Source organism: Paenibacillus sp. PastM-3, assembly GCF_029893965.1.
GTDB lineage: Bacteria > Bacillota > Bacilli > Paenibacillales > Paenibacillaceae > Paenibacillus_AQ.
In genome coordinates, this window is sequence record NZ_JARXXP010000029.1 from 1 (window position 1) to 56,779 (window position 56,779).

Sequence of the window (56,779 nt, forward strand, 5' to 3'; positions counted from 1 at the left end):
TGGAGCTTTGTTAACCTTTTGGAACCGCCGTATGCGGACCCGCATGTACGGTGGTGTGAGAGGACGGGGGCTTGCCGCCCCCTCCTACTCGATTGCATTAAGAATTAACCAAAAATTATGGTTAGGCTAGGTAATGGCTACATTTGAGCTGTCTTAGTAAGAATAAGTGTCTAAACAGGTTTTGTGTGTCTAACATATTTATTCTTAGAAAATTATCGCTAGAATGATTCTGTAATTGCGCTCTCATTTCTAACGGACTGAGCAGCCTTTATTTTCAGCAAAAGTGATATTTTTATATTCTAACGGACACCAGTGCTCTTATTTCCGGAAATATCCCCCAAAGTAGGCTGCTGTAGTGATGATAAGAGCGGTACGGTCCGTTAGCCCGGTCATTGAGCCTGTTCAAGGGGAATAAGGGCTCTGGAGTCCGTTAGATCCATATGGAAAGGTAGGAGGGCTCCTTGATTGTGTAGAGAGACAGAACACCAGGTGCCTCAGCGGACGGACTAGGACATACAGATAGACAAAGACAAAGACATAGACATAGACGTAGACGTGGACATAGACGTGGACATAGACGTGGACATAGACGTGGACATGGAGGTTTTCCACATACCAGCAGCAAACGCCCCCATAAGCGTACGTGAGGTTTCGTAAGCTCTCATGAAATATTGATTAACCTATTGCTCTTTAGATTCATATATGTTATAATATTCTTTGTTGTCACAAACAATATCGTTAATATGGCCCGTTGGTCAAGGGGTTAAGACACCTCCCTTTCACGGAGGTAACAGGGGTTCGAATCCCCTACGGGTCACCACTTATTTTAAATAAAGTTTGCTTTTATAACCAATGTATGGTATGATCATTAAGTTGCTTCTTCCATGGAGGCTTAGCTCAGCTGGGAGAGCATCTGCCTTACAAGCAGAGGGTCGGGGGTTCGATCCCCTCAGCCTCCACCATAAATTCCCCCAAAAAGTGAAGTGAATGCTTCGCTGTGGATTCCGGGTACTTTCCGGGGACCCCAAGGGATAATATTTTTACTGACGCGGGGTGGAGCAGCCCGGTAGCTCGTCGGGCTCATAACCCGAAGGCCGCAGGTTCAAATCCTGCCCCCGCAATTTATTTTGGAACCGTGGTGTAGTTGGCCTAACATGCCTGCCTGTCACGCAGGAGATCGCGGGTTCGAATCCCGTCGGTTCCGCCATTAGTACTTTGTTTATAGGGTATGACAAGCCCATTAGAATTACAGAAATACATACCGTGTGCGGACGTGGCTCAGCGGTAGAGCATCGCCTTGCCAAGGCGAGGGTCGCGGGTTCGATTCCCGTCGTCCGCTCCATTATTTGCGCCCTTAGCTCAGCTGGATAGAGCGTTTGACTACGAATCAAAAGGTCGGGAGTTCGAATCTCTCAGGGCGCGCCATATTTACTTAACAGAAGCATCTCTCCGGAGAGGCTATTTTTTTTTGTCTGAATAACTAAATTATTTGCAGTGAAACGGAATGGTGAATTACTATTGAAGTAATTTTACCATTCCGTTCTTTTTAAATCAGAGAAAGTGCGTTAAATCGAAAAGCGGCCGGAAACGCAGAAGAGGAGGCTTTTGTATGTTCAAGAGCATCAAAAGGCGCATCGATAATGCTAATCAAATGCATAGAATGCGCAACGAAAACCCTGAGGCATTGAAGCAGGCATTAGAGGAGCAAGCCAGAGCTGAGAAAATCGGCGATAACATTCCGCCTGTTAAGCCCGGACCGCTAATCCGATTTTTCCGCTGGGTGCTGCTCCTCTTGACTGCTTTGATATTACTTGTGGTTATCCTTGGAGTGCCCCGTGCAGACAATCCTTTATTTTCGCTGATGAGCTTTGGCTTGCTGCTGTCACTGCTGTACCTGGCTGCTGGTCTTGCTCACCCCTCGATCGTCTTCGTCCGGAGAAAATGGCCAAGGGAAGATGTACTGGAGCTGTTCGGCCTGCTGAGCATCGTCTTTATTGTTTTGATGGTTGTGTTTCATAAGTAGGCATAAGTGCTATTGGCTGTTTACTCCCCGGAATGATACTGTACCGACACCTGATAGCTGTTCAGAAAGCTGATCCATTCCTCCGAAGGCTTCTCGTCAGTCACAATGTAATCCACTTTATCGAAGCTGAACAGCTTGATGAAAGCAATCCGGTCGAATTTGGAATGGTCGACGAGCAGCACGACTTTGCTGGCCTGCTTCTGCATCAGAATTTTCAGCTCGCTCTCCTCCTCGTTGGAATCACTGAGCCCTCCGGTCATAGACAATGCTTTACAGCTGAAGAGGGCGACGTCCACATTATACTTCTGGATGGTCTGCGAGGCAGTGGGGCCGACGAAGGAGCTGGTCTCGGGTCCCAGTGTACCGCCGGTGGAAATCAGCTTATGTCCGGAATGCTGGAATTCGGATAAAACAGCGAGTGAATTGGTGATGATGGTCAGGTTGTGCTTGGATTCGGTAATTTTGCGCAGGGCTTCAAAAGCTGTTGTGCTCGTATCCGTCATCAGGCTGTCTCCGTCATTAATCAGATCAAGCACATTGGCAGCGATAATGCCTTTGGCCTCCAGGTTGACCTGATGTCTGGCCGCGTATGACGGGTCCTCGTTGGTATGGGCGTTTAGTATGGCGCCTCCGTAGTTTTTTTTGGCCAAGCCTTCTTTGTCCAGCTTGTCGAGATCGCGGCGGATGGTCTCCTCGGACACCTGGAATTTCTGTGCGAGGTCAGCGACATGCACTTTTTTATGCCGGTACAGCTCGTTGATGATCAAATCTCTCCGTTCAAATGCCTTCATGCATACCCACCCTTGTCTGCAAAATCTTATATTATTCCTAGTGTACTACATTTGGCTGCAAGATAGTCAGAACTCACACGAAAAACCACATCTCTTTATTATAATAACACATAAAACCACATAAAATTAACAAATAAATGTGGATTGTTGTTGACTTTGTGCTAATTCGATTCTATGATAAACATGAACTCAACTATATTATCGAGTACGGGATCAGGCGGCACAGGATGGGACAGTCTCACAACACCTTCATGATAGCGCTTTAAAAGGGGGCTGGATTCACGTCTGAAAGGATCTGCCGCAATATCCAACCAATTCATTTGAGGAGGAACAGCAGTGGCAACAAATTATCCGAAGATTGGAATCCGGCCTACGATTGATGGAAGAAGACGCGGTGTCCGCGAATCGCTGGAGGCCCAGACCATGGGGATGGCAGAGCGGGTGGCTAAGTTTCTTACGGAAAGTCTTTTTTACCCGGACGGGTCTCCTGTAGAATGTGTTATCGCTGATTCAACGATCGGCGGTGTGAAGGAAGCAGCGGCTGCCGCACAGAAATTTGCTGGACAGAATGTCGGCGTATCAATTACCGTAACCCCGTGCTGGTGTTATGGCTCGGAAACGATGGATATGGATGCAACGATTCCGCACGCTGTGTGGGGTTTTAACGGAACGGAGCGCCCGGGGGCAGTATATCTGGCGGCTGTTCTGTCTGCCTATGCGCAAAAGGGAATTCCGGCGTTCGGCATATACGGTGAGGATGTGCAGGAATCCAGCAGTGAAGAGATCCCGGCTGATGTGCAGACAAAGCTGCTGCAGTTCGCTAAATCCGCTATGGCAGTAGCGCTGATGAAAGGTAAATCTTATCTGTCGATGGGCTCTGTCTCGATGGGGATTGCAGGTTCGATTGTGAACGAACAATTCTTCCAGGACTACCTGGGCATGCGGAATGAATACACTGATATGTCCGAATACGTGCGCCGGTTCGAGGAAGAAATTTATGATAAAGAAGAATTTGCACAGGCCCTGGCCTGGGTTAAGGAAAAATGCCGCACCGGAGCGGACAATAATCCGCAGCACCTGCAGATCAGCGATGAATTGAAGGAGCAGCAGTGGGAGACCTGTGTCAAAATGACGCTCATCGCGCGTGACCTCATGGTTGGGAATCCGCGGCTGGCTGAACTCGGCTTTGAGGAGGAGGCTAACGGGCATAATGCGATTGTCGGCGGCTTCCAGGGCCAGCGGCAGTGGACGGATCATTTTCCAAACGGGGATTTCATAGAGACGATTCTGAACTCCTCCTTTGACTGGAACGGCCGGCGGGCGCCGTATATCGTGGCTACCGAGAATGACAGCCTGAACGGTGTAACGATGCTGTTCAATTATCTGCTTACGAATACGGCACAGATTTTTGCCGATGTCCGGACCTTCTGGAGTCCTGCTGCAGTTAAACGGGTAACCGGATATGAACTGGAGGGTGAGGCGGCGCACGGGCTGCTGCATCTGATCAACTCGGGCTCTGCAGCGCTGGATGGAACGGGAGAGCAGAGTGTGGACGGGAAGCCTGCGATTAAGCCGTTCTGGGAGATTACGGATGACGAGGCGGAGCGCTGTATAGCAGAGACCCAGTTCCGCCCGGCTTCACAGGAATATTTCCGCGGGGGCGGCTTCTCCACCGATTATTTAACAAAAGGCGGAATGCCTGTAACGATGGCCCGGCTCAATCTGGTTAAGGGGCTTGGTCCCGTGCTTCAGCTTGTGGAGGGTTATACTATTGAGCTCCCTGAAGAAGTGCATAAGACGCTGGATGAGCGGACTGACCCGACCTGGCCGACAACCTGGTTTGCTCCCAAGCTAACGAATCAGGGCTCGTTCAAAACCGTCTATGATGTCATGAATAACTGGGGAGCCAACCACGGCGCAATCAGCTACGGGCATATCGGTGCGGATCTGATTACGCTGGCCTCCATCCTGCGGATTCCGGTCAGCATGCACAATGTGGAGGAATCCCGGATTTTCAGACCGCGCGTGTGGTCCCTGTTCGGTACAGAGGATCTGGAAAGCGCAGATTACAGGGCCTGCCGCAACTTCGGGCCGCTGTACTAAAATCAAGGCGAAGCAGGTGCAGGATATGGATGAAGTGATCAAACTGCTCGCGGTGGACCTGGGGGCCAGTTCCGGCAGAGTCATGCTGGGCCTGTATGACGGCAAACGTATAGAGGTGGAGGAGGTTCACCGGTTTGCCAATCAGCCGGTTGAGCTGCACGGGCATTTGTACTGGGATGTGCTGCGGCTGTTTTATGAAATGAAGCAGGGAGTACGCAAAGCAGCCAGGGAGCACGGGACTTTGACGTCTGTGAGCGTAGATACATGGGGCGTCGACTTCGGCTTCATTGACCGGAAGGGGCAGCTGCTGTACGCCCCGCATCATTACCGGGACCAGCGGACAGCTGCCTATGCTCCTATTCTCGAGGAGCTGCTGCCGCCGGATGAGCAGTTTAGATTGACGGGCAATCAATCAGCCAGAATTAACACGGTGTATCAGCTGTTTGCGGATCTGCAGGAGAGTCCCTGGCTCAGGGAGACCGCAGACCGGATGCTGCTGATGCCGGATCTGTTCCATTATCTGCTCTCCGGCACCGCCGCCGGGGAGCAGACGATCTGGAGCACCAGCGGTCTGCTGGCCGCCGGATCAGCTGCTCCTGCCGCCAAGGTGATGAACAGGCTGCGGCTTCCGCTCAGCCTGATTCCGGAGCAGGTGCCGGCCGGAACCGTGACCGGCCGGCTGCTGCCGGCGCTGCAGGAGGAGCTTGGCACGGGCCCGCTGCAGGTTATTGCCGGGGCCGCCCATGACACGGCATCTGCGGTGGCTTCCATTCCATATGAACCGGGAGCAGAGACGGCCGCTTTTATCAGCTGCGGCACGTGGTCCCTGGCAGGCATGGAGACAGAGCAGCCGGTGCTGACGGATCAGGCCCGTGAATACGGCTTTACCAACGAAGGCTGCTTCGGCGGCGGAAACCGGCTGCTGAAGAACATTACAGGGCTGTGGATCTTGCAGGAGACGCAAAGAGGCTGGGCGCAGGCGGGTGAGCCGGTGTCTCATCAGGAGGCGGTCCGGCTTGCCGCAGAAGCCCGAAGCGAAGGCTATACTGCAGCTATCATTGACCCGGATGATGCCCTGTTCAGCACGCCGGGCGATATGCCCGGCCGGATTACAGCCTATTGTGACCGGACCGGCCAGCAGCCGCCGGGAAGCAAGGGCAAGGTGATCCTGACCATTCTGCAGAGCCTTGCCGCCGCCTATGCAAGGGCAATCAATGAGTTGGAGACGCTGACCGGACAGAGCCTCCGTGCAATCCACATGGTGGGCGGAGGTATCCGCAATGAGCTGCTGTGCCAGCTTACGGCTGATGCCACCGGAAAAGAGATTATCGCCGGGCCTGCCGAGGCCAGCGCGATCGGTAATATAGCTGTCCAGTTAGCCGCTATTGGAGCAGTCAAGGCTTCTGCGCTCAGAGAGCTTGTAGCACAATCTTACACGCTTGTCCGTTATTATCCGTCCAGGTAAAGGAGAGTTACCATGAATGAGAAAGAACAAGAGCTGCGCCTGCTGATCTGTGACATCGGCAGAAATTTGTTTAACAAGGATTTTATCGCCGCCAATGACGGGAATATTTCGGCCCGTCTGTCCGAAACGGAAGTTCTTGCTTCACCGACAGGAGTCAGCAAAGGCTATCTGCAGCCGCATATGCTCGTAAAGGTCAATCTGCAGGGGGAAATCCTTGAAGCAGCGGAAGGGTATCGTCCTTCCACCGAAGTGAAGATGCATCTGCGGATCTATAATGAGCTGCCCGAAATGAACGGGGTGGTGCATGCCCATCCGCCTTATGCGACAGCTTTTGCGATCAAAGGCGAGCCGCTGGATAAAATGATGATGCCGGAGTCGGTCATTGCGATGGGAGATATTCCGCTGGCGGCATACGGGACACCTTCTACGGAAGAAATCCCGGATTCGCTGATCCCGTTCCTGGGCAAGAAAACGGCTGTCCTGCTGGAAAGCCACGGCGCTCTGACCTGGGGCAAGGATGTTATGAGCGCCTACATGAACATGGAGCGGCTCGAATACACAGCGAAGCTGACGTTCATTACCCGGATGATTAAGGGGGAGCGCGAGCTGCCGCAGAACCGGATTGATGAGCTGGTGGCCCTGAGGTCTTTTTATGGGATGTAGACAGGCTGTCCAAGGAGGTACAGCATGCTGAAGAAAATTCCTAAGCTGCTGTCCCCCGAACTGGTCCGCGTGCTGATGGAGATGGGCCACGGGGATGAGCTGGTGCTGGCGGATGCCCATTTTCCGGGTCATGCCCTGCATAGCAGAGTACTGAGATACGACGGAGTGGGAATTCCTGCACTGCTTGATGCGATTCTTGAGCTGCTGCCGCTGGATCATTATGTGCCGCATCAGGCGGCTTTTATGGCTGTAGTGGAGGGTGATCCGTCTGTGCCGGAAATCTGGTCCGTGTATGAGGCTATACTTGCGAAGCATGACAGCAAGGCGACGATTGAATATGAGGAACGTTTTGACTTTTATAACCGCTCCAGGCAGAGCTACGCCGTTGTGGTAACGGGGGAAGAGGCTCTCTACGGCAATATCATTATTAAAAAGGGTGTGGTTACAGCAGAGAGCCGCTGAGCATTTCAGCTGAAAAATGCGGCAATGAAAACCAGATTATTAAGCGAAAATAGTGAGGCTACAGCGAACATGTCCATGTGCTGTGGCAGCCCTTATGGAGCGGCCTTCAGAGGCTCTGCTGTCCGGATTGACGAAGGAATGGTGCCGACGATTTATTGAGGGGATCAGGATAGACAGTTCTTGTAGAGTGAATGTGCGGTAAAATAGGCAGATCAACTGCCGGTTTCCCGGCAATAAATCTGCAGGTATGGCACTGCAGGTATCGCGCTGCAGGGACTGCTCATCAAGCTAAGTGGAAATTCGCCATCTATTTTTCCGGGGAGGCCCGCCATTGGGAAACTAGATGGAAAAACACCACTTAATATCGCCGAGAATGCAACTGAAGCGAGAAAAAGGCTAAATTAGGTGGCGTTTTTCCACCTAATGTTCGAGAGTTCAGGAAAAAGCCGGATTTAAGTAGCAAAAATCCAACTAAATCTGGATGAGAGTCCATCCCCCATCCTCCGGATGGAATCTTGCAAATCGTAAGTGACAACAGCAGCCCCAGACTAAGCGAATAGTCTGAGGCTGCTGCTATTGTTATGCACGGAGGATAGCTGCGCTCACCGCATCCTCCGCCAAATGCCCCTAAACCAGCTCGAGCACGGCCATCTGGTGATTCTCAAGGCGCGGGACAGTGTACGTAATCCCGCCGTCCTGGTCTGCCGTGAACGGCAGCTCGGTCATCGCCGGAGCCAGGTAGACCCGCTTGACGGCGGCAGCGGACGGGAGCCGCAGACTGACGGAGACATCACGCAGCGGCACGATGTCCTCGATCACCTCGATGCGGCCCTTCAGCGCAGGAGCCGCATAGAGCAGGTGGTTCACGTAGCGGCGCTCAGCCTGCTGATACTGCAGGGTCGTGATGCCCCGCGCCGGGAGGCTGGTGCGGAGGGCAGGCTGCGGCAGCAGCCGGGACAGCGCATGGAGCACCATCTCCTTCAGAATAAGATGGCCGCCGTCCGCATATTCGCTGAATACGTCCCAGGCGATGTAGATCCCGCCGCCGCTTTCGACCATGGCCGGCCCGTTGTCCTCCCGGGCACCCGGTGTGTGCTGATGCGAGCAGAAGGTGAAGACATCGCGGTTGAAATACGGGTTCTCCAGATGGCCCAGGGAGTTCCCGCCGTTCAGCTCCACCAGCTGACCCTCACCGTACATAACAAAGGAAGCAGGCTGCAGCGCACCGGGAGTGAAGTGCGGACGGAAATAGGACGGGCGGTACACGTTCGTTCCGAGCCAGTTCACTCCCAGCTCCAGCGCAAAAGCATCTCCGGCCGGGTTCAGGCCGGACCTGCCGGTGGCCAGCACCTTGCCGCCTCCTGCGGTGAAGGCTTCAACTGCAGCCGCCAGCTCCGGCCAGACCGGCACCTCATCCGGCAGCACCAGCACCTTGTATGCTGACCAGTCACTATCTGTATCGACGATGTCATACAGATAGTGGCCTTCGGTCAGGATACGCACGGCTCCGGCATCAGCCAGATTGCGCGCTCCCTTCAGCGCCTGGCCGCCGGGACAGGCCTCGCGCGCCGCCTCCAGGGACAGGACGGCGATGTCGGCGACAGAGGTGACGCCGCTGCACCACGGCTCCTTCGCCTCGACCTCGGCGTAGGCCGCGCCGATCAGGGCATAGGTGGCTTCATCCATCAGACCGGAGGGGTGAAGCTGGTCGCCAATGGAGCATTTCGCGCCGTGCGCGAGGCTGAGCGCGGCTTCATAGCGCAGCGCGTTCGGATGCTTGTAGCCGCCGAATTCGCCCCAGGAGGTATGGAATTTGCCGGTCATACCGAGAAATTCCAGGCCGAGCGGCTGGGCATAACGGGCGGACAGCGGGAAATGGTCGTAACCCCAGCCCCCGGTCGGCAGCGATTCCAGCTCGAGGTGGGTGTTGACATGGACGAGGTCACGCCGGCCCCGCTGCTGATGGCCGTTGTTGTGATAGACCGGCAGGCCGGGCTTCACGGAATCGATGGTCTCGCGGACGCGGCGTGCATAGTTCAGGTAAGTCTGCTCGCCCAGAGCTGCTACTGCTGCCTCGTCGCGCGGGTCTTTGCCGTCTGCCCGCAGGGCGGCTACACAGTACTGGCAGCGGCACTTGCGGGCACCGACGATGTCGAGGAAGATGCCGTCTGCATCGTAACGGCCGACCACCTCATGAAGCTGGGCCAGCAGAATATCCAGATAAGGTGTGCCCAGGCAGAACTCGTGGTAGCCCGGCGTCATGAAATCCTTCACCCAGCGCGTACGGTCCTCCGGGTCGCGGATCAGCCATTCGGGATGGCGGCGGGCCAGCTTTTCATCCAGGCCGGCAGATAAATAGACCGGTGTGCGGACGCCGATTTCGTGGGCAGCTTCTATCATTTCCCCCAGCAGATCGAAGTCAAGATGCGGATGGATTTCATTAGCTTCACTGGGATGGTAGGCCCAGCCGTGATGGCATTTGGAGAATACGGTGATGGAATCGACATGGCCGGAGCGCAGCATGGACTGGAACTGGGCTCTGCTGAAATCTTTTCCGATGCCGGGAATGGCCTCGGAGGTATGGAAGTCGAGATGAACCTGACGGAAACGCATGGATGAACAACCCCTTATAGAAATTGGATATAAAGCGATTCCCAGTCAATGTACCTCTTTTCTGCAAGCGCTACCAGTGATATTATAGACTTGAAATAGCACAAAACCGACTTTAATACAGGAGGGGATAGGGTGCTCTGTCTGGAATTTACGATTCCGCCGCTGCCCAAGTTCGTCACGGTGGGGCTGGCCGTCTGGTCGCCGGGTGACCGGCATTTTGCCCGGACCTTCGGGGTATATGATCTGCTGCTGGTCAAGCGCGGAACGCTGTATATGGCTGAACAGGGGAAGGAATATGCGATCGGTCCGGGCAGGCTGCTGGTGCTTGAGGCAGGACTGCCGCACGAGGGCTACCGGGTCTGTGAAGAGGATACGGAGATTTACTGGGTTCACTTCATTCATGAGGGGAAGCCGGCTTATATCCTGCAGGAGGAGATTCCCTGGTCTGCACTGCTGGCCAAAGGAACAGTAGAGGATGAGGAGCCCTCTGCACAGCAGCGGCTGTATATGCCCAAATTTGCTGCCGTAGACGTAGAGGCGCTGGAGCCGATTCTGGATGAGATGAACGAGATTCACAGCCGGCTGAATGCCGAAAATGCCCTGCGGCTCCATGTTCTGCTGGCCGAGCTGATGGCGGCGCTGCAGGCAGAATGCGCCCGCATGGCGCTGCCGGAGCCGGCGGTCCGGCTGGCCCGGGCGGCGGCAGCTTATCTGGACAGGCATTGGAAGGAGCCGTTTCAGGTGACGGGTCTGCAGGAGGAGCTGCATTTCCAGGCAGATTATATTACGAGATGCATGAAGCAGCATATCGGCACAACGCCGCTGCAGTACGTGCTGCAGCGGCGGCTCGAAGAAGCCAAGAAGCTGCTGGGCGGCACGGTACTCAGCGTCGCCGATATTGCCGAACGGATCGGCATCCGCGATGCCAATTATCTGACCCGGCTGTTCAGCGCAAGATTCGGCATGACCCCGGTAGCTTACCGTCGCCGGCTGCGCCAGCGGGAGGAAGCTGCTGCAGCAGTAGAGGGCAGGGAGTGATCACCCGCGCTCCCCGGAGCCGCTGATCCGTTCGCGGTATTCGGTCGGTGTGCAGTTGAAGCTTTTACGGAACTGGCGGGCGTAATAGTTCTGGTCGTGGAAGCCGCTGTCCATGGCTACCCGGGATACCGGAAGGTCCGGGTTGCGCAGCAGCGTACAGGAGTAGTCCAGCCGTTTGCGGATGACATAGTCCATGGGAGTCGTCTTATAGTTGCGGGTGAAGACCCTCAGAAACTGGCGGGTCGACATATACGCCATGTCCGCCATGGACTGCAGGGTAACCGGCTGAAGGAAATGCTCCTCAATATAGGTGACCGCCTCACCGATCCGCAGCGCCTTGTTGTCCTCGCCCCTGCTGCTGTTCTGATAATAACGGGAGAGCATGCCTACCAGGGCAGTGAAATAGGTGCGGACCATCAGGCGGTAGCCGTCCTCCCGGCGCTCATGCTCAGAGAGAATCAGATCTAGCAGCCTTGTTGCCTCCAGCAGCTGCCCTGCATCCAGCGAAAGCATGCCCCTGAAATACATCTCCTGACGGTAAAAGGGCTCGATATAGAACAAGGCCTGGAAGCCCGGAAGCAATCTAAGCTCTGGCTGCTGCAGCAGCTCCTCGGGCTGAAACATCACATTCACATACTCAATATCCTCGACATTCTTGTAACCATGGGAAACACCGCTGTGAATCAGAAAAACCTGGCCGGCCGTAACCGGATACTCTCTCCCTTCGATGATATGCACGGCGCTTCCCGACAAAATGACGACGAGCTCAGAGAAATCATGGCTGTGTACATAATAATCATGGGTCAGCGGACATTTCTGGATCCGGAAGGTAAATCCGGGCTCAAGTCCGATGTCCCGCGCTAATAATTTGGTTGTCATGGCAATATTATGCTAAGGAAGGGCGATATCGTCAAGGCGGAAAAGGGCAGGCGGCGCTACCATTAGGTTGCGGGCATACCGCCGTTAAGGGAAGCCATACGCCTTGGCGTACTTGTCAGGAGGGAAGAGCATGCTGCCTTTATTTACGACTAAGAAAACGGAAAAACAGAATTCCGTACAGCCGCACATCCTGTTTCTTGGAGACAGCATCACGGCCGACGGTCAATATATCCGGCTGGCCGGAGAATGGCTGAAGAAGCACCGGCCGCACCCGGGAGTCCGGCTGACGGCACGGGGAGTCCCGAGCGAGACGGCCTCGGGACTCAGCGAAGCGGCACATCCCTTTCCCCGTCCCTGCATCCATGAACGGCTCACAAGAGAGCTCGCGGAAGCAGCCCCGGATGTAGTCGTAGCCTGCTACGGGATGAACGACGGAATCTATCATCCATTCTCCGCTGAAAGGTTTGCGGCCTATCAGGACGGAATGCGGCGGCTGAGTGCACAGATTCATAAAGCGGGAGCCAAGGTGGTGCTGCTGACCCCGCCGCCGTTCGATGCCCTGTCCATGAACGGCCCGCTGCTGCCGGCGGATGCGGATGATTTCAGTTATCTGGCGCCCTACAGGGATTACGACCGGGTGCTGGAGCATTACGCGGACTGGCTGTTATCCGGGGGCTGTCCTGCTGATCAGGTCATCGATCTGCGCACGCCGCTGCTGCAGCACATCAGGCAGGAACGGTTGCTTAACGCCGCTTACCGTTACGGTGACGGGATTCATCCGGACGCCCCGGGCCACGGGGTTATAGCACATACGCTTTTACAAGAGCTCTTTGGTACAGAGCCGGAACAATGGCCGGATGCGCGCCGGGAATAACAACAGGTGCCCCAAAGGACGGATTGACAGGCAAAATCAGCCGGGATTATAGTTAGGTCACTTAAGCGCAGGGGGAGTGAATCCATGAATGTACTCCAGACGATCCGGTCACGCAAATATCTGCAGCGGATTTTGCTCAGCTTTATGCTGGTGGTTGCCACACTTGCTGTTGCTTCGCTTTTTCTGAATGCCAGTGCCCGCAGCCGGGTGCTCAGCCTGCAGAATGAAGCTGACCGGAAGCTGCTGACCCAGATCAACTATAACGTTGAGAATATGAACGGCATCGTGAGGGATTTGGCCGTATCGCTGTACAACGACGAAGAGCTGCTCGCGTTGAAGTCGGGTGCAGATTACAAACAGAGTATTCTAAAAATTGAACGTCTGAATCATACCGTTGCCTCATCGCCGTATCTGCACGCCGCAGTCTTTTATAACGGCGCCCAGCAGCGGTTCTTCTCGTCACTTAACCATGACATCAATAACAGTACCCTGTATGGAGCTTTGGAGAGCTATATGGCTTCAAGGTCCGATCTGCCGAAGCTGCAGCTGATTCCCCTGGATCTTGACGGCAAGAACGACGGAATCGATGTGTTTGCCTTCTTTCTCTATGACGGAGAAGCCATGGGTTCTATTAATGACAATGTGCTGATTCTGACGGTGAAGCCGGACTGGATGCTTGATAATGTGAAAGCGCTTAATCTGGTGGCGGAGCGGCAAAATGATGTGCTGTTCATTACCGACAGCGAAGGCGAGGTGCTGATTTCGACCGACGGGCTGCTGCCTGCAGGGCTTAACATCAGGCAGGACCTGCTGCCGCGGCTTACCCCTTCGGATAAACCGGTGGATTCCTTTATCTACAATCATGAAGACCGGAAATATAAGGTCACTTATTTAAGCAAGGCGCTGAATAACTGGCAGATTGTCAGCCTGCAGGATTATGATGTGGTGCTGGGCAGCGTGCGGCAGATGAAGTGGACAGAGGTGGCGGTCACGCTGTCCGTCGTTCTGCTTGCGGTCATGCTGTCCGTATTTTTTTCGCTGCGGCTGTATAAGCCGGTGGGCCAGCTGCTGACGCTGGTGCCGCAGAATGAACGCGGTGCCCCGCAGGGCCAGGATGAGCTGTCGTTGATTGCGGCCAATGTAACCGAGATGATCGGCAAGCTGAAGGGGCTTGAGCAGGAGCGGGCCTCACAGTCGAATATCGCCAAGGTGTATCAGCTGCGCAGCCTGGTCGGAGCAAGCGGAAGTGTAGACGAGCGCGCATTCCTGCAGATCAGAGAGCAGTATGGCATAGATATTGCTTATCCGGCTCCGCTGCGGCTGGCTCTGGTGCAGATTGACGATCTTCAGGGGCTTGCCGCCGGCCAGGGTGCTGCGATGGAGTCCCTGCTGTACTTTGCCATTGCCAACATCGGCCAGGAACTGCTCAGCCAGGACGGCTCATGCGAAGCTGTAGATATGAAAAGCGGGCACCTGGTCTTTATATTCAGCAGCGGAGCAGGTACAGCAGACAAAACAGCCGCAGCCGTTGGGCTGGAGCTGCTGGGCGAGCGGTTCAGAGAGCTTCAGCAAACCGTCCAGGCTTATTACCGCATCACCTTTACGGTTACGCTCAGTGAGGTGTTCCCGGACTATCGCAGCATTACCCGGCATTATAATCAGGCGGTCCGCCATTCCCATTACCGGATGATCTACGGCAAAGGGGCGGTGCTGGAGCCGGAGAATCTGCTTGAGAATGAGCAGAATGAGACGCTGCGCATCCCGCAGGAGCTGGAGCGGCAGCTGATGGAAGGGCTGAAGGGCGGCGATCTGCAGGAGACGGAGCAGGCGATCCGCAGCTGGCGGGAGCTGCTCGGCGGCTTCAGCTACGAGAATATGTTCTCAGCGGTGCTGCATCTGGCAGTTACCTTGAGCAATACACTCGGTGAGATGAACAGCCATAATGTCAATCCGGTATCCGTCAACCTGCAGGCGATTAACCGGCGGATTCTGGAGAAAGAAACGCTTGATGAAATAGAAGCCGTCCTGCTGGAGGTCGTGCGCGAAGTAGCAGAGCAGCGGCGGAGCGGCCGCGAGGACAAGAGCCGACTGCTGGCGGAGACCGTGAAGGAGATTATCGACCGGCACTATGCCGACCCTGATCTCAATGTGCAGCGGATTGCCGACATGCTGAAGATGAGCTCCGTTTATCTGGGCCAGGTGTTCAAGTCGCAGGAAGGGATTACCGTAGTTGACCAGATCAATGCGGCGCGGCTGGCTTATGCCAGGGACTATCTGGAGCAGAAGGATTTGACCGTAACAGAGATAATGGAGAAAGTCGGCTTCGGCAACGAGAGCTATTTTTACCGGCTGTTCAAACGCCGCTACGGGACGACCCCGAAGGAATACCGCCTGAAATCAGCCATTGACCGCAGCAAATAATATAACGAATGCCGGGCCCGCGAGTGAGATTTTTTCATTCAGCGGGCCTTTTTGGCTTTTTGCCCACAGCCGCAGCACTCCTCTGCCCGAAGCAGGAATCAGGGAACTGTACAGCCCGGATTTACAGCATTCTTGCGATTGTACAGTACCGTAAATGCTTGCTGCTACGCTATTCTAAGGCCATGCAAAGCCTGACACACAGGCAGCCGTTAACGAAGAAAGGAAGGGGCTTTGGTTATGCAGAAGAACGTTACACTTACCGGGCAGGGGGCTCATGCGGGTGCACCGCCGGAAAAACGCAGGAAGTCATGGGCCGGAAGAGAGCTGCATCATTTTAAGAACAACCGCGAGCTGTTTCTGCTCTCCCTGCCGGGGATTTTGTACAAATTGATTTTTGCCTATATCCCAATGATCGGCCTGATTATCGCCTTCAAAAACTACCGCTATGATCTGGGCATCTTCGGCAGCGAGTGGGTGGGGCTGGATAATTTCCGTTATTTGTTCACTACCGACACAGCATGGCGGATTACCCGCAATACCGTTCTGTATAATACCGCTTATATCCTGGTGGGGACCTCGGCGGCGCTGCTGCTGGCGATCCTGATGAACGAAATTAAGGCCAGAGTGAGCAAGTTCTACCAGACGGCGCTGTTTTTGCCCCATTTTCTGTCGTGGGTGCTGGTCGGGTATGTCGCTTACGCCTTTCTGAACCATTCGGACGGCTTCATCAACCGCACGCTTGAATCGTTCGGCCTTGATCCGGTCAGCTGGTACCAGAATGCCGCCCCTTGGCCGGTTATCCTCATTCTGGTGCAATTATGGAAGGTAGTAGGCTTTAATACGCTGATTTATTTTGCCGGCATTATCGGAATCAACAGTGAATATTACGAGGCGGCGCGGATCGACGGGGCAACCAAACGGCAGATGGCGTTCAAAATTACGATCCCGCTCATGGCTCCAATCATCATCATCATGCTGATCCTCTCCATCGGCAACATGTTCCGCGGCGACTTCGGCCTGCACTATTTTATCCCGAACAATTCAGGCTTTCTCTACGGCTCTACAGATATTATTGATACTTATGTGTACCGTGCGCTGCGTGAAGTCGGCAATGTGAGCATGTCTGCGGCTACAGGCTTTTACCAGTCGGTTGTCGGTCTGGTGCTGGTGCTGACGGCCAACGGCATTGTGCGCAAGGTCGATCCTGATAACTCTCTATGGTAAGGAGGTGCCAGACAGTGGCCCGAAAATTCGAATTCTCCAAGCTGTTCATTAATCTGCTGTTTACGGTGCTTTCGCTTGTAGTCATTCTGCCGTTTCTGCTGGTCGTTGCCGTGTCTCTCACAGACGAAAAGTCGCTGACCGCTAACGGATATCAGTTCATCCCGGGAAAATTCAGTCTGGACGCCTACCGCTATCTGCTGGACGCCCCGGATATTCTGTTCCGTGCTTACGGGGTGACCATCACCATAACTGTAGTCGGAGCGCTGTTAGGCCTGTTGTTGACTGCAATGACCGCGTACGTGATTTCCCGGCAGGATTACCGGTATAACCGGGTGACTACCTTTTACGTGTTCTTTACCATGCTGTTCAGCGGCGGGCTTGTTCCCTCCTACATCCTCATCACGCAATATCTGCATCTCAAGGACAGTCTGTGGGCGCTGATTCTGCCGATTCTCCTGTCGCCGTTCAACATTATGGTCATGAAAGGGTTCATGTCGAAGATTCCGCTGGAGATCATTGAATCGGCCAAAATCGACGGGGCGCGGGAGTTCCGCATCTTTTTCCGGATCATCCTGCCGCTCTCCACTCCGGCGCTGGCGACACTCGGTCTGCTGATTTCCTTCACCTACTGGAACGAATGGTTTAACGCGATGCTCTACATCGATGATCCGAATAAGGTGCCGCTGCAGCTGCTGCTGGTGCGGACGCTCAACAGTATTGAGTTTCTCACAACCAATTCAGAGTTTACCGGACAGCTCGGCATTGATTTGTCCAGCTTCCCGAACAGCTCGGCGCGGATGGCGATTGCGGTGCTGGCCGGCGGACCGATGCTGGTGATCTTCCCGTTTTTCCAGCGGTTTTTTGTCAAAGGGCTTACGGTTGGCTCCCTAAAGGGTTAACATACAATCATGTACAAAGTACAGGAGGTCACACACATGAAAAAAAGGCTGTTTGGAGTTCTGGCGCTGGTATTGCTGGCAGCATCGGTGCTTAGCGCCTGCGGCGGTAACGGCAACAATGGAAACAACGGCAACAACGGGAACAGTGCAGGGGGCACTGCCACGGAAGGCGCACAGACGGCGGCTCCGGCTACGGATCCGGGCACAGAGGAGCTGAAGCCGGTTGAGCTGACCTGGTATTATCCGCTGTCACAGCTGCAGGCCGACCAGGCGAAGGTGCAGGAGGAAGTCAACAAGATTGTGAAGGAAAAAATCAATGCCACAGTCAAGCTGATGCCGGTCGCTGTCGGGGACTATGTGCAAAAGATGAACACGGTGCTGGCCGCAGGCGAGAAGTTCGACATTCTGTGGACCGGGTACATGCTGAAGCCGGAGGAGCTGGTCCGCAAAGGCGCCATTCAGCCGATGGATGATCTGCTGGAGCAATATGCCCCTGAGCTGAAGGCCGATGTGCCGCAGGTCATGTGGGACGGTCTCTCGGTAGACGGGGAGATTTACGGTATTCCGAATCAGCAGATTAACGGCTCGCGTTACGGGTTCATCATCCAGAAGCGTTTTGCCGACAAGTACAATCTTGACACCGCTTCCATCAAAAAGCTCGCTGATATTGAGCCGTTCCTGGCCCAGATCAAGCAGAACGAGCCGGACATTATTCCATTCGGTGTATTCGGCACCTCCTTTATCAATCCGCAGTCGCATGACGACCAGTACTGGGTAGTTCCGGGCCTGGATGACCATTTCTATATCAAAACCGGTGATCCAACTTATACGTTGCACCGTTATCCGGAAGAGGAGCTCGACAATTTCCGCCTGGCCAGCAAATGGTATAAGGAAGGTTATATCTACAAAGATGCTGCTACGGAAAAAATGAACGATTACCTCACCAAAGGCCAGATTGCCGTTGACTTCAACGTTACGCTCAAGCCGGGGGTTGAAGCAGAGGTAAAAGCCAAAAACGGCGGCAACGAGGTCATTACGGTTCCGCTAAGCGACTGGTTCTCCAACGGCTATTCGGCAACGACCAACCAGTCGATCAGCCGTACATCTGCTAATCCGGAGCGGGCTATGATGCTGCTGAATCTGGTGAATACGGACAAAGAGCTGTACAATCTCCTTTGCAACGGCGTAGAAGGTGTCCACTATGAGAAGACAACGGGCGACTACATCAAGGCACTCGCGGATTCGCGTTATATGCCGAATATGGACTGGGTTTTTGGCAGCGTCTTCAATTCCTACCTGAAGGAAGGCCAGCCGGAGAATGTCTGGGAAGAGACCAAGAAGATTAATTCCGATTCCGAGGTTAATCCTGTCGGCGCCTTCAAGTTCAACTCCGAGCCGGTCAATACGGAAATCGCCAACCTGAACGCCGTATGGGGCGAGTACAAGCGCGGGCTGGTTACAGGCACCCTGGACTTCGAAGAAACCTGGCCTGTACTGTACGGCAAGCTGAAGGAAGCCGGCGAAGAGAAGTATGTGGCGGAAGTAACGAAGCAATTCGAACAGTTCCTTAAGGATAAAGGCTTGAAGAAGTAAGGCTAGAGAGACACTGCAATACCGGAGAAACCTGCTGCTCATTGACGGCTTTGCCAATCTAAACATGCTGGCAGAGCCGTCTTATTTTAAAAGATAAGAATTTATATGCTTCGCGCAATAAATGTTACTTATCTTTCTCGCTGAAACGGATACCGTCCTCATAAGGACGGCGTAGCCGTTTCCACTTGATCCGAAAGGAAGAGGAGCTTTGGTGAAAAAAAGGTTGCTTGCAGCGCTTATGGCTGGTCTGCTGTTCATGACGACTCCCGTTCCGGCCGTTACGTCTTCGGTGTCAGCGGAAGGAACAAACCCTGGTAAGACATTTTATGTAGCTACAAATGGAAGCGATTCCAATAATGGGACGCTGAATGACCCATTTCTGACGCTGGAAAAAGCGCGCGATGCCATCCGTGCCCTGAAAGCGGAGGACGGGCTGCCGGAGGGCGGTGTTACGGTCATGCTGCGTGAAGGCCGGTATGAGCGGACCGCAAGCTTTGAGCTGCGCCAGCAGGATTCAGGTGAAGCAGACAAGCCCATCATTTACACCGCTTATCCTGGAGAGTCCGTAACGTTATCCGGTTCTAAGCATCTGGCGAAGTCAGCGTTCGTCCCGGTCACTGATTCCGCAATACTCGGCCGCATTATCAGCCCGGAGGCGAGAACCAAGGTGCTGGCTGCCGATCTGGCAGCGCTCGGCATTACCGATTACGGCCAGCTCAGCCGCCACGGCTATTATCTGGCAAATGATCTGAGCGAGGTGCCGCCGATGGAGCTGTATGTGGCCGGGGAAGGGATGACGCTGGCCCGCTGGCCGAACGAATCGACTGTCCAGATGGATGAAATTGTGGATCCGGGCCCGACGCGGCGTGATCCGAACGGGGAGGTTCACACGCGCGGCGGCACCTTTACCTACACGTATGACCGTCCCCAGTACTGGACACAGGCGGATGATATCTGGCTGGACGGGATTTTCGGCTACAGCTGGGAATGGTCGTATAACAAAATCGCCTCCATCGACACAGCCGCCAAAACGATCACCCTCCGTTACGGGGAGATGAGCGGGCTGTTCAAGAACTGGTATCCGGATTTTCATTTTGCGCAAAATCTGCTTGAAGAGATCGACATGCCCGGCGAGTATTACATCGACCGCACCGCAGGGAAGCTGTACTTCCTGCCCAATGCCGGCTTTACAGCTTCAGCAGACCCGGATATTGAAGTCACCATGCTCAAAACACCGATGATCAACGCGCTTAACGCCTCTTACATCGACTTCTCGGAGCTGATGCTGGAGAACGGCCGTGATTCGGCTGCGGTAATTATGGGCGGCAGTCATATGCGTATCCTGAACAGCGAAATCCGCAATTTCACCAACAGCGGTGTGCTGATTAACACGCAGAGCCGGTTCTACTATAGCAATTTTGAAGGCGCACCCGGAACGGATCACGACATTATCAGTACTCATATCCATCATATCGGCGGCACGGCCGTTACGCTGACAGGCGGCAACAAAACAACGCTGCAGCCGGGAAACAACGCCGTGGAGAACTCGCATATCCATGATTTTGCCTATTACCACAAGGCTTATAATCCGGGGGTTCTGCTGTCGGGCGTCGGTAACCGTATGTCGCATAACGAGCTGCATGACGCGCCCCATCCCGGCGTGCTGATCTTCGGCAATGACCATACCGTGGATTACAACGAGATTTATGATGTATGCACTACATTCTCTGACCTCGGCGCGATCTACATGAATGCGGGCGAACAGCCCCATGAGCGGGGCACCGTCATTAAGCGGAACTACTTCCACAACATCGGGGAGAGCAAGGCGGGGGTAGAGGGCGTCTATCCCGACAATTTCACGATGGGGCTGACCATTGACGAGAATATTTTTTATAAAATGGGCAATTCGGCCATTAAAAACAACGGCGGCGCACATATCCAGACCCGCAACAACATTTTTATCGACAGCAAAATTCCGTACGACTATGCCGACCTGTACCTTGGCGATGAGCCGGATGACCAGGTGCCGTTAAATTACATGCCAAAGTGGCAGGCGCTGTTCGCTGCGAACAACAATTTTACGGGTACGCCTTACATGGCGAAGTATCCCGAGCTGGCGGACTTCTTCACGGAAAACCGTTATTATCCCGACACCAACACGTTCCAGGGAAATGTCATTTACAATCCGGTGGTAACGCGCAGTGTAACCACCAATGTGTACGGGGCGTATGACAAATTCGGGCTCGTGCAATATGCGGATAACTGGGTGACCACAGCAGACCCGGGCTTCACCAATCTGGCCGGCGGGGATCTGTCCCTGCGTCCGGATGCAGAGGTATTCAGTGCCATTCCGGGCTTCCCGGACATTCCGTTCGCCGACATCGGCATCAATGGCAAAGCCGGGACAACGGCAGGAACGGGCAGCTATCCGGTACAGCAGGTAGTGGCTTATGACCAGACCATTACCGTAGACCGCTGGAAAACAGTCAAGCTGCGCACGGCTGTCCTGCCGTGGAATGCGGATGATCCTGCGCTGACCTTCACCTCGGCAGATCCTGCTGTCGCATCCGTGGACAGTGCCGGTGTTGTTACCGGAGGGACGGTTGTAGGCAGCACGGTGATTACGGTGGCTTCAGCGGAGAATCCGCTGCTTTCAGCCCAGGTTAGCGTGACCGTGGAGGCGGGCGACGGGGTAATGGATTTCACCAATTTCGAATCGGGGGCGAACGGCTGGAGCCAGGACGCCTACCGCAGCATCGAGAAGATCAGCGGGAACCGCTGGTACAAGGTGCTGAACGGGGCTTCCTCGCTCAGTGCCAAAAGCTTCTCCGAATATGAGCTGAGCTTCCGGCTCAAAACGCCGGCGGTGATGGGTGATAATGTGACCCTGTATGTGTTTGACCGGCAGGCCGGCAGCGGCTCCAGCCGGATCGGTTATAAGACACGGGCCGATGGAAGCTCCGCCTGGCTGCTCTACAATTCAGCCTGGACGGTGCTGAAGGAAGTGAAGCTGCCGGAGCATGACCTGAAGCCTAATACGGAATATAACGTCAAAATGCTTGTAAAAGGCGGAGACATCAGCCTCTATCTGGACGGAGCCTTCCGCCTGAAGGGGAATGATCCGGGGCACAATGCCGAGGGGAAGGTCGGCTTCTACGTCAATAATGTCAGCCACATGCTGTTCGATGACATTCAGTTCAAGGCCCCGACCACCGAGCTGGCCGGAATCATTCCGGCGGAGAGAGAGGTGCGGCTCGCCGCCGGTGAACAGAAGCAGCTGCATTTGTCCTTCGATCCTTCGGATACGCCTGACACGGAAGTTACTTGGCAGTCGGCTAACCCGGCGGTAGCTGCCGTGGATCAGACTGGAGTCGTCAGCGCCGTGTATGAAGGAAATACGGTAATTACAGCTGTGTCTGTGGCTAATCCGCTGATAAAGGCAGACATTGCTGTAACGGTCTCTAATATCATGCATGAGACTACCTTTGAGAACGGCGGCAACGGCTGGCCTGTTGACCCTAACCGCAGCATCTCAGCCGACCCGGACGGGAACCGGCGCTACAAGCTGCTGAACGGGGCGACTGCGCTGCTCGAGCGCAGCTTTACGTCCTACCAGCTGGAGTTCAAGCTGAAGACACCGTCCGTGATGCCGGATAACGGCATACTCTATCTCTTTGACCGCCAGGACAGCGCCGGCTCGACCCGGATCGGCTACCGCACCCGGGCAGACGGCACCTCGGCCTGGATTCTGTACAATACTGCTTGGCTGAAGCTGACCGAGTCCGTCCTGCCGGGTCATGACCTGCAGCCGGATACGGAATATACGGTGAAGCTGACGGCCAAGGACGGCGATATCAGCGTATATGTTGACGGCGCATTAAGGCTGACCGGCAGCGATCCGGGCCACCGGCCTTCGGGCAAGGTCGGCTTCTACACCAGCGGCTTCGACTATATGCTGTTCGACGACATTGTGTTCTCTGTTATGCCTTGAGTGGTTGAGTGCAGTAGGGCAAGAGAGCAAGAGAGCAAGAGAGCAAGAGTGCATAGAGCAATAGAGTAAGAGAGTAAGAGAGTAAGAGAGTAAGAGAGTAAGAGAGTAAAAGTGCCAGAGTGCTAGAGTGTAGAGGCTGGCGGCCCTCCCTGCGGGGAGGGCTTTTTGGTTCTTGACGGCGCAGGCGAGGATACTGGGACAAAACAATACTGGAACTGAGCAACACCCAGTGTGATACCCACTCAAACCAACCGCCAAGTGATTGTACTTTGTGCAACAGATTCCTTACTAAACGACTGGCAATTTCATTCTATTGTATTCCGTACAATTGATTTCAGGAAAACGAGGATAAAGGGACTGGTATTTGAAAATCTGCTGTACAAAATACAACAGAATCCGTATTTAAGCTGATTTAACCGTTATCTGTTGTACAAAATGCAATAGAACCTCTTATCTTTCATCCTAATGAAATCCGGCATTCTATTATAGGCAGGATCACAGATTTTTATCTGTGTTGAGCGTGTCGTTATCATGCTAAACAAGGGCAGCATCGTCAAGGTATTGCAGATTTGTATGCGGTAACATGAAAGGGAAAACAACAACAGGGAGGTGCAGCATGAAGCGCTGTTTGTATAGGGCCGAATGGCTCGGAGAAAAGAAGGAGGCGGCTGCTTTTTTCGGGAGCGGTGAGCTTTCTGTTTCGCTTAAAGAAGCGATGGTGCGTCTGCGCTTGGATCATTTGAGCCTGTTTGCCGCCGGTAAACAGCTGTTTCTGTATTATGAGTGCCTGGCAGAGCCGGCTACACCGGAGCAAATGCTGCCGGAAGCTGGACAACAGCTTGCCGTCTGGCCGGGAGGGGACCCGGGGCGGCGCTGGGCCCCGCTGGCTGATGTTTTTCATTACCAGCAGCCTGTGTCGGCGAAGCATTGGCAGCGGCGGAATGCTGCGGGCAAGCCTTACGGCCGGCTGGCTATGCTGAAGCCGGAAGCGACGGCGAGCTATATTTACTACCATTATCAGTATCAGGAGGAACGGCCGGGGGACGGGGATAAGTACGGGATTATCGGGCTGCATGAGAATATGCTGTTTTTTTATGCCGAGCAGCCGGCTGTCCGGGAGCCTGCACCGTATGAAGGTAAGCTGAAAACCTCGCTGCGTCCGGATAATTGGGCGGAAGTGATGGAGCCGCATTTTATGAAATGGGAGGATGCGCCGGCAGGGCAGGAGCTGTGGAAGAACATGGAGCTGCTGCTAGAGGTAAGCTCTGTAAGCGGAAAGCAGGGGGTGCAGCATGCGTAATTTATTTTGTCTGAACGGGGAGTGGGATTTCATGCCCCTGTACGATCAGCCGCAATGCCGCAGCCTGCCGGAAACCATCGTGTACGAGGAGCGCAAGGTGCTGGTACCCTCCAGCTGGAGGAGGACTTATCCGCAGCCGGACGGCAAAACCTTTGGGAAGATTCCGGAGTATGATTATGCACCGTTTGACCTGCATGGTTACCCGGAGGAATGGGATGCTGCTGAGGCAGGAGTGCTGCACCGCAGCTTCCGGGTTCCAGAGAGCATGGACGGTCAGCGGATCGTGCTGCTGCTGGACGGGATTATGCAGAAAGCTGTCATCTATATAGACGGCCAGGAAGCAGGTGTATGGGAAGACGGCTATCTGCCGCTCAGGCTCGACATCACTTCGATTGTGGAGCAGGGACGGGAGCATCAGCTGCATGTGGTGTGCAGCAGTTTTGACACGGTGCTTCTGACGAATGGAATGTCCAAGATCACCGGGCTGATGGGCTCCTGGTTCGGCAGAATCAGCCGGGGGATCTGGCAGGATGTGTATCTGGAAGGCTATCCTCAGCTTGCGCTGGAGGATGTATCGATCCGCACCTCTGTCAGGGAAGGGCGGTTAGAGGTTCAGGCGCTGGCAGCCGGGACAGAAGCAGCCGCGGCTGGCCGAGGTCCGCTGACGGTAAGGCTGAGCGTATGGGAGAAGGGCGTGCTACGGCGGGGTGAAGACGGGGCGAAAGGGCCGGATGTGCGGGAAATAGAGGAGCATACTGGCGAGCCGGAAGAGCTTAAAGGGCTGAAAGAATCGGAAAAGCTAAAAGAGCTTGGAGCGTTGAAAGAAGAGTTGGGTGCGCTGAAAGAGCCGAGAAGGCCGAAAGAGCAGACGGGGTTTAGAATCGGGGGAGTACCGGGAGCTGGCGCGGGCCTTGCAGGAACGGGTGTGATAATGCCGTGTGGTTTGGGAGAACCAGACAGTGCAGCCCCTGCCGCTGCCAGTCCGGTCCTGTCTGCTGAATGTTTGGCTAAACCTGCAGATAATGCTGCTGCCCGGAAGCTCAGGCTGTGTGAGAACATGCTGGACGGAGCCGTATACAGTGCCTCCTACCAGCTGGATTGGGACAGTGCCAGACTGTGGAATCCCGATCAGCCGTTTCTCTACACTGCGGTATTGGAGCTGCTGGAGGGAGAAACGGTTATTGACCGTTACACGGAGGATTTCGGCTTCCGTGAATTTTGGAGCGAAGGCCCGCAGTTTATGCTGAACGGCATTCCGGTCAATCTGCGCGGCGATTCCTGGCATTTTCAGGGCGGGCTGCAGATGACGGAGGCTTATATCCGCAACTGGTACCGGATCTGCCGCAGCGCCGGCATCAACAGCATCCGGCTGCATGCCGAGCCTTACCCGGCTGACTATCTGCGGATTGCGGATGAAGAGGGGATGCTGATTGTCGATGAGACGGCGATTTACGGCTCGGGCAAATCGATGCTCGCCGACCATCCGGCATATGTGGAGAACTGCCGGCAGCATGTGCGGCGGCTGGTCCGGCGTGACAAAAACCATCCGTCCGTTATCCTCTGGAGCCTGCAGAATGAAATGCGCTGGGTGGACGGGCGGGACGGCTTCAGCCTCCATATGCCCGGCCTGATGGAGGAGATCCGGGGGCTGGACCCGACCCGGCTGATCATCGCCGAAGGAGACAACCGGCTGCTGGCCAAGGAGCATACGGAGGTGGAGAGCCGTCACTATAACATCGACGGAACCATCAGCCAGTGGGACCGGACAGTTCCGCTGACGTTCGGGGAGCACGGCGGCTGGTGGTATATCTGCCCGCAGAACAGCAGCATGTACACCGGCCTTGAAGTCTACCGGGGAACGGATGAGAGCACTGCGGGGCTGGCCCAGAAGGAGCGGCTGTTTGTGGAGTTTGCCAGACGGCAAGGGGTATCCGGCATCTCCACCTTTAATTTCGCCCATTATTTCATGCGGGCGATGCCGGAAAGCGAGCTGGCACTGCCGCCTGCTGATCCGGCCATGCCAGGAGTGAAACCGCAGACGGTCCCTGCCTATTCACTGACGATTAACAACGGTATGCTGCCGGAGGAATATCCGCTATATATTCCTAACCCCGCCTTTGCCATTATGGCTGAAGCATTCAAGCCCGTAACGATTATGGCAGCCGAATACAACAGCTGGTTCTATGATGACAAGCCGGTTGCCCGCAGCTTTGATGTCTATAACGATACGTATTCGCACCAGGATGTCCGGGTTGAGGTCGTAATCCGCCAGGGCGGCAAGATCATCCATGAGCAAAACTTCCGGTTTGTTCAGCAGCCTGCTGAACATAAGGTTATCGGGCTGGAATGGTCGCCTCTACCGGCTGGTGACGGGGAGCAGGCAGAGCTGACAGCATTCCTGTTCCATAACGGACAGCAGATGCATGAGCTGCGACTGGAATACAGAATGGTGTCCGCAAGCCTGCTGGAGCAGCCGTTGAATCTGCGGCGGCAGGCAGCCTATTACGGAGCGGACCGTGATTATGCCTACATCCGCAGGCTTGTTCCGGGCTGTAAGCGCATCGACCTTGCCGGGCTGGCCGGACTTGCCTCTGATAAGCTGCTGGTTATCGGCAGCTATGCGGAGGATGCTGACGGCACGCTTGAGACACAGCTGCAGGCCTTCGCCGCGCGCGGCGGCCGGGTGCTGCTGCTGGAGCAGAGCAGCTTGTCGCCCGGTAAGCTGCCGCTCTCGCGGAGGCCGTTCCTCCGCGCCCATGCCGGCAGCTACCGGCATCCGGTGCTGGAGAGCTTCAGCGACAGCAGCCTCATGTTCTGGCACGCGGAGCTGCGTGAAGAAGGGCCGCTGCCGATGATCCGCGCGGCCTTCGAGAAGCCGGTGACCGGCGATTTCACCCTGCTGCTGGAATGCAGCTCGGGCGATTTCGGCGACGGCGGCGATCTGTGGTCGCCGCTGCTGGAATACCGCAGCGGAGCGGGCCTGCTCCTGGCCAATCAGCTGGATCTGATGGCCAATCTGGAGCAGATCCCGCAGGCCTGCCTGCTGCTGCGGAACCTGCTGGCCCACGCCGGGGGTACCGCCGGCGCAGGCCAGCCCCTGCCCGGGGCGCCGCTGGCGCGCCCCGGGGGGTCCGCCGCCGCGCTGGTCCGCGCCGGCGGTAAGGCCGCAGCCCTCCTGGCGGGGCTGCGGCTGCGGTACACGGCGCTGGAGGCCCCAGCGCCGGCACTTCAGGGCGCGCCTGACGCAGCGGCGCGCCAGAACCTGCAGGACTTCGGCTTAATTATAGCCGAAGCCTGCATGCTGGAAGCGCCGGGCACAGCCGCGGCGCTCCGGCACTACACCGAGGCCGGCGGGCAGCTGGTGCTGCTGCCGGCTGAGCCAGGGCAGCAGGCGGCGCTCGGCGGCCTGCTGGACCGGCCCGTGCGCGTACAGCCGCACGAGGCGTATCATCTGGCGGCGGAATATGAATACGCCGCCGTGCAGGGGTTCAGCCCTGTCGACCTGTTCGGCTTCGACAAGGTGTTTTTGTCGCCGCGCGAGGTCAGGAACCATGTGCTGGCTGAGTACAGCCTGGACATTGCCGGTGCGGACGCGCTCTGCACAAGCGTTGAGGGAACAGCCTGGAAGGACTACTTCGTGCATGGCTATACCGCAGAATACAGCCGGCTCGCGCTGGTGGAGCTGAACCGCAGAAGGGCCCGCCCTGCAGGGACGTTTATGGCGGAAGTCAAGCTTGGTGAAGGGTCTGTAATCTGCTCGCAACTGCTGACCGATCCCTGCAATGTCAAGGCTGTCCGCCTGTATACCCGGCTGCTCGCCAATCTGGGCGCTTCCTTTGATGACGGCCTGCTGGACAGCGTGAAGGGGGACGGGGAATGGGCCGTGGAAACGATGATGGCCCTGCCCTGCCTGCCCCACATTAATTATGAAGAGATGAAGGCGTACTACATCGATCCGGAATTCTCATTAAATAATCTGGGCGAGGGCCTGTACGGCTGGATGCAGAAAAAAGAGCGCCGCCCCGGTGACGGCACCCTGCGCATAGCAAATGCAGGGAATAACCGCTGGTTTCTGAGCTGTTTTGTGAATGTCCCCGAAAAAGCAGGGGAGGCCGCTCAGCATTACCCGGGCCGGCTGCGGATCAACACGGACGTACCCTATGAAATCTACCTGAACGGTGAGCTTGTAGCTGAGCCGGAACGGGAGCTTACGCTGCAGACCGGGCTCAACCGGCTGATCGCCACCCTGCAGGGAACGGGCGGAGACCTGGCGTTTGGCCTGACCTTTTTGAACCGGGATGGCACCTACATGAAGGACCTGGAATACCGTCTGACCCTGGATGAGGTTGAGCCGAAATAACACCATAACATCACAAAGGAGCTGAAGCCCGGTGAATGCGGAGCTTACCAGAAATAACAATCCGAAAGCATACTATACCTTCAGGGACGATGAAAAAGAGGTCGAGTTCAAGCGGCACGACATGCCGACGCCGTGGATGAACTACCTGTCGAACGGCACCTTTCATACGATGCTGTCGCATGCCGGCGGCGGTGTGGCTTTTTATAAGTCGCCCCAGATATGGAGGATTACACGCTACCGTTTTTTTCATCTGCCGATGGACCGTTCCGGCCCGTACATTTATGTGCAGGATGCTAGGGCGGGCAGCTACTGGTGTCCGACCAGCGAGCCTGCCCTGGATAAACCGGAAGAATGGAAAAGCGCCCACGGGATGGGCTACACCCGCTTTGAGGCAAAGCGCGGCGATATCGCGGCCCGGACGGTGTATTTTGTCGGACCGCATGAGAACTCGCTGATCTGGAATCTGACCTTGACCAATGAAGGGACCGAAGCGAGAGAGCTGAAGGTCTACGCCTACGCCGAATTCGGGATGATGGAGTTTATGCGTGAGCTGCAGTGGCAGTGCTATAACAAGCATCAGGTGTCCGTGCAGTATCATGAGGCTGAGGCGCTTGTCTACCGGTACGGGGTAGAAAACCAGCCGAAGCCTGAGGAGACGCCGCTTGTCTATCTGGCTGCCGATACGCCGCTTGCCGGCTATGACGGTGACCGTGAGGAGTTTATCGGCAGCTACCGCAGTGAAACCAATCCGGCCGCAATCGAGAATGGCGGCTGTACCGGATCAACGCTGCTGGGCGGCGACCCGTGCGGTGCGCTGCAGTTCAGTGTTACCCTTCAGCCGGGAGAGAGCCGGACGATTAATGTGTTTCTCGGTACGGCAGCAGATGAGGCGGAAGTGTCACGGGCTATATTCCATTCCAGGGAAGTAGGATTTGTAGAAGACTCCTTCCAGGCGCTAAAAGAGAACTGGGCAGACTACTTAGGCGCCTGGGAGAGCAGGCTGCCGGATGAGGATGCCGAGCGGATGATCAACATCTGGAATCCGTATCAGGCGCACCGTAACTTTCTGTTTTCACGCAATATTTCCTTTTATGCGACAGGGACGTTCCGCGGGGTAGGCTACCGGGATACGGCCCAGGATATACTCTCGGTTGTGCCCTTTGATACAGAGCTTGCTTTTGACAAGCTGAAGCTGCTGCTCGGCCAGCAGTACAGGGACGGGCATGTGAACCATTACTTCTTCCCGAACGAGGGCTGGGAGCCGGTAACGAGCATTCATTCAGATGACCATCTGTGGACGGCGCTTTCGGCCTGGGACCTGCTGGCGGAGACGGGGGATGGCGCATTCCTGCAGGCAAAAGTGCCTTATTATGACGGCGGTGAGGGTACGGTGTATGAGCATTTGCGGGCAGCCATTGATTTTACGGCCTCACAGCTCGGCTCCCGCGGCTTTCCGCTGATGCTGCGCTCGGACTGGAATGACCAGCTGTTCCGGGTCTGCCGCGAGGGAAAAGGGGAAAGCATCTGGACCTCGATGCAGCTCGGAACTGTGCTGCTGCGGATGATTGACTTTGCTGCGGCAGCCGGGCATCCCGAGGATGCCGCCCGGTATGAGGCGATGTATGAGCGTCAGCGTGAGCTGGTCAACAGCATCGGCTGGGACGGCCGCTGGTTCCGCCGGGCGATCATGGATGACGGCCGGTTCCTCGGCAGCGATGAACACGACGAGGCCAAAATCTGGCTCAATGCCCAGACCTGGGCCACCATCTCCGGTATGGCAGACGGGGATAAGGGGCTGCAGGCGATGAACAGTGTGCGGGAAATGCTGGACACCGAGCTCGGCATCAAAAAAATCCACCCGTCCATCACCACCTTCCCCGATCCTGCCGATCCTTTGACCAATTACAACAAGGGGACTGGAGAGAACGGAGCGGTCTTCTGCCACGCCAACACCTGGGCGATTATTGCGGAATGCCTGCTGGGCCGCGGGGATCTGGCTTATAAATATTACCGTCAGCTGCTGCCGAATGTTGCCATGGACAAAGCGGGCTTGTGGCGCTACAAAGCCGAGCCTTACGTCTATGCTTCCAATCTGTTCGGACCGGAGTCCGACAAGTTCGGATTGGCTAACGTCTCCTGGCTGACCGGTACCGCTGCCTGGATGTATGTGGCCGTTACCCAGTATATTCTCGGTGTAAAGCCGGTGCTGGAGGGGCTGTCCATCGACCCGTGCATTCCTGCGGACTGGGAAGGGTTCACGGTAAAGCGCCGTTTCCGGGGCTGCGTCTACGATATCACTGTTACCAATGCCAATAAGGTCTGCAAAGGCGTCAAAAGCATCACCGTCGACGGCGTACAGGTGGAAGGCCATATTCTTCCCGCGTATCCCGGACGATCATCCGTCAAAGTCGTAGTCGTTCTGTAGGGGAGTACTATAAGGCAAGAAGGCGGAAGCATTGGCTTTGTTCCACCACTAAACGGTGCTGGCCACTGTACGTCCAACATATTCATTGCAATTCAGGTTTGTCAAAGAATCGCTCCTAACTAGAATGGCGGCTCATTACTTCCATTCAAAAAGGGGCGGTTTTTTTGTTATGGTTAGATGGGTCGACCAATGAGCGGAGAGGAAGAATCTGATGAACAATTATCCTTCTTGGGAACGCAATTTAAATGAATTTCTAAAGTCGATCGGGAAATGAGCTGGTCCTTACCTGAGGATGAAGAGCTGGACGAGCCGCTGCCTGTAGAGCTGAAGGAATTTTTATCGGGGATTTCAGCTGGAGCATAAAGAGTATTGTTGCTGCTGAGGAGGAACGGAAGGGCTGGGAGCAGCAGGTTTTTTCGGATCTGGATGATGAATATGACCGGGTATGGCATAACATGCTGGGTTTCATGGCTGTGGGAAACGGGGACTTTGTAGCATTCGATCTTTCTGTGCCTGCTGATCCGCCGGTGGTCTATTTGTCGCATGATGGCGGTGATGGCCACGGATATAGTTTAGGGGATAATTTCATGGATTTCATGGACAGATGGAGTAAGATCGGCTGTGTTGGATGTGAGGACTGGCAGCTGATTCCCTTCATGGACAGCCCTGTATCCGGAATATTGCCCGATTCAGACAATGCCAAGCTATGGAGAAGCTGGCCGAAGGTAGAGCTCTGACCTCATGCCTATACTGACCTGCTTCAGCGGATGCTCTTCCTGTACTGTTCCGGGGAGATTCCCTTTTGTTTTTTGAACATTTGGCTAAAATACGACGGAGAATAGCCGCCGACTTCTGCAGCGATCTCCTGGACAGACCTTGAGGTGTTGGCGAGCAGAATACAGGCCTCACGCACGCGCCGCAGCATCACATATTCGGACAGGGTGATCCCGGCAAAATCCTTAAACAAATGGGAAATATGATACGGCGACAGGTGCATTGCAGCGGCCAGCGTCTCCAGGCGGAAAGGCTCTTTATAGTGTTCGTCCAGCCAGCCGGTAATTCGTTCAACATGCGAACCTCCGCGTGACTGGTTATTGAAATCCTCGGGCAACACGCCGGACATGTTCTTTTGCAGCAGCCGGATTAACTGGAGCATCAGGAGCCCCATATTTTCTTCTCTGTCTGCAGCGGAGCTATTATCGGCGTAATGCAATTCCTCCAGCACAGCGGCAACCGGCGTATTTTGCATCTCATAAAAAACCGGCCGCTGCAGGCTCCCCCTCCACAGGCTGCGGAAAAACTTCTCCAGTAAAGGAAAAGCCGCAAGATAACGCTCCAAAAATCCGGGATCAAAGGTCAGGTTGGTCCGGATATACGAATGGCCTTGAGCCGCAGGAACAAGCACACGGTGCAGCTGATAGGGTTGGAACCAGACTAAGGTGTGATCCCGGATCGGATACGTCTGATTCTCTGCCATAATCTCGCCATGGCCGCTATAAATGTACAGCATCTCAATGCCCCTGTGCGCGTGGAACCAATGGGCTTCCGCATCCTCATACTTATACTTGTACATAAACAACCCGGGCTCCAGCCCTTGGGGCGGATGATCGTTACTGTTCATACAGCGCTCCCTCATCAACCAGTATTACTTTTAGTATAAGTAGCCGTCCGGTAAAAAGAAACCGTTTCATCTGCGTGCTTAATTAACTATGCAGCTCCAAGTAACCAGGTTAATACTTAGAGGGAAAAATCCCATTAAGTAGCCCAGTTCAGCCCTTGGACAGCCGCAATAGAGGGAAAAATCTTTTTTACTCTATAGTTAACTTTTGATATTCAACTTAAATGCAATATCTCCCCAACCATTAATAAACCTCCCAACAATAGGCCTAAAACAATACTTAATATTAATGAGAGTATGGATATTAATAGGGAAGACTTACTGCTGATCTTTGAAAAACTCATAACTCCTAAAATGAATGAAGTTAATGTTGGAATCAATAAATAATAATATAAATTCAAACTTCCATAAATCGGATTTAGTAATAAAAAAAATAGCCAACTGACAAATGCTAATAATAGTGAAATAACCCCAGTTTTTTTCTTCATTTATGAATTATCTCCTTTCTTTATATAAATATATCAAATTCCTCCACAAAATTCTTTGCAATTTTTGGAATTAATAGATACAATGGACGAAGTACCAAAATTTACAATTTATAGGAGAAAAAAATGAAAAAAGGTATTCGTGCAATGCTTCTGTCCGCCGTATTTTTACTGTCAGTTTCTACCAACGCTTTTGCAGCTGAGATTACACCTTTTGCAGATCCGGTAGAAAATATTACTTCAGAGTTCTCAGGAAAGATGCGTAGTAATGCTGCTTATATTGCATACTACGCGTACACCGAGAAAAAATATTTTGGGACATATCCTCTTATGACCGGTGAAGAATTCGTAGCAAAAGTAAAATCGGGTGCACCTTGGGACTACAAGCTGCCCTACGGATATTCAAAGAAATGGCTCTTTGGTGGCATTACTACCACAGGTGAAGATCTCGGTAATATTCACTATGGTTATGTAGGTAGAGCAGCAGGTTTTTCGGAACTTGTCTTAAAGTCAGCAGCCGGGGCGTACCAGATTTATTCTGGAACATATCATGTAGGATGGTATAATTCATATTTTGATGACCCTACCGATCAAGCTGCAATACAACGTGGATTTAATTATTGGTCTAACGGTAACTTGCCAAGCTCATTTACCTTAACATTGCAAAGACAAGAACTTATTGATACGTTAACTCAAGAACAGAAGGATGAAATTGAACAAAGTATAAAAGACAAAGCTGAGGATTTAGGTCTAGTTTCCATTGAAGCAGAAGAGTAATCTAAACTGACAACCCTTTAGGCTTGAAAGCCTGACGGGTTGTTTTTTTGCCAGGCTGAAATTTCTTCTCAAGCCGGACTGAACATATCTATTGACTGACCTTCTGTTACAACTCCGAAAGTCATCGACACATGCCATTGCCTTCCGTCTCTCTAAGCCCATATTTATTCGATCAATTGGAAGGAGTAGTTGTTGCAGGCTTATGCTGTAGATAGATGTTCTATGTTGTTCCCACTTTCCACCGTTCATTGACACTAGTCGTAAAGCGTGACGGAGCCGACAATCGACTAAGAGTAATGAAATGTATTTGAATTTACCCCTCTTCTCTGCCGGAATGCGGGTAGAGAGCTTCTAAAGATATATGGAGAAGGATACAATTAATATTCATTCGTTATCGTAGCGGAGATAACTGGATAGTTAGGCTGACCGTTCACGAGATAGGTTATTACAACCGTAACCGTGTTACCCTTGGACTGCCGCTGCCCCGGAACGCTGTAAAAGCGACTGTCCTTCGTATCATCCGTATAGTCTTCTTTTGCCTTCAGCCAAGTAAACAAAAAGTCATCAGGTTTGGCCTAAATGATTAAGCAGGTTGTATCGAACAAGAGCCCTCTGACTGGAATCAGAGGGCTCTTGATATTATTGTGCCGACTTATTTAACTTTCAAGTTGGAAAATTCTTTATGTTGGACTTTAAGGAGTGTTGACGTAAATATTAAGCTGGTCTTCCCAGAACTTTGGTTCAAGCAAACTGCAATCGTAATTTGGGAAATAATCTGGATTGCTTTCTTCCCATTGCCGAAGAACAACTAGTTACTCCTAACTAAGTATCGAGCTTACCTCTCAGCTAAACTCTGACTTTGTCGCCTACCGCCTCCACATACTCATCCAGAATACGCACCCGCTCAGCACTCCGCCCGACGCACTTACCAAACTCACCGCTCAGCACTCCGCCCGACGCACTCGCCAAACTCACCCGCTCAGCACTCTGCCCGACTCACCCACCAAACGCACCCACCAGGTCCTCCAATCAGCCCCAGTAAAGTTCCCGCTCCTCATCCCTTCCTGCTCACCACTCCACCTAAGCCTGCCGCCCGTACCAATATCCCGGAATTCCCTGCTCCAGGCGGAGGAGCGCCTCCAGGAAGAAATAGTCCCCCCAGATCATGAAATCGTCGGGGGAGGAGTTGCCTCTGACGGAATAGGAGCCGTGGCGCAGGAAGCCTTCCTCGTCCGGATTGCCGGCGGTGAAGTAGTTGCCGATCAGCGATTCCATCGACTGGTTTACCGCTTCACTCAGCAGAGTGCGGTCCGGGTCGCCTTCCGGCAGATGCTCCAGCAGCTCAAGCACACCGCACACAAAGATGGCTGAAGCCGAGCTGTCACGCGCGGTGCCTTCCTCCTGCGGGGCATCGAAATCCCAATAGGCGACATGGTCCTCAGGGAGATGCTCGAGGAAGTAGCGGGCCAGTCTCCGCGAGGTTTCGAGGAAACGTTCCTCCCGCGTATAGCGGTAAGCCAGGGCGAAGCCGTAGACGCCCCAGGCCTGGCCCCGTGTCCAGGTCGAGCCGTCATGGAAGCCCTGTGCGGTTCCGCCGCGGATGGCATTACCGTTCTCCTGGTCAAAGTAAAAGGTGTGGTAGGAGGAGTCGTCCCCCCGCACCAGGAACCGGCGGCTTTTGTCGGCATGAATAGTGGCACACTCGGCATAGCTGCGGTCTCCCGTCTGTTCAGCTGCCCAGTAGAGCAGCGGGAGGTTCATCAGGCAGTCGATGATAATCCGGCCGCCGTTGTCGGCGTCACCTTCCGGACCCCAGGCCTGGAACACCTGCGGTGCTGAACGCCAGCGCTTCATCAGCACATCGGCGGCCTGCAGCGCCAGCAGGCGGGAGGCTTCATCGTTGTCGACGATCCACCGCGCTTTGGCGGACAGAGAGTAGAGGAAGCCGATGTCATGGTGATCCAGCTCTTGCCCTGCTTCCATACGCTCACGGAAGGAATCCACTGTCTGGATCGCTGCATAATAAAGCGCGGGATCCTTGCTGTATTCATAGCTCAGCCACAAAATACCGGACCAGAAGCCTTCGGTCCAGTTGGTCTGGTCAGTCAGATAATATTTGCCGTCACCCATGCTGACAATTGGAAAGCGGTTACCGAAACGCTCAATGTTAAGGCGGGTGATGGCCAGGGTCTGTTCAATTACGGATTTCCGGTTCATGCTAGAATACCTCCTAGTATCGCTAGATTGTTCTGATGCTCAAATTATTGTTTACAATATATCGCTATATTGTTCTTAACCTCATTATAAATCTGATGTTATATCGGTTTGTTGTGTAATTGATTAGGTATATTGCGGTTTGTGTATGGGCGGGTTAAAGATTGTAAAGACATTCCCTTTGTCTTATGGTAAAAATTACTTATGCCGAAAGAACAACTATACATAATGTTATTAACCACAAGGGGGAGCAGATGGAGAAGGTTAATCGAAACATCTCTGTTATTTTTGCAGCCGTCATGGCAGCTGCCGGGGTGTATTGGGCAGTGCATGCTGACAGCTGGACGTTTATGGGTACGGCAGCCGCAGCGGCCTGTTACGTACTGTTCATCATGACCGGTCTGCGTGCGATACCTGCATTAACCGGATATATTACAGCCGGCCGGAGCCAACAGTATGCCGGGCTGGAAGCTGCAGAAGACCTGCGCAGACAGGCGTGGACAAAAATTGTTGTCTGGGTGCTGCTGAGCAGGCTGCTTATGGCGGTTGCCGCCTATGCAATTCTTATCCTGAAAGACGGTTACACCGGAGGAGGTCTGATACGTCACCTGAATGAGGCTTGGCATATAAAAGGAATCGATGCGCCGTCTTATCTGGGCATTGCCGAGAACTGGTATGTGACGGAGGGGGATCCCCGGTTCCACATCGTGTTCCTGCCTTTTTTTCCAATCCTGATCAAAGTAGTTCATTTCTTCACCAATAATTATCTTGCTGCAGGCTATACCGTAGCCAATCTCTGTGCAGTTGCCTTTGCACTGGTTGCTTACGAGCTTGCGGCGCTTGACATGGACAGGAAAGAGGCTTTCCGGGTAATAAAATATATGTTTATTTTCCCCGCGGCCTTCTTCTTCGTGCTGCCGATGACGGAGTCCCTATTCCTGCTGTTGTCATTACTATCCATTTATCTGGTCCGCAAAAAGAAGTGGCTGTTTGGTTGCCTGTGCGCCGCCCTGGCCGGATTTACGCGCTCACCCGGGGTGCTGCTGGCGGTCCCGATTGTTATCGAGCTGTGGCGCGATCTTGCTGAAACGTACAAATCTGCCCATAAACAAGCCATCAAGCGCAAGCTTGCCGCTGCTGCCGGATGCCTGGCAATCGTGCCGCTTGGCCTGCTGGCCTATCTGTACATCAACTACGCTGTCTACGGGAATGCGCTGCAGTTCAGCATTTATCAGCGGGAGCACTGGTTCCAGCGGCAGTATCTGTTTTTTGATACCGTAAGGTACCAGATGGAGTATGCGGTAGGCAAGTTCAAGGAAGGTGACAGCCGCAGCTTTCTGGGGCTCTGGCTGCCGAATCTGCTCGCTATTTTCACTACACTGTATGTAATGTTCAAAAGCGCCAGGAAGCTCCATCCTTCCTATACTGCCTATATGATGGTGTATTTCGTATTTGTAACCGGTCCGACCTGGCTGCTGTCCGCACCGCGTTATCTGGCTGCCGCTTTTCCGCTGGCCTTTGCGGTTGTGCTGCTTACGAAGGATAAGGCCAGGGACAGTGCAGTAACAGTGTTATGTATAGTAAGCAGCCTGCTGTATCTGGGATTGTTCGTGTGGGGGTATCCGATTTATTAAGTGAAAAAGTTTCTGTCGTATGAGATTTATCTTATTGACAAGTCAAAACAGCTTTCTCTATTATGTTGATTAATCCTATTACTTTAGTGGAGAAAGCTGTCCGGTCAACCGGAGGCTCTGTGGGTATCGTCCTGTGCTTATGTGCGGAGGCGGTATACGACAGAGCCTTTTTTTCTGCACATGTTTGGAAATCTCATAGACAACGGCGTAAAGATTACCGGAAAAAACGAGAAGAAAGAAGGGGTGTTAATGAGCAACCATTTGTTTACATCCGAGTCTGTCACGGAAGGACATCCGGACAAAATCTGTGATCAGATTTCGGATGCCGTTCTGGATGCGATTCTGGAGCAGGACCCGAAGGGCAGGGTGGCGTGCGAAGTCGCAGTAACGACCGGGTTTGTGCTGATCGCGGGCGAAATCTCCACAACCGCGAATGTCAATATTCCGCAAATCGCGCGGAAGACCATTGTCGACATCGGCTACAATCATTCATCGCTGGGGTTTGACGGAAATACCTGCGGCATTCTCAGCTCGCTGGACGGACAATCGCCGGATATCGCCAGAGGCGTTGATCAAGCGCTGGAGTATAGAAATGGGCAATTCTGGGACGGTTCAAATACAGCGGGCAGTGATAAAGCGGCGGCTGCGGTGGAAGATGATCTTGGAGCCGGGGATCAGGGACTGGTGTTCGGCTACGCCACCGACGAGACGCCCGAGCTGTTCCCGCTGCCGATCTCGCTGGCCCACCGGCTGGCGGCAAGATTGGCCGAGGTCAGAAAGACCGGCCTGCTGCCTTATCTGCGGCCTGACGGCAAAACGCAGGTCACGGTGGAATATGACGGGGAGCGGGCGGTGCGCGTCGATACGATCGTTGTGTCCACCCAGCATGATCCTGATGTTGAACTGGAGCAGATTTGGCGGGACATTGTGGCGCAGGTAATCGAACCTGTCGTTCCGGCCCGATTCCTTGACGGCGAAACCAAATATTTTATCAATCCTACCGGCCGGTTCGTCATCGGCGGTCCGCATGGGGATGCCGGACTTACCGGCCGCAAAGTCATCGTTGACACTTACGGCGGATACGCGCGGCATGGAGGCGGGGCGTTCAGCGGCAAGGACCCGACCAAGGTGGACCGCAGCGCGGCTTATGCTGCCCGGTATGCCGCCAAGAATATTGTGGCCGCTAAGCTGGCCAAGCGGGCGGAAATCCAGATCGCGTATGCGATCGGAGTCGCCAAGCCGGTCTCCGTGTCGGTGAACACTTTCGGCACAGGGGCGCTGCCGGACCGGCAAATCGCCGAAATCGTGCAGGAGGTGTTCGACTTCCGGCCGGGCGCCATCATCCGCGATCTCAAGCTGCAGCGGCCCATCTACGGCCGCACGGCGGCATACGGCCATTTCGGCCGCAACGACGCCGGTTTTCCCTGGGAGGAGACGGATAAAACCGGACTGCTGGAGGCCCGGTTGAAGGAAAGGCTGCCGGCAACGGTCTGAGGGATGAAGAAGTTAAACGAACAGGAGGAGACAGCAATGGCAAAAAAGGCAAAGCATATTGCAATCTACGGCAAAGGGGGCATCGGCAAATCAACAACGACTTCCAATATCAGCGCGGCGCTGGCCGAAGCGGGCCAACGCGTCATCCAGATCGGCTGTGATCCGAAAAGTGATTCCACCAATACGCTCCGGGGTGGCAATTATTTGCCGACGGTGATTGACAGCCTGCGGGACAGCGCCAATGTCCGGCTGCAGGAAATTTCCGCGACCGGCTTCAAAGGGATCTTGTGCATCGAAGCCGGCGGTCCGGTGCCGGGTGTCGGCTGCGCCGGCCGGGGAATCAATGCGGCGGTAAGCCTGCTTCAGGAGCTTAACGTGTTCGAGGAGTTCGAAGCCGATTATGTGCTCTACGACGTGCTGGGAGATGTGGTATGCGGCGGGTTCGCCGTGCCGATCCGCGACGGGATTACCGACCGGGCCTATGTGGTCAGTTCCTCCGATTTCATGGCTGTATATGCGGCTAACAACCTGTTTAAGGCGATCAGCAAATATGCGCCCTCCGGTGGCGCGAGATTGGGCGGCATTATCGGCAACAGCATCCTGCCGGGTTATCCGGAAAGCCTGATCACGGATTTTGCCGCCAAAACCTCCACCTCGGTAGCCGGATTCGTTCCCCGCTCTCCCGTAGTCGCCCAGAGCGAACTGTACGGCAAGACGGTGATCGAAGCCAGCCCGGAATCGCAGCAAGCCGATGTCTACCGCAAATTGGCCGCATATATTGCGGGCAATGAGAATCTTACGGTTCCCACTCCGCTGAATGTCACTGACCTGCGCGACTGGGCGCGCGGCTGGGGAGATGCCATTCATTCGGAAGCGGCTACTCATCCCGCCGCCGCCGCTCGTTAAGGCGGGTGGAGGGGATGACGGAGATCAGACAACGTTTTCCGCGCACGCGGGAGAAAAGCCAAGGCACCTTAACCGCGTATTCCGGCGATTCTTCCGGTTTGGCGGATGAACTGACGGACGTTAACGCCAGGCAGCGGATCCGGACCTATTCGGAGACGGCCTACGACGAAATTATCGGCGCGATCCGGCTGCTGGGCACGATTCGGGACAGCGTGACGATTATTCACGGCCCGCCCGGCTGCGGCGCAGTCAAGCTGGAGGATTATCTGGTCCGGGGCGGAACCCCGTGGCTGATTACGAACATTGAAGAGAATGACTCCATTCTGGGGGCCGACGACAAGCTGGACGAAGCGGTGGAGCGGGCCTACCGGCTATATCGGCCGCGCCTGATCTTTATCATCTCGTCTCCCGTGGTCGCGATCAACAACGACGATATCGTCTCGGTCACCGCGGAAAAAAGCGCCGGGCTCGGTATCCCGGTGATCCCGATCTTCTCGGCGGGCTTCCGCTCCAAAGCGTACGCCTACGGATACGATCTGGCGTATCACGCGCTGATCAAATACGCGCTGGGCCGTGAGGCCAGCGGGGCGGAAGAAGAGGCCGGCGAGGCCTTGCGCGAGACGGGCGCCGGAGGCAACGGCGCGGGCGCTGTTCCCGCGGCGCCGTTCATCAATGTGGCCGGCGCGGCGCAGGCGCACACCGGGCACATTGCCGGGGATTTGGCGGGAGCGGGAGTGAACGTCAACTGGCTCGCCGGAGCGACGACTCCGGAGTCGCTGGGACGGGCGGTGCACGCAGCTGCTTCCCTGGCGCTGGACGACAGCGGCGCCGATTATCTGCTGCGCTGGCTGGACGCGGTGCATAGCGTTCCGCGTCTCGGCGGGCAGGCTCCGGTCGGCCTCGCGGGCACGGAGCGCTGGCTGCTGGCCGCCGCAGGCGCGGCCGGCTCGCTGGAAGCGGCGGCGGCCTATATCGCCGCCGAGAAAGAACAGACGGCCGCCGCGCTTGCCGCGAGCCGCCTGGACGGCGTAACCGTCTTCATCGATCTGCCGCCGGATTTGGCCTTTGGCGTGCTGGAGCTGGTGCTGGAGCTGGGCGGCAAGCTGTCCGGCCTCGCGCTTGACCATGCCGACCGGATTCATACCCCTAGGCTGCGGCAGCTCCAAGAGCGCCTGCCGGAAGTGGTGGTCTATGTGCAACAAGGCCAGCCGTTCGAGAAAGTTAACGTACTCGGCAAGCTGAAGCCGGATCTCTATATCGGCCGGGCGGAGGACGCCATTTGGGCAGCCCGAGCGGGTTATCCCGCTGCCGCCGTTGACTCTATCGACCCTTACGGCTTTGCCGGGGCGCGGGTTCTGGCCGAAAGCTGGCGCGGGGCGCTGGGCAATCAGGCGCTCAGCCGTTATTTGCGGCAAGCCGTAAGTACCTCCTACCGCGCGGCCTGGCTCGGCAAAAGTGCGAATTGGCACATTAAACAGGAGGTGAAATAAATGGGAGCAGCGATAGCCTTAGGGCGCAACAGCTGCCTGCTGCACGGCGCCGTCCAGACCATAAAGTCGATTGAAGGCGCGGTGCCGATCATTCATTCCACCGCGGGCTGCGGAGTCCAGCAGTATATCGGGGTGAGCAGTCTAAGCGGCAATGCCGGTTCCGGCCGGACGGGCGGGCTGGGGCTGCCGTCCACGAACGTGCTGGAAAGGCAGGTCGTCTTCGGCGGCAATTCGCGGCTGCGCGAGCAGCTCAAGAATACGGTAAAGATCAAAGAAGGCGACTTCTACGTCGTGCTCACCGGCTGCACGCCCGAACTTGTGGGCGACGATGTGCCGGCGATGACCAAGGAGCTGCAGGATCAGTTTTATAAAGCGATTCATGTCAGTGCGCCGGGCTTCAAGGGCAGCGTCCATAGCGGATACACGGCGGCGGTCACGGGTATTCTGCGCCAGCTGGATAAGCTGGCTGAGCCGGAGGCCGGCAAACGCGACCGCCTCGTGAACCTGTTCGGCATCATACCGGAGCAGGATGTGTTCTGGCAGGGCAATTTGCAGGCGCTGCAAGCCGACCTCGAGGGGGCGGGCGCCGAGGTCAATGTTCTGCTGGGGCCGGGCTCCGGCCTCGGCGAATGGAGCGCCGTTTGCACCGCCGCGCTGAATCTGTCCTTCTCGCCGCACAGCCTGGAGATTTGCCGTCTGCTGGAAGAGCAATACGGAATTCCGTATGTGCATACCGATGGATATCCGGTTGGCGCGGAGCAGACTGCGGGGCTGCTGCGCACAGCGGCAGGCAGCCTGAACCTTGACGCCGAGCGGCTGGAGTCTTGGATCGCGCTGAAGGAAAGGGAGGAGCGATATTATATCGTGAAGTCCCTGGACGCCTATTACCGGTACGGCTTTCAGCGCAAGACGGTTCTGGTCGGCGACAGCGGCTTCGTGCTTGGCGCGGCGCGCTTCTTGGACCGGCCGCTGGGACTTCCCGCGCTGACGGTGGTCATTACGGATGATCTCCCGGCCGCGGCGCAGTCCGATATCCGCCGCAGGTGGGCGGAGGCCGGCAACAGCGCGGAGACAGAGATCGTGTTCGCAGGCGACGCCGCCGTCATCGACAATCTGCTGGCGCGCAGCGGCGCGGAGCTAGTGCTCGGAAGCTCGCTGGAGCAGGCCGCCGCCCGCCGGCTGGAAATTCCTTTTCTCCCCGTTTCTTTTCCTGTCGCCGACCGGCTGGTGCTGAATAAGAGCTATGCCGGTTCCTGCGGCGGGCTTGCCTTGCTGCAAGACTTGGGGGACGCCATTATCGCTGCCGCATCCCGGCGGCTGTCGGCCCCCGCAACCAATCAATAAGGAGAGTGAACGCAAGTGAGCATTAAAGACGAGCTGTACAAGGAATTAAAGATCAAAAATGAACTGAACGTCGAGGGGGTCGCGGCCAATCCGACGATCTTCAAGCATTTGGATCTGGGCGGGGAATTTCAGGAGCAGGTGCATCTCTGCTTCGAAATGGACCATGAAACGCACGAAGGGTTCGACTTGCCGACCGGCTACGAGACGCCGGGAGGTCTGCGCATCGGCTTCAACTGGGACCGAAGATCCTCCTACGAAATCATTTATGATGGCAGCCAATATGTGCTGACCCGCGGCAAAAAAGAGGTTTTTCCGATTCTATTTGAGAAAAGACCGCGTTTCTACAGCCAGCGGGCTTCCGATGGAACGCCTTTTTCCCGGATCGCCTCTTACGCCCACGGCGGCACGGTGTCCATCGCTTACAGCAACGAGTGCTCCCTGAAGGAAACGGGGCAGGATTGCCTCTTCTGCAATATCAACGCGACCAAAGACACGTATTCGGAAAGAGAAGGCATCAAGTGGAAGAATCCGAAGCAAATCGGCGAAGCCGTCGCGGCGGCCTATAAGCTGGACGGGGTCAAGCATACCAATCTGACCGGCGGCTTCGTTCCCGAACGGCGCGAAGTGGATTATTACATTGATGTTGCCGAAGCGATCCAGGAGAGCACCGGACTGCAGGATTTCAACGGCACCGCCGTCATCGGCGCCCCGCTGGATCTCGGCATTCTGGAGCGGTATAAGGAAGCGGGCTTCCGGACGCTGGCGATGAATCTGGAATTATGGGACCCGAATTTCTACCAGGCTATTCTTCCCGGCAAGGTCGCGGAATGCGGCGGACGGGAGCACTGGATCAAGGCGCTGGAATACGCCGCCCGTATCTTCGGCAAGGGCAAGGTACGATCAGGCTTCGTCGCCGGCATCGAGCCGAAAAAGGCGACGCTTGAAGGCGTTGAATATTTGGCCTCCATCGGCGTGCTGTCGCTCACGGGAGCGTGGGTGCCGAATCCCGGCTCGGCGCTGGAAGGACACCGGACCCCATGGCCGGAATGGCATCTGGACATGGCCTACCGCTGCCATGACATCTTCAAACGCAACGGCTTCACCTATCAGGATTATTTCGACATTGCGCCGAGCCCGAACTTCCTGATCCATGACCTGTTCGCCATTGACGAGGAACTGCTGCCGATCTTCAGCCGCGACGCCCGGCCGGAGGCGATTTAGGATGGCGCGGATTGCGGTGGTCAGCGCCATTGACCGCGAGATTGCTCCGCTGTATGAACAGCTTGAATCCGCCTACGGCTGGGAGCGGAAGCCGGGTCAAATCTATTCCAACAACGAACTTGGCATCGAGCTGGTTGCGGCTGTCGTTGGCGTCGGCAAGGTTAATTCCGCTGCCGGCATCGCCGAAATTCTAACCGTATTTGTGCCCGAGCTGGTCCTCAACATCGGATATGCGGGCGGATTGGCCGAGGGCGCCGGCAGGGGCGATATCGTTGTCGGGAACGATTATATCCAGGTGGATTTCGCCTCACTGTCACAGCCATTCAGTCCCGGCATCATTCCCGGAGCGCGGCCTTATGTGCTGCCGGAAGGCTTCATCCGGGAAGTGGAACAGGCGTCTGCGGAGCGGGAATACCGCAGTTTAACCGGACGGATTGCGACCGGAGACTTTTTTCTGAATGACAATGCCCGCAGGGCGGAGATCATCCGCGACTTTTCCCCGGTGGCGTTTGATATGGAGTCGGCGGCCATCGCCCATGTCTGCGCGGCTAAGGAGACGGCGTTTGCCGCCGTCCGCACCTTGTCCGATCTGGCGGATGAAGAGGCCCATCTTGCCGCGCAGGCCGGGCTCGATGAACTCGCGGTCCGGCCTGTCGAGGTCATTCTGCGTGCGCTAGAGCTTTATTATGGGGAGCGGAAGCATGGTTCTGAGGCGCTTTAGCTTCAACAGGAGGAGGAAGGCGGATGAGCGATGTGTTGCTGGCTATTTCGAATTTGCACAAGACGTTTGACACGGCCAATGGCCCGGTGCAGGCGCTGTACAACGTGGATCTTCAAGTAAAGGAAGGCGAATTCATCACGGTAATCGGCCCCAGCGGCTGCGGCAAAAGCACGCTCCTGCGCATCGTCGCCGGCCTGGACAACGGGTATAGCGGGGAGGTGACGCTGGAAGGCGCAAGGATCGGCGGTCCGGGCATTGATAAAGGCTTTATTTTTCAGGAGCACCGCCTCTTTCCCTGGCTGACCGTCGAGAAGAACATCGCCTCCGATCTGCCTCTGCGCAATAAGGAAATCAGATGCAAGGTGGATGAATTGATCGAGCTGGTGAAGCTGTCCGGCTTCGAAAAAGCGTATCCCCGCGAGCTGTCCGGCGGCATGGCCCAGCGGGTTGCGATCGCGCGGGCGCTGCTGCGCAGTCCCAAAATCCTGCTCCTCGACGAGCCGTTCGGCGCACTCGACGCTTTCACGCGGGCCCATATGCAGCAGGTGCTGCTCGATGTGTGGCGTACGAACCAAACGACGATGGTCTTTGTGACCCATGATATCGACGAAGCGGTATTTTTAGGGGAACGGGTCGTCATTCTGGAGCCGCGTCCGGGTAAAATCCGCAAGATTGTGCCGGTCGACCTGCCTTATCCACGACGCAAGGCCAGCGTCTCTTTTCAGGAAATTCGGCTTAAAGTGATGAATTATTTCGAAAAGGTGGAAGAGCTGGAGCTGACGGACGGAGCGGGTATTTAGCAAGACTATGGAATGATGCGCAGGGAGGAAAAGGGATGGCAAATCAGACGGCAGCGGTCCGCCCCCCCGGCAAGCCAAGCAGGCTGGTCGTGGCGGGGCTTGGACTGATCGTTCCGGCCAGTGTGCTGCTGGCGTGGCAGGTGCTCGGAGACCGGGGAATCATCTCGGATATGTTGTTCCCCACTCCGGCGGTGATTGCCAAATCGTTCGCGGCGCTGGTGGCGTCGGGCGATTTGTGGGGCCATTTGCGGATCAGCCTAATCCGGGTGTTATCCGGCTTTCTGCTGGGCGGCGGGCTTGGGCTTGTCTTCGGCATTCTGGTCGGGTTGTTTAAACGGTCGGAGAAGCTGCTCGACCCGACGCTGCAAATGATCCGGATGATCCCCAGTCTGGCCGTGGTGCCATTATTCATTATATGGTTTGGCATCGGCGAGGAATCAAAGGTGCTCATTATTGCCAAGGGCGCCGTTTTTCCGCTATATATCAATACGTTCCTGGGCATCCGCAGTGTGGACAACAAGCTGTTCGAAGTGTCGCGGGTGCTGGGCTTCAGCCGGCTTAAGCAGGTGATCCGTCTGGTGCTGCCGGGGGCGACGCCAAGCATCTTTCTGGGCCTGCGCCTGTCGCTGGGCCTGTCCTGGTTGGGGCTTGTGGTCGCGGAGTTAATCGCCTCGACGGAGGGGATCGGGTACATGATGTCTGATGCGCGGCAGTTCGCGGATACGCCGGTGGTGTTTGTCGGAATCTTTATTTTTGCGCTGGGCGGCCTGCTGAGCGACGTTCTGGTCCGGCTGGCCGAGCGGCGATTGCTGGGATGGAAGACCGAAGCTTAATGATAGGCGCGGCAAGCGCAGTAAGCGTGCAAGACGAACAGACAAAGCAATGGTTGTAAATCCAAAACGGGGAGTGTTAAACATGAGCGATGGAGCGGAGGCGGTGCTGGCGACGGGGGAATTGGCGGAAGCGAGGAGCCCGGCACGGCCGAAAATGCAACGCGTGCGGAAGCAGCGCCTGCGGGCGGCGTGGAAGCCGCTGCTTGCCGATCTTGGCCTGGGCGCGGTGCTGCCGGCAATCGTACTGGCTGCCTGGCAGGCGGCGGGGAGCGCCGGACTGATCTCCGATTTTTTTCTGCCGGCTCCGCTGGCGATCCTGAAGTCCCTGGCGGAGCTGACGGTCAGCGGAGAGCTGATCCGCCATCTGGGAATCAGCATGGGGCGGGCGGGACTCGGCTTTTTGCTCGGCGGAGCGCTCGGGCTGCTCTTCGGCATCGTGAACGGACTGTTCCGCAAGGCAGAATATTTGCTGGATCCCGTCTTTCAGGTGCTGCGTCTCGTTCCGCATCTGGCGATTGCTCCGCTGATCATCCTCTGGTTCGGCTTCGGGGAGACCTCGAAGATCACCATTATTACAAGCGGCGCTTTCTTTCCGCTTTATATCAATACATTCCTGGGCATCCGCCAGGTGGACGGCAAGCTGCTTGAAGTGGGCCGGGTGCTGGGGTTCGGCACTTATGACCGCCTGCGCTGCCTCGTGCTTCCCGCCGCGCTGCCAAACATTCTGCTCGGCCTGCGCTTGTCGTTCGGCGTGGCCTGGATCGGTCTGGTCGTCGCCGAATTGATCGGCGCGCAGTCGGGCGTCGGCTTCCTGATCAACCAGGCCAAGCAAAATTCCGACACGGCCGAGGTATTCGTGGGGATCCTTATTTTTGCCGTGACGGGCAAAATGATTGATTCGGTTGTCCGGCTGCTGGAACGCCGCATGCTGCTCTGGAGGGACAGCTACAAGGGGTAAAGCGGAAAGCTTTCCATAGAACTAAGTATTATTAATCAAGGCTACACTATAAGGGGGAGATTCGACGATGAACAAAAGCTTTGAATGGAAACAATCTCAAGGCGCGGGAATCCGCCAGTTGCGGCTGGCGCTGGTTACGCTGCTAGCGGCAGCGATGCTGCTGATTTCTGCATGCTCTAATGCCGATAATTCCTTTAAGAATAATAAAAACGCAACAGGCGCAACCAATTCCGCTTCAGCGGCACCTACTGCACCCGCTAGCGATGTGCCTGCTGTGCTGAACTACGGCTTTATCGGCTCCAACGAGCTGAACGTGCCCGGCGGGGCGGAAGGCTGGGGGTTATACAAAGGCATTATTCAGGAAGAGCTGAAGAAATACGGAATTACCGAGGTAAAGCTGACTGCCTTTCCGAACGGGCCGGACCAGACGGAGTCCTTGATCAGCGGGCGGCTTGATTTCGGCAGCCTTGGCGATACGCCGGCGATTATCGCCTACGCCTCCGGCGCCAAAACACGGTTGATTTCCCAGCCCGCCGCGCGCCAGATCGGCTATTTGATCGGCAAGAAGAACGGGCCGAAAACGCTCAAGGATCTGGAGGGACAGACGATCTCCATTCAAAAGGGCTCCTTTATGCACCGTTATGTCGTCGGTTTGCTGCAGGAGGCGGGCGTAACGGATTACAAGCTGGTGCACATGCTGACGCCCGATGCGACGGCGGCGCTGGCCAGGGGGGATGTGGCGGCGATGACCAATACAGGCGTGCCGGCGCTCAAGCAGATTGACGAAGGGTTTGTCCATCTGGACGACGCTTCCACCCATCCAAATCTGCTGGGCACGAGCGTAACCGTCGTGTCGGAGGCTTATTTGGCCAAGTTCCCGGATTTTCCAAAGGTGTGGAACGAAGCGCGGGAGAAAGCGCTGGCTGACCTGAAGCAGCATGAAGCGGAGTATTACGAGTTTCTGGCCAAAATCAACAAAACAACCCCGGAGCTGGCCAAACAAATCTTCCCGATCAGCGACATTATAGAAACGGCCTTTAGTGACGACGGGCTGGCGCTGCTGGAAGGCACCAAAGGCTTCCTTGTCAAAGAAGGACTGGCGAAAAAAGATTTCAATATCAGCGACTGGCAGTTGCAATAATGCAAGGCTGGGCATAGTCATTGGGCTGGCGGTATACAGGAGGGGATCAGATGGGCAAATTCATTTCGGCGCGGAGCGCCGATCAGATTCTGGTACTGGATCAGGGCACGATTATTGAACAGGCCAGTCATGAGGACTTGTTGCGGCGGAGAGGATATTACTACAGGATGCATCATGCAGGCGTGGGAAAATCGGTGTAGGAGGAAGACAGCGGATTTAGAGAAAACCGTCCCGCCCTCTCTTTACGAAGAGGGAACAGGACGGTTTTTTATATATGTGGATATTACACCAGATTCGGGATGTCTACCGCCGGATCGGTGTCTGCTTCATAATCTACACCTTCCGTACGGAAGCCGAACAGGTTGAAGAAATCCTCCTGGTAGCCTGGCAGATCCGCCAGATCAGGTACATTGGCTGTCTCAATTTCACTCCAGCGCTTCATGACCTCAGCCTGAACGTCCTTACGCATTTCCCAGTCGTCGATGCGGATCAGGTGGCTGCTGCCGGCGTCGTTGTTATACAGATGCTCGGCGAACAGGCGGTACATCTGCTGGATGCAGTTTTCATGCAGCTCTTTTTCTTTCATCACTCTGTACAGGGCAGAAATGTACAGCGGCACAACCGGAATGGCCGAGCTGGACTGGGTTACCAGTGCCTTGTTAACCGATACAAAGGCCCGTCCGTTTGTAGCGCTCAGCTTCTCGTTCAGTGCGATTGCCGTTTTCTCCAGGTCATTCTTGGCCTGGCCGATTGTTCCGTCCTTATAAATCGGGTGAGTAACCTCAGGTCCGATGTAGGAGTAGGCTACTGTTGTTGCCCCGTCAGCTAGCGCGCCCGCTGCCTGGAGCTGGTCGATCCACATGCCCCAGTCCTCGCCGCCCATAACGGCGATTGTCTGACGCACTTCATCGTCCGTTGCCGGCTCGATCGTTACGTTCGTAACTTCACCGGAGTGGAAGTTCATTGTTTTGTTGGTATAAGCATTGCCGACAGGCTTGATCACGGAGGAGAAGGTTTCTCCTGTAACCGGATGGGTGCGGCGCGGGGAGGCTACGCTGTACACTACAAGGTCAACGGTGCCGAACTCGGCTTTGATCAGATCGATGGTCTTGGTCTTGATGCTGTCAGAGAAGGCATCGCCGACGATGCTGAACGACTTCAGGCCCTGCTCGGCAGCAGCCTTCTCCAGCGCAGCGGAGTTATACCAGCCTGCGGAAGCAGTCCGTGCACCTTCAGCCGGCTTGTCGAAGAAGACGCCGATCGTATTCGCTCCTGCACCAAAGGCAGCGGTAATACGCGAAGCCAGTCCATATCCGGTGGAGGCTCCGACAACCAGAACATTAACGGGTCCGCTCAGTTTTTTGTGTGCTTTTACATAGTCGATCTGCTGCTGTACCTGCCGGGCACAGCCTTCGGGATGCGCCGTGGTGCAGATGAAGCCGCGTGTTTTGGGCTGGATGATCATATAGGAAATCCCCTTTGTTTTCAATTTTAAGTTTACAACCACTGTTATAGAGTATAGCAAATGATGGCTCAGAAAGATAAGCCCCCCGTTTATTTTGTCTCCGGTATTTCGCAAACAGCCAGGATAGCGCTATGATAAATAGAAGAAAAAAGATAGCTGACAAGACTGGAGGCCATACATCATGCTGGTGATTAACGGGAGAGAAACAGCGGAGATTCTATCGATGCAAGCCTGCATCGGTGTCATGCAGGATGTGCTGGCTGCACTTTCTTCAGGAGATGCGGTCCAGAGCCTGCGGCAGGTTATGCCGCTTACGGGCGGGAATCTGTTCGGGCTGATGCCGGGTTATCTGCGGCAGGAAGCGGCGGCGGGAGCCAAGCTGATCAGCGTGTTCCCGCACAATCATGACAGAGGCCTGCCCTCCCATCAGGGGGCGGTTGCACTGTTCGATGCAGAGACCGGCAGGCTGAATGCAATTGTGGACGGCCGGCAGATTACGGCAATCCGCACAGCGGCGGTCAGTGCGGTAGCAACGAGGCTGCTGTCCCGGGAAGATGCCGGCGTGCTGGCGATCCTTGGCACCGGGGAGCAGGCGGCCAGCCATCTGGAGGCGATGCTGCTGGTGCGCAGCATCCGCGAAGTCCGCGTCTGGGGGAGAACGCCGGACAAGGCGCAGCGTTTTGCCGCGGAGATGGCTGCCAGATACGGCATCGAAATAACGGCAGCGGCAACAGTGCGCGAGGCGGTACAGGCTGCGGACATCATCTGTACCGTAACGGCTTCTAGTGTGCCGGTGCTGAATGGCGAATGGGTACCGGAGGGAGCCCATATCAACGCAGTCGGCGCCTGCCGGCCGCATGAACGGGAGCTGGACTCGGCGCTTGTGGCAGCGTCCAGGCTCTACGTGGACCGGCTGGAATCCGCCGTCAACGAAGCTGGGGACTACCTCATTCCGCTGGCTGAGGGTGCCATTGCCGAAGGGCATATCGCCGGCGAGCTCGGCGGGCTGCTTCTGCAACAAGTGGAGGGCAGGAGCAGCCCGGAGCAGATCACCCTGTTCAAGGGCCTGGGCCTGGCGATTGAGGACCTGGCTGCGGCGCATTATATTCACAATCAGGCCGTGCTTTTGCATAAGGGTGTTGAGGTGGAGATGTAATCTGAGGAGGTCACACAGATGAGCTTACAGGCAGGATTATATGATTTTAAATTAACGGAGGAGCAGGAGCTCCGCGCACAGCAGCTGCATGGGCAGAATATCAACATTGATCTGCTGTTTCAGGGGCCGTTGTCACCAAAGGCAATTCCGGCTGCGGTCTCAGAGAGAATCAGGGAGCTCAGCGAACCGTACAAGGAGGAGCCGATTGTCTACAGCTCCATGCCGGCCAAATGGGTGACCAAGCTGGCTGCTAGAGGTGACATTCCCCAGTATAAAGAGGAGTGGTTCAAGTCCGGCATTACGGCAGGCAACCGGGAGCTGCACCTGAACGATATGGACAGTCTGATTACAAGTATGGGCGAGGTGCAGCTGCAGTTTGATGCCAATGACTGGCTGATCAAGGCCCTGACCGCCGGAGATATCCGCAGCGCCAAGCAGTCGGGCAAGGTGGCGGGCATTGTGACGGCACAGGAGACGGATGCCCTCGGCACCAATCTGGAGCTGCTGGAGGTGCTGCATCACTTCGGGCTGCGTATTCTGCAGCTGACCTACAATAAGCAGAATCTGATCGGCTCGGGCTGTGCGGAGCAGGGGAACGGCGGGCTGTCGAATTTCGGGGTCCGGTTCGTGCAGCGGATGAATGAACTAGGGATCATTGTCGATACCGGACACTGCGGCAAACAGACGACCCTGGATGCCTGCAAGGTATCCCGCACACCAGTCATTGCCTCACACACCGGAGTAGAAGCGATATATCCGCATATGCGCTGTAAAAGCGATGAGGAGATTCTCGCCATCGCCGGAACCGGCGGCGTGATCGGGATTTTTGCCATGCCGTGGTTTGTTCATGAAGATCCTGACCACACGACGATCGACCATGTGCTGGATCATATGGAGTACGTGATCCGTCTGGCTGGCGTGGACCATGTGGGCATTGGCACAGACTGGCCGATGAGCGATCCCGACTGGTCGCTGGTTTATTTTAAAGAGCATATTGCTCCCAAACTTGGCTTTGCCCCTGGGGACGGGCCTTCGACCGAAACGGTGGCGGGACTTGAACAATACAGCACGTTTATCAACTTCACCAGAGGTCTGGTGGCGCGCGGCTATACGGATGAAGACATTGCCAAGATTATGGGCGGCAACTGGCTCCGGGTGTTTGAACAAATCTGCGGATAGGGGATTGCACTGATGACTACTTATTTACATACAACGGACTTCCATTTCTACTGTTCGGGGATTTATAGCGGCAAGATTCATTTTACGGAAAAAGCAATCCTGCACGCCAAGGTAGACGTCCGCCGCCGCACGCAAATGCAGGACAACGTGCTTGATCCGAACGCGAAATATGTGCTTCCTTTTGCCAAAATTGCCCGCCAGCTCTCTTCCTACGAAGCTGCAGACTGGACGGGAGAAAAGGTTGTCCTTGACACCGGCGAGGTATACCACAAGCATATCCGATATGAGGCGGAGATTGGCGGAAAGCTGGAGGTTTCACAGGTCTGGGCCCTGCGGGGCGATACGGCGCTGGATGTGGTGACGCTGGACGGCGAGGTTATTGCTTTTCTTACCCCTAACCGCTACGGGATTGAGCTGATCGTCAAGGCAGGCTATGAAAAACTGACTCCGCTGACGGTCTATGATGAGCCGCTTCTGTCCAAGCCGGAGTATGGCGTTAATGATCTCGGAACGTTCCTGATTTCAATGCGCGACGGCATTAAGCTGGCGACCGATGTGTTTCTGCCGGAGGGCATTCAGCCGGGGGCGAAGCTGCCTACGATTCTTGTGCGGACCTGTTATGACCGTAACGGGAAAAAAGAGATTTTTATGCGCTGGGCGAACAAAGGTTATGCTGTAGTCTCCCAGGACGTGCGGGGACGGGCGGATTCTGAGGGTGAGCTGATTCCTTTTTATAATGAACGGGATGACGGCTACGACACGATTGACTGGATTATTGCCCAGGACTGGTCTGACGGCAAGGTCGGCATGTGGGGCGCCTCCTATCTCGGCTATGTCGTTGTCGCAGCAGCGACCAGCGGGCATCCGAACCTCAAAGCTGTTGTGGATGAAGTAAATGTAGGCTCGCCGTTTATTGATACTGCACGCAAAGGAGGGACGCTGTGCTCCTGGCCGCTGCTGTCGTGGACCCTGGCGCAGTCGGTGGGGACGCGGACGGATTTTGATATTTTTGGCGGGATTACGGTAAGTCCGGAAGCGGCTGTTGATGCAAGGCCGATCCGGGACATTCCGCAGCAGATGATCGGGAAGACCTCAGGCCCGTGGGAGCTGTGGAGCCGGCATCCGGAATATGATGACTTCTGGCGGAACTGCACCTTCACCGAGCTGGGTCATCAGGTCAAGGTTCCAATGTATGTCATCTCCGGCTGGTATGACGGGGACAGTCCCGGTGTATCGGAGACCTGGCGGATGCTCACTGAGCACGATGTTCCAAACCGCAAAATCCGCTTGGGCGCCTGGGAGCACGGGCCGAACCGGGCCAGGGATCTGCAGGGGGTTGCTTTTGGCGAGGATGCGGTTGTCTACGATTATGATGTCTCGGTACTGCGCTGGTTCGACCGGTTCCTGAAGGACATTCCGAACGGTATCGATGAGGAGCCGCGGGCCTCCTATTATGTAGTCGGTGAAAACCGCTGGAGAACCTCTGAAGACTGGACTCCTGCTGAAGCGGTGGTTACGCAGTTCTATCTCGCCGGGGAGGGCCGGGCGAATTCGTCGCTGGGCGACGGCAGGCTGGCAGTTGCACCGGAAGCGGACTCCGCCCCGGATACGTTTATCTATAATCCGGCGGACCCGATTGCAGACAGCGGGGAGCGTGAGCCGGAGAATATGCGGAAGCATGAGCTGCGCAGCGATATTGTGGTGTACACCAGCGAATCTCTGGCGGACAAGCTTACGGTTGCCGGGGAGCTGTCCTGCGTGCTGTATGCGGCGAGTACGGGCCTTGATACCGACTGGGTTGTTACGCTCAGCGATGTGCATGAGAACGGCGATTCGATCCGGCTGTCCAACTATATTGTGCGGGCCAAGTACCGTCACGGGCTGGACAATCCGCAGCTGCTGGTTCCCGGCCAGGTGGAGAAATATGATATTTTCCTGCAAAATATCGCCCATACCTTCGCCGCCGGACACCGCATCCGGTTCACGGTTACCTCGTCCAGCAAATTTGTCGCGTTCCCGAATACGAATACCGGCAGTGATCCGTATGAGGATACTGAGGCGATAATTGTTCAGCAGACCATCTGCCATAGCCTAGAACATCCGAGTCATATTCTTCTGCCGGTGATACCGAATGCATAAGGTGTCTTGTAACATTTTCCATTTATACTCCGTCAGGAAAGGTATATCAGCATTTGCCTGAATGGACTGAGATAAAAGGGGGACGTTTTATGAAAAAAAGACCGGCACTGCCTTTGAGTGTCCTGCTGCTTCCATGTATTCTGCTGTCCGGCTGCGGTTCTGGCGGGTCTGGTGATTTTGCCGGCGGCCCTGCTGCAGACTCCGCGATGAACTTCAGTGAACGGGCAGAATCAGCGGCGAAGCTGGATGCCCGGCTTGCACGGCAGAGCAATGAGCTTGGCCTGCGGCTGTTCAGCAAACTTAGGGAGCTGGGCGATGAAGCAGGTAATCTGACGATTTCGCCATACAGCATTTCGGCTGCGCTGGCCCTGGCTTACAATGGCAGCGGCGGTGAGACGGCGGAAGAGCTGGGACAGCTGCTGGGCTATGCTCCCGGGGAGCTGGAGCAGCTGAATGCCGGCAGCAAGGCATTGCTGCCGCTGCTGAACGATGCCGGACCCGGCATTCAGCTTGAGCTGGCCAATTCGGTGTGGGCTGATCAGGGAATACGGCTGCGCAAGGAGTATCTGAAAGCAGTCAAGACCAGCTATGGCGCGGAGGTTCGCACAACAAATCTGTCTGCGGAGAAGTCTGTTACCGTTACCGAGGTGAATCGATGGGTTGAAGATCAAACGGCGGGCAAGATAGACAGGATGCTCGAGCAGCCGCCCGGAGGCAATACAGTAGCTCTGCTGGTCAATGCTCTGTATTTTAAAGGAGCGTGGCAAGAGAAGTTTCCTGTAGAGCGCTCTGAGCCTGCACAATTTCACACGGGGAATAATACCCCGGCAGAAGTGATGATGATGAAGCAGACCGGTAACTTTGCTTATGCAGAAACAGAGGACTGGCAGGCTGTACGGCTTCCTTACGGGGAAGGCCAGATGGAGATGCTGGTTATTCTGCCGTCTGAAGGTTCGTCTGCAGATGAGGTGCTTCAGGGCGGATTGCCTGCCGGAGAACAGTTCGCGGAGAGGTTCGGAACCGTTGGCCTTCCGCGGTTCACTGCCGAATACGGCGTTGATCTGAAGGAGGCTGTACAGGCACTGGGCATGAAGACTCCGTTTGATCCGGCCACAGCAGATTTCCCGGCGCTTACAGATGTGGATACGCCCATCTTCATCGGCTCGATTATTCATAAGACATTTATCGAGGTGAATGAAGCCGGAACGGAAGCTGCTGCATCAACGCTCGCTGCAATGGATGGCGGAGCGGCTCCCACTGCCGACTTACCCTTTGAGCTGACTGCCGACCGGCCGTTTATCTTCATAATCGAGGACACACAGACGGGCTTATGGCTGTTCCTCGGGTCAATCGGGAAGCCGCTGCAGGCGGAATAGCCTAACTCACATAAATATAGGAAAAGCGGCATGTCTTATCGAACCAAGAGGATTTTCACCATCTAATTCAGCGGAAAACCCCGCTGCCGGGAAACTAGTTGGAAAAACGCCACTTAGATTCATGAAAATCAGCCTCAAAGTGATAAATGCCCAGAAATAGATGACTTTTTTCCACTTAGTGGCTGCAAACTCCGGGATTCACGGCAATTAAGTGACTAAAATCTACGGCTGTTGATTAACCAAAAAAAGGTAGCAAAAAGGCCGCTCATTCGGTAAAGTGTTTGTACCCCTACAAACCATCCGAAACGAGGCGACCTCATGAAAAAGTCTACTTCATTATCGAACATTCTGCAATCGGTGATTCCACCGGAACGGATTTCTCCAATCCTGGAAGAACTTAATTATGTCGATGTTGCCAGAAAGTTTACCGTCTATAATCTGTTCTTATTTCTTAGCGAAGCCGCCTTTCAGCAATGGGACGGATACCGTGACGGTGAGCAGCAAATGGCTCATCATGGTCAGCGTGCAGTGGACCACTCTACGCTTTCCAAAAAAGCAAAACACGTTCCTTATGAACTTTTCAAGCGTTTGCTGACCATCCTCATTGAGCTGTGTAACCGCAAGACGAGACGGTCCCTTGGCATACCCAAAGAATTGCTTATTGTTGATTCCACTCAAGTTACGGTGGGGGCAGGCCGACTGCC

41 protein-coding genes, 6 tRNA genes and 1 pseudogene are annotated in these 56,779 nt (G+C 55.3%); 40 read left to right on the forward strand and 8 right to left on the reverse strand.

Annotated features, from left to right (window positions below):
* Positions 1–745 precede the first annotated feature (745 nt).
* The 7 genes from M2108_RS26485 to M2108_RS26515 all read left to right on the forward strand — a co-directional run bounded on the left by M2108_RS26485 (position 746) and on the right by M2108_RS26515 (position 2,023).
* A tRNA-Glu gene (locus M2108_RS26485) sits at positions 746–820 on the forward strand.
* A gap of 66 nt (positions 821–886) precedes the next feature.
* A tRNA-Val gene (locus M2108_RS26490) sits at positions 887–962 on the forward strand.
* 85 nt (positions 963–1,047) lie between these two features.
* Positions 1,048–1,121 (forward strand) — tRNA-Met (locus M2108_RS26495).
* Between the two features lie 8 nt (positions 1,122–1,129).
* A tRNA-Asp gene (locus M2108_RS26500) sits at positions 1,130–1,207 on the forward strand.
* Positions 1,208–1,267: 60 nt separating this feature from the next.
* A tRNA-Gly gene (locus M2108_RS26505) sits at positions 1,268–1,342 on the forward strand.
* 6 nt (positions 1,343–1,348) lie between these two features.
* Positions 1,349–1,425, forward strand: a tRNA-Arg gene (locus M2108_RS26510).
* Positions 1,426–1,609: 184 nt separating this feature from the next.
* Positions 1,610–2,023, forward strand: coding sequence for a hypothetical protein (locus tag M2108_RS26515; RefSeq protein ID WP_277472368.1), 414 nt, complete (start codon positions 1,610–1,612; stop codon positions 2,021–2,023).
* A gap of 20 nt (positions 2,024–2,043) precedes the next feature.
* Here the strand turns inward: M2108_RS26515 and M2108_RS26520 are convergent, their stop codons facing one another.
* Positions 2,044–2,814: a DeoR/GlpR family DNA-binding transcription regulator gene (locus M2108_RS26520; protein ID WP_277472369.1), complete on the reverse strand. Its 771-nt coding sequence runs from the start codon at positions 2,812–2,814 to the stop codon at positions 2,044–2,046.
* A gap of 336 nt (positions 2,815–3,150) precedes the next feature.
* Between M2108_RS26520 and M2108_RS26525 the strand changes: the two genes are divergently transcribed.
* The 4 genes from M2108_RS26525 to fucU are packed head-to-tail and all read left to right on the forward strand — an operon-like array spanning position 3,151 to position 7,507.
* The gene (locus tag M2108_RS26525; protein WP_277472370.1) at positions 3,151–4,917 is read left to right on the forward strand and encodes an L-fucose isomerase; all 1,767 of its coding nucleotides are present in this window, start codon (positions 3,151–3,153) and stop codon (positions 4,915–4,917) included.
* Positions 4,918–4,942: 25 nt separating this feature from the next.
* Entirely contained in the window at positions 4,943–6,382 is a 1,440-nt protein-coding gene (locus M2108_RS26530; protein WP_277472371.1) for a rhamnulokinase, read from the forward strand.
* 12 nt (positions 6,383–6,394) lie between these two features.
* Entirely contained in the window at positions 6,395–7,045 is a 651-nt protein-coding gene (locus tag M2108_RS26535) for a class II aldolase/adducin family protein (RefSeq protein WP_277472372.1), read from the forward strand.
* Positions 7,046–7,069: 24 nt separating this feature from the next.
* Positions 7,070–7,507, forward strand: coding sequence for an L-fucose mutarotase (gene fucU, locus M2108_RS26540; RefSeq protein WP_277472373.1), 438 nt, complete (start codon positions 7,070–7,072; stop codon positions 7,505–7,507).
* 627 nt (positions 7,508–8,134) lie between these two features.
* On the opposite strand, the gene M2108_RS26545 is transcribed toward fucU, so the two are convergent.
* Entirely contained in the window at positions 8,135–10,120 is a 1,986-nt protein-coding gene (locus M2108_RS26545) for an alpha-amylase family protein (protein WP_277472375.1), read from the reverse strand.
* Between the two features lie 132 nt (positions 10,121–10,252).
* Here M2108_RS26545 and M2108_RS26550 point away from each other — a divergent pair, with 132 nt between their 5' ends.
* The gene (locus M2108_RS26550; protein WP_277472376.1) at positions 10,253–11,158 is read left to right on the forward strand and encodes a helix-turn-helix transcriptional regulator; all 906 of its coding nucleotides are present in this window, start codon (positions 10,253–10,255) and stop codon (positions 11,156–11,158) included.
* Here the strand turns inward: M2108_RS26550 and M2108_RS26555 are convergent, their stop codons facing one another.
* Complete coding sequence (locus M2108_RS26555) at positions 11,159–12,037, reverse strand: helix-turn-helix domain-containing protein (RefSeq protein WP_277472377.1); 879 nt, start codon at positions 12,035–12,037, stop codon at positions 11,159–11,161.
* A 130-nt stretch (positions 12,038–12,167) separates the two neighbouring features.
* Between M2108_RS26555 and M2108_RS26560 the strand changes: the two genes are divergently transcribed.
* From M2108_RS26560 to M2108_RS31700, 10 genes are all read left to right on the forward strand, one after another.
* The gene (locus tag M2108_RS26560) at positions 12,168–12,911 is read left to right on the forward strand and encodes a GDSL-type esterase/lipase family protein (RefSeq protein ID WP_277472378.1); all 744 of its coding nucleotides are present in this window, start codon (positions 12,168–12,170) and stop codon (positions 12,909–12,911) included.
* A gap of 84 nt (positions 12,912–12,995) precedes the next feature.
* On the forward strand, positions 12,996–15,332 hold the full coding sequence (locus tag M2108_RS26565; RefSeq protein ID WP_277472379.1) for an AraC family transcriptional regulator: 2,337 nt from the start codon (positions 12,996–12,998) through the stop codon (positions 15,330–15,332).
* A gap of 237 nt (positions 15,333–15,569) precedes the next feature.
* A complete protein-coding gene (locus M2108_RS26570) occupies positions 15,570–16,556 on the forward strand; it encodes an ABC transporter permease (protein ID WP_277472380.1) in 987 nt (328 codons plus the stop codon).
* A gap of 14 nt (positions 16,557–16,570) precedes the next feature.
* Positions 16,571–17,455, forward strand: coding sequence for a carbohydrate ABC transporter permease (locus M2108_RS26575; protein WP_277472381.1), 885 nt, complete (start codon positions 16,571–16,573; stop codon positions 17,453–17,455).
* 36 nt (positions 17,456–17,491) lie between these two features.
* On the forward strand, positions 17,492–19,048 hold the full coding sequence (locus tag M2108_RS26580; protein WP_277472382.1) for an ABC transporter substrate-binding protein: 1,557 nt from the start codon (positions 17,492–17,494) through the stop codon (positions 19,046–19,048).
* A gap of 211 nt (positions 19,049–19,259) precedes the next feature.
* Positions 19,260–23,039 (forward strand): Ig-like domain-containing protein, encoded by a 3,780-nt coding sequence (locus M2108_RS26585; protein WP_277472383.1) that lies wholly within the window; start codon positions 19,260–19,262, stop codon positions 23,037–23,039.
* A 616-nt stretch (positions 23,040–23,655) separates the two neighbouring features.
* A complete protein-coding gene (locus M2108_RS26590; RefSeq protein WP_277472384.1) occupies positions 23,656–24,339 on the forward strand; it encodes a hypothetical protein in 684 nt (227 codons plus the stop codon).
* Positions 24,332–28,699, forward strand: a complete 4,368-nt coding sequence (locus M2108_RS26595; protein ID WP_277472385.1) for a glycoside hydrolase family 2 protein — start codon at positions 24,332–24,334, stop codon at positions 28,697–28,699. The genes M2108_RS26590 and M2108_RS26595 overlap by 8 nt, the downstream gene beginning before the upstream one ends.
* A gap of 31 nt (positions 28,700–28,730) precedes the next feature.
* Positions 28,731–31,124 (forward strand): GH36-type glycosyl hydrolase domain-containing protein, encoded by a 2,394-nt coding sequence (locus M2108_RS26600; RefSeq protein WP_277472386.1) that lies wholly within the window; start codon positions 28,731–28,733, stop codon positions 31,122–31,124.
* Positions 31,125–31,492: 368 nt separating this feature from the next.
* The gene (locus M2108_RS31700; protein ID WP_277472410.1) at positions 31,493–31,861 is read left to right on the forward strand and encodes an SMI1/KNR4 family protein; all 369 of its coding nucleotides are present in this window, start codon (positions 31,493–31,495) and stop codon (positions 31,859–31,861) included.
* A 23-nt stretch (positions 31,862–31,884) separates the two neighbouring features.
* Here the strand turns inward: M2108_RS31700 and M2108_RS26615 are convergent, their stop codons facing one another.
* Together M2108_RS26615 and M2108_RS26620 are read right to left on the reverse strand one after the other, a co-directional pair.
* Positions 31,885–32,745 carry an AraC family transcriptional regulator gene (locus M2108_RS26615; RefSeq protein ID WP_277472387.1) on the reverse strand — a complete coding sequence of 287 codons (861 nt, stop codon included), beginning with the start codon at positions 32,743–32,745 and terminating at the stop codon, positions 31,885–31,887.
* Positions 32,746–32,957: 212 nt separating this feature from the next.
* On the reverse strand, positions 32,958–33,230 hold the full coding sequence (locus tag M2108_RS26620) for a hypothetical protein (RefSeq protein ID WP_277472388.1): 273 nt from the start codon (positions 33,228–33,230) through the stop codon (positions 32,958–32,960).
* A gap of 123 nt (positions 33,231–33,353) precedes the next feature.
* Between M2108_RS26620 and M2108_RS26625 the strand changes: the two genes are divergently transcribed.
* The gene (locus M2108_RS26625; protein WP_277472389.1) at positions 33,354–34,004 is read left to right on the forward strand and encodes a polymorphic toxin type 44 domain-containing protein; all 651 of its coding nucleotides are present in this window, start codon (positions 33,354–33,356) and stop codon (positions 34,002–34,004) included.
* An 846-nt stretch (positions 34,005–34,850) separates the two neighbouring features.
* Here M2108_RS26625 and M2108_RS26630 read toward each other — a convergent pair.
* Both M2108_RS26630 and M2108_RS26635 read right to left on the reverse strand, forming a co-directional pair.
* Positions 34,851–34,979 (reverse strand): hypothetical protein, encoded by a 129-nt coding sequence (locus M2108_RS26630; protein WP_277472391.1) that lies wholly within the window; start codon positions 34,977–34,979, stop codon positions 34,851–34,853.
* Between the two features lie 105 nt (positions 34,980–35,084).
* Complete coding sequence (locus M2108_RS26635) at positions 35,085–36,221, reverse strand: glycoside hydrolase family 88 protein (protein WP_277472392.1); 1,137 nt, start codon at positions 36,219–36,221, stop codon at positions 35,085–35,087.
* 251 nt (positions 36,222–36,472) lie between these two features.
* On the opposite strand from M2108_RS26635, the gene M2108_RS26640 reads away from it, so the two are divergent.
* The 12 genes from M2108_RS26640 (at position 36,473) to M2108_RS26695 (ending at position 48,960) form a co-directional block, all read left to right on the forward strand.
* Positions 36,473–37,852, forward strand: coding sequence for a hypothetical protein (locus M2108_RS26640; protein ID WP_277472393.1), 1,380 nt, complete (start codon positions 36,473–36,475; stop codon positions 37,850–37,852).
* A gap of 243 nt (positions 37,853–38,095) precedes the next feature.
* Positions 38,096–39,346: a methionine adenosyltransferase gene (metK, locus tag M2108_RS26645; RefSeq protein WP_481856951.1), complete on the forward strand. Its 1,251-nt coding sequence runs from the start codon at positions 38,096–38,098 to the stop codon at positions 39,344–39,346.
* 36 nt (positions 39,347–39,382) lie between these two features.
* A complete protein-coding gene (locus M2108_RS26650) occupies positions 39,383–40,252 on the forward strand; it encodes a nitrogenase iron protein NifH (protein ID WP_277472395.1) in 870 nt (289 codons plus the stop codon).
* 14 nt (positions 40,253–40,266) lie between these two features.
* A complete protein-coding gene (locus M2108_RS26655; RefSeq protein WP_277472396.1) occupies positions 40,267–41,742 on the forward strand; it encodes a nitrogenase component 1 in 1,476 nt (491 codons plus the stop codon).
* Positions 41,743–43,086 carry a nitrogenase component 1 gene (locus M2108_RS26660; RefSeq protein ID WP_277472397.1) on the forward strand — a complete coding sequence of 448 codons (1,344 nt, stop codon included), beginning with the start codon at positions 41,743–41,745 and terminating at the stop codon, positions 43,084–43,086.
* A gap of 15 nt (positions 43,087–43,101) precedes the next feature.
* The gene (locus M2108_RS26665) at positions 43,102–44,307 is read left to right on the forward strand and encodes a radical SAM protein (protein WP_277472398.1); all 1,206 of its coding nucleotides are present in this window, start codon (positions 43,102–43,104) and stop codon (positions 44,305–44,307) included.
* Between the two features lies 1 nt (position 44,308).
* Positions 44,309–45,028: a 5'-methylthioadenosine/S-adenosylhomocysteine nucleosidase gene (gene mtnN, locus M2108_RS26670; RefSeq protein WP_277472399.1), complete on the forward strand. Its 720-nt coding sequence runs from the start codon at positions 44,309–44,311 to the stop codon at positions 45,026–45,028.
* A 23-nt stretch (positions 45,029–45,051) separates the two neighbouring features.
* On the forward strand, positions 45,052–45,828 hold the full coding sequence (locus M2108_RS26675) for an ABC transporter ATP-binding protein (RefSeq protein WP_277472400.1): 777 nt from the start codon (positions 45,052–45,054) through the stop codon (positions 45,826–45,828).
* Between the two features lie 35 nt (positions 45,829–45,863).
* Positions 45,864–46,661, forward strand: a complete 798-nt coding sequence (locus M2108_RS26680) for an ABC transporter permease (protein WP_277472401.1) — start codon at positions 45,864–45,866, stop codon at positions 46,659–46,661.
* 82 nt (positions 46,662–46,743) lie between these two features.
* Positions 46,744–47,619 carry an ABC transporter permease gene (locus M2108_RS26685; RefSeq protein WP_277472402.1) on the forward strand — a complete coding sequence of 292 codons (876 nt, stop codon included), beginning with the start codon at positions 46,744–46,746 and terminating at the stop codon, positions 47,617–47,619.
* Positions 47,620–47,686: 67 nt separating this feature from the next.
* Positions 47,687–48,760, forward strand: a complete 1,074-nt coding sequence (locus tag M2108_RS26690) for an ABC transporter substrate-binding protein (protein ID WP_277472403.1) — start codon at positions 47,687–47,689, stop codon at positions 48,758–48,760.
* 50 nt (positions 48,761–48,810) lie between these two features.
* Positions 48,811–48,960, forward strand: a complete 150-nt coding sequence (locus tag M2108_RS26695) for a hypothetical protein (RefSeq protein WP_277472404.1) — start codon at positions 48,811–48,813, stop codon at positions 48,958–48,960.
* Positions 48,961–49,043: 83 nt separating this feature from the next.
* Here M2108_RS26695 and fabV read toward each other — a convergent pair whose 3' ends face one another.
* Positions 49,044–50,225: an enoyl-ACP reductase FabV gene (fabV, locus tag M2108_RS26700; protein WP_277472405.1), complete on the reverse strand. Its 1,182-nt coding sequence runs from the start codon at positions 50,223–50,225 to the stop codon at positions 49,044–49,046.
* A 181-nt stretch (positions 50,226–50,406) separates the two neighbouring features.
* Between fabV and M2108_RS26705 the strand changes: the two genes are divergently transcribed.
* The 5 genes and pseudogenes from M2108_RS26705 to M2108_RS26725 form a co-directional block, all read left to right on the forward strand.
* On the forward strand, positions 50,407–51,381 hold the full coding sequence (locus M2108_RS26705) for an ornithine cyclodeaminase family protein (RefSeq protein ID WP_277472406.1): 975 nt from the start codon (positions 50,407–50,409) through the stop codon (positions 51,379–51,381).
* 18 nt (positions 51,382–51,399) lie between these two features.
* Positions 51,400–52,560, forward strand: coding sequence for a dipeptidase (locus M2108_RS26710; protein WP_277472407.1), 1,161 nt, complete (start codon positions 51,400–51,402; stop codon positions 52,558–52,560).
* Between the two features lie 12 nt (positions 52,561–52,572).
* Complete coding sequence (locus M2108_RS26715; RefSeq protein WP_277472408.1) at positions 52,573–54,699, forward strand: CocE/NonD family hydrolase; 2,127 nt, start codon at positions 52,573–52,575, stop codon at positions 54,697–54,699.
* 89 nt (positions 54,700–54,788) lie between these two features.
* Positions 54,789–56,075, forward strand: a complete 1,287-nt coding sequence (locus M2108_RS26720; RefSeq protein ID WP_277472409.1) for a serpin family protein — start codon at positions 54,789–54,791, stop codon at positions 56,073–56,075.
* 318 nt (positions 56,076–56,393) lie between these two features.
* A pseudogene (locus M2108_RS26725) lies at positions 56,394–56,779 on the forward strand (IS4 family transposase); the annotation flags it as partial.

Bases quoted from the DNA above. Each gene is read 5' to 3' on its own strand.
- M2108_RS26660 (WP_277472397.1), top strand. From the start codon at position 41,743: ATGGGAGCAGCGATAGCCTTAGGGCGCAACAGCTGCCTGCTGCACGGC.
- M2108_RS26720 (WP_277472409.1), top strand. From the start codon at position 54,789: ATGAAAAAAAGACCGGCACTGCCTTTGAGTGTCCTGCTGCTTCCATGT.
- M2108_RS26590 (WP_277472384.1), top strand. From the start codon at position 23,656: ATGAAGCGCTGTTTGTATAGGGCCGAATGGCTCGGAGAAAAGAAGGAG.
- M2108_RS26620 (WP_277472388.1), bottom strand. From the start codon at position 33,230: ATGAAGAAAAAAACTGGGGTTATTTCACTATTATTAGCATTTGTCAGT.
- M2108_RS26530 (WP_277472371.1), top strand. From the start codon at position 4,943: ATGGATGAAGTGATCAAACTGCTCGCGGTGGACCTGGGGGCCAGTTCC.
- M2108_RS26520 (WP_277472369.1), bottom strand. From the start codon at position 2,814: ATGAAGGCATTTGAACGGAGAGATTTGATCATCAACGAGCTGTACCGG.
- fabV (WP_277472405.1), bottom strand. From the start codon at position 50,225: ATGATCATCCAGCCCAAAACACGCGGCTTCATCTGCACCACGGCGCAT.
- M2108_RS26685 (WP_277472402.1), top strand. From the start codon at position 46,744: ATGAGCGATGGAGCGGAGGCGGTGCTGGCGACGGGGGAATTGGCGGAA.
- M2108_RS26705 (WP_277472406.1), top strand. From the start codon at position 50,407: ATGCTGGTGATTAACGGGAGAGAAACAGCGGAGATTCTATCGATGCAA.
- M2108_RS26535 (WP_277472372.1), top strand. From the start codon at position 6,395: ATGAATGAGAAAGAACAAGAGCTGCGCCTGCTGATCTGTGACATCGGC.
- M2108_RS26595 (WP_277472385.1), top strand. From the start codon at position 24,332: ATGCGTAATTTATTTTGTCTGAACGGGGAGTGGGATTTCATGCCCCTG.
- M2108_RS26710 (WP_277472407.1), top strand. From the start codon at position 51,400: ATGAGCTTACAGGCAGGATTATATGATTTTAAATTAACGGAGGAGCAG.
- M2108_RS26615 (WP_277472387.1), bottom strand. From the start codon at position 32,745: ATGAACAGTAACGATCATCCGCCCCAAGGGCTGGAGCCCGGGTTGTTT.
- mtnN (WP_277472399.1), top strand. From the start codon at position 44,309: ATGGCGCGGATTGCGGTGGTCAGCGCCATTGACCGCGAGATTGCTCCG.
- M2108_RS26640 (WP_277472393.1), top strand. From the start codon at position 36,473: ATGGAGAAGGTTAATCGAAACATCTCTGTTATTTTTGCAGCCGTCATG.
- M2108_RS26715 (WP_277472408.1), top strand. From the start codon at position 52,573: ATGACTACTTATTTACATACAACGGACTTCCATTTCTACTGTTCGGGG.
- M2108_RS26655 (WP_277472396.1), top strand. From the start codon at position 40,267: ATGACGGAGATCAGACAACGTTTTCCGCGCACGCGGGAGAAAAGCCAA.
- M2108_RS26565 (WP_277472379.1), top strand. From the start codon at position 12,996: ATGAATGTACTCCAGACGATCCGGTCACGCAAATATCTGCAGCGGATT.
- M2108_RS26555 (WP_277472377.1), bottom strand. From the start codon at position 12,037: ATGACAACCAAATTATTAGCGCGGGACATCGGACTTGAGCCCGGATTT.
- M2108_RS26515 (WP_277472368.1), top strand. From the start codon at position 1,610: ATGTTCAAGAGCATCAAAAGGCGCATCGATAATGCTAATCAAATGCAT.
- M2108_RS26560 (WP_277472378.1), top strand. From the start codon at position 12,168: ATGCTGCCTTTATTTACGACTAAGAAAACGGAAAAACAGAATTCCGTA.
- M2108_RS26650 (WP_277472395.1), top strand. From the start codon at position 39,383: ATGGCAAAAAAGGCAAAGCATATTGCAATCTACGGCAAAGGGGGCATC.
- M2108_RS26545 (WP_277472375.1), bottom strand. From the start codon at position 10,120: ATGCGTTTCCGTCAGGTTCATCTCGACTTCCATACCTCCGAGGCCATT.
- M2108_RS26675 (WP_277472400.1), top strand. From the start codon at position 45,052: ATGAGCGATGTGTTGCTGGCTATTTCGAATTTGCACAAGACGTTTGAC.
- M2108_RS26580 (WP_277472382.1), top strand. From the start codon at position 17,492: ATGAAAAAAAGGCTGTTTGGAGTTCTGGCGCTGGTATTGCTGGCAGCA.
- M2108_RS26695 (WP_277472404.1), top strand. From the start codon at position 48,811: ATGGGCAAATTCATTTCGGCGCGGAGCGCCGATCAGATTCTGGTACTG.
- M2108_RS26690 (WP_277472403.1), top strand. From the start codon at position 47,687: ATGAACAAAAGCTTTGAATGGAAACAATCTCAAGGCGCGGGAATCCGC.
- M2108_RS26635 (WP_277472392.1), bottom strand. From the start codon at position 36,221: ATGAACCGGAAATCCGTAATTGAACAGACCCTGGCCATCACCCGCCTT.
- M2108_RS26625 (WP_277472389.1), top strand. From the start codon at position 33,354: ATGAAAAAAGGTATTCGTGCAATGCTTCTGTCCGCCGTATTTTTACTG.
- M2108_RS26680 (WP_277472401.1), top strand. From the start codon at position 45,864: ATGGCAAATCAGACGGCAGCGGTCCGCCCCCCCGGCAAGCCAAGCAGG.
- M2108_RS26570 (WP_277472380.1), top strand. From the start codon at position 15,570: ATGCAGAAGAACGTTACACTTACCGGGCAGGGGGCTCATGCGGGTGCA.
- fucU (WP_277472373.1), top strand. From the start codon at position 7,070: ATGCTGAAGAAAATTCCTAAGCTGCTGTCCCCCGAACTGGTCCGCGTG.